This is a genomic window from Shewanella sp. NKUCC06_TVS (genome assembly GCF_019345515.1).
In the GTDB taxonomy this organism is placed as follows: domain Bacteria; phylum Pseudomonadota; class Gammaproteobacteria; order Enterobacterales; family Shewanellaceae; genus Shewanella; species Shewanella oncorhynchi.
In genome coordinates this window covers 57,672-115,342 of record NZ_JAHKQX010000006.1, presented here as the reverse complement: position 1 = coordinate 115,342, position 57,671 = coordinate 57,672, and the positions used below count along the sequence as shown (strand labels likewise).

Annotated in this window: 55 protein-coding genes and 2 pseudogenes (2 of these 57 cut by a window edge); 39 read left to right on the top strand and 18 right to left on the bottom strand. The window is 42.2% G+C overall.

What is annotated here, in order from left to right; genetic code table 11:
* The 11 genes from KO531_RS08675 to KO531_RS08625 all read left to right on the top strand — a co-directional run.
* Positions 1–872 carry the 3' portion of a MinD/ParA family protein gene (locus KO531_RS08675; RefSeq protein WP_006082389.1) on the top strand. It extends 10 nt beyond the left edge of the window, so 872 of the gene's 882 nt are visible here — the last part of the coding sequence; its start codon lies beyond the left edge, outside the window; its stop codon occupies positions 870–872.
* Entirely contained in the window at positions 865–1,578 is a 714-nt protein-coding gene (locus KO531_RS08670; protein ID WP_028761175.1) for an RNA polymerase sigma factor FliA, read from the top strand. The genes KO531_RS08675 and KO531_RS08670 overlap by 8 nt, the downstream gene beginning before the upstream one ends.
* 47 nt (positions 1,579–1,625) lie before the next feature.
* A complete protein-coding gene (gene cheY / locus KO531_RS08665; protein ID WP_007649667.1) occupies positions 1,626–2,009 on the top strand; it encodes a chemotaxis response regulator CheY in 384 nt (127 codons plus the stop codon).
* Between the two features lie 13 nt (positions 2,010–2,022).
* Positions 2,023–2,760, top strand: coding sequence for a protein phosphatase CheZ (locus tag KO531_RS08660; protein WP_028761174.1), 738 nt, complete (start codon positions 2,023–2,025; stop codon positions 2,758–2,760).
* Positions 2,761–2,775: 15 nt separating this feature from the next.
* The gene (locus tag KO531_RS08655; RefSeq protein WP_219250935.1) at positions 2,776–5,025 is read left to right on the top strand and encodes a chemotaxis protein CheA; all 2,250 of its coding nucleotides are present in this window, start codon (positions 2,776–2,778) and stop codon (positions 5,023–5,025) included.
* Positions 5,026–5,045: 20 nt separating this feature from the next.
* Complete coding sequence (locus KO531_RS08650) at positions 5,046–6,173, top strand: chemotaxis response regulator protein-glutamate methylesterase (RefSeq protein ID WP_219250934.1); 1,128 nt, start codon at positions 5,046–5,048, stop codon at positions 6,171–6,173.
* A 13-nt stretch (positions 6,174–6,186) separates the two neighbouring features.
* A complete protein-coding gene (locus KO531_RS08645; protein WP_219250978.1) occupies positions 6,187–6,708 on the top strand; it encodes a membrane anchored protein in chemotaxis locus in 522 nt (173 codons plus the stop codon).
* A 69-nt stretch (positions 6,709–6,777) separates the two neighbouring features.
* Positions 6,778–7,569 carry a ParA family protein gene (locus KO531_RS08640; RefSeq protein WP_028761170.1) on the top strand — a complete coding sequence of 264 codons (792 nt, stop codon included), beginning with the start codon at positions 6,778–6,780 and terminating at the stop codon, positions 7,567–7,569.
* Positions 7,553–8,548 carry a chemotaxis protein CheW gene (locus tag KO531_RS08635; protein ID WP_219250933.1) on the top strand — a complete coding sequence of 332 codons (996 nt, stop codon included), beginning with the start codon at positions 7,553–7,555 and terminating at the stop codon, positions 8,546–8,548. The genes KO531_RS08640 and KO531_RS08635 overlap by 17 nt, the downstream gene beginning before the upstream one ends.
* A 7-nt stretch (positions 8,549–8,555) precedes the next feature.
* Positions 8,556–9,050, top strand: coding sequence for a chemotaxis protein CheW (locus KO531_RS08630; protein ID WP_006082380.1), 495 nt, complete (start codon positions 8,556–8,558; stop codon positions 9,048–9,050).
* 230 nt (positions 9,051–9,280) lie between these two features.
* Positions 9,281–9,679, top strand: a complete 399-nt coding sequence (locus KO531_RS08625; protein ID WP_028761168.1) for a DUF2802 domain-containing protein — start codon at positions 9,281–9,283, stop codon at positions 9,677–9,679.
* 53 nt (positions 9,680–9,732) lie between these two features.
* On the opposite strand, the gene KO531_RS08620 is transcribed toward KO531_RS08625, so the two are convergent.
* Together KO531_RS08620 and KO531_RS08615 are read right to left on the bottom strand one after the other, a co-directional pair.
* Positions 9,733–10,041, bottom strand: coding sequence for an EscU/YscU/HrcU family type III secretion system export apparatus switch protein (locus tag KO531_RS08620; protein WP_219250932.1), 309 nt, complete (start codon positions 10,039–10,041; stop codon positions 9,733–9,735).
* A 61-nt stretch (positions 10,042–10,102) separates the two neighbouring features.
* Positions 10,103–12,010 (bottom strand): hypothetical protein, encoded by a 1,908-nt coding sequence (locus KO531_RS08615; RefSeq protein ID WP_219250931.1) that lies wholly within the window; start codon positions 12,008–12,010, stop codon positions 10,103–10,105.
* Between the two features lie 219 nt (positions 12,011–12,229).
* On the opposite strand from KO531_RS08615, the gene KO531_RS08610 reads away from it, so the two are divergent.
* Both KO531_RS08610 and KO531_RS08605 read left to right on the top strand, forming a co-directional pair.
* Positions 12,230–13,015 (top strand): VacJ family lipoprotein, encoded by a 786-nt coding sequence (locus tag KO531_RS08610; protein ID WP_028761165.1) that lies wholly within the window; start codon positions 12,230–12,232, stop codon positions 13,013–13,015.
* Positions 13,016–13,136: 121 nt separating this feature from the next.
* Positions 13,137–14,240, top strand: a complete 1,104-nt coding sequence (locus tag KO531_RS08605) for a response regulator (protein WP_219250930.1) — start codon at positions 13,137–13,139, stop codon at positions 14,238–14,240.
* A gap of 116 nt (positions 14,241–14,356) precedes the next feature.
* On the opposite strand, the gene KO531_RS08600 is transcribed toward KO531_RS08605, so the two are convergent.
* On the bottom strand, positions 14,357–15,862 hold the full coding sequence (locus KO531_RS08600; RefSeq protein WP_028761163.1) for a peptide MFS transporter: 1,506 nt from the start codon (positions 15,860–15,862) through the stop codon (positions 14,357–14,359).
* Positions 15,863–16,335: 473 nt separating this feature from the next.
* On the opposite strand from KO531_RS08600, the gene rfaH reads away from it, so the two are divergent.
* The 20 genes and pseudogenes from rfaH to KO531_RS08500 form a co-directional block, all read left to right on the top strand.
* Positions 16,336–16,842 (top strand): transcription/translation regulatory transformer protein RfaH, encoded by a 507-nt coding sequence (gene rfaH, locus KO531_RS08595; protein WP_219250929.1) that lies wholly within the window; start codon positions 16,336–16,338, stop codon positions 16,840–16,842.
* Positions 16,843–17,528: 686 nt separating this feature from the next.
* A complete protein-coding gene (locus KO531_RS08590) occupies positions 17,529–20,267 on the top strand; it encodes an SLBB domain-containing protein (RefSeq protein WP_219250928.1) in 2,739 nt (912 codons plus the stop codon).
* 225 nt (positions 20,268–20,492) lie between these two features.
* Entirely contained in the window at positions 20,493–20,852 is a 360-nt protein-coding gene (locus KO531_RS08585) for a four helix bundle protein (protein WP_131523100.1), read from the top strand.
* 167 nt (positions 20,853–21,019) lie between these two features.
* Positions 21,020–21,985, top strand: a complete 966-nt coding sequence (locus KO531_RS08580) for a Wzz/FepE/Etk N-terminal domain-containing protein (protein WP_219250927.1) — start codon at positions 21,020–21,022, stop codon at positions 21,983–21,985.
* 97 nt (positions 21,986–22,082) lie between these two features.
* On the top strand, positions 22,083–23,072 hold the full coding sequence (locus tag KO531_RS08575) for an exopolysaccharide biosynthesis polyprenyl glycosylphosphotransferase (RefSeq protein WP_219250926.1): 990 nt from the start codon (positions 22,083–22,085) through the stop codon (positions 23,070–23,072).
* Between the two features lie 37 nt (positions 23,073–23,109).
* Positions 23,110–24,198, top strand: a complete 1,089-nt coding sequence (gene rfbB, locus KO531_RS08570) for a dTDP-glucose 4,6-dehydratase (RefSeq protein WP_219250925.1) — start codon at positions 23,110–23,112, stop codon at positions 24,196–24,198.
* A gap of 76 nt (positions 24,199–24,274) precedes the next feature.
* Positions 24,275–25,150 (top strand): glucose-1-phosphate thymidylyltransferase RfbA, encoded by an 876-nt coding sequence (rfbA, locus tag KO531_RS08565; protein WP_219250924.1) that lies wholly within the window; start codon positions 24,275–24,277, stop codon positions 25,148–25,150.
* A 1-nt stretch (position 25,151) separates the two neighbouring features.
* Positions 25,152–25,556, top strand: a complete 405-nt coding sequence (locus tag KO531_RS08560; protein WP_219250923.1) for an FdtA/QdtA family cupin domain-containing protein — start codon at positions 25,152–25,154, stop codon at positions 25,554–25,556.
* Positions 25,550–26,068 (top strand): GNAT family N-acetyltransferase, encoded by a 519-nt coding sequence (locus tag KO531_RS08555; RefSeq protein WP_219250922.1) that lies wholly within the window; start codon positions 25,550–25,552, stop codon positions 26,066–26,068. The genes KO531_RS08560 and KO531_RS08555 overlap by 7 nt, the downstream gene beginning before the upstream one ends.
* Positions 26,065–26,772 (top strand): acetoacetyl-CoA reductase, encoded by a 708-nt coding sequence (gene phbB / locus KO531_RS08550; protein WP_219250921.1) that lies wholly within the window; start codon positions 26,065–26,067, stop codon positions 26,770–26,772. The genes KO531_RS08555 and phbB overlap by 4 nt, the downstream gene beginning before the upstream one ends.
* Positions 26,773–26,804: 32 nt before the next feature.
* Entirely contained in the window at positions 26,805–27,908 is a 1,104-nt protein-coding gene (locus KO531_RS08545) for a DegT/DnrJ/EryC1/StrS family aminotransferase (protein ID WP_219250920.1), read from the top strand.
* Positions 27,905–29,155: an O-antigen translocase gene (locus KO531_RS08540; RefSeq protein WP_219250919.1), complete on the top strand. Its 1,251-nt coding sequence runs from the start codon at positions 27,905–27,907 to the stop codon at positions 29,153–29,155. The genes KO531_RS08545 and KO531_RS08540 overlap by 4 nt, the downstream gene beginning before the upstream one ends.
* A gap of 86 nt (positions 29,156–29,241) precedes the next feature.
* Positions 29,242–29,715, top strand: a complete 474-nt coding sequence (locus KO531_RS08535) for a DapH/DapD/GlmU-related protein (RefSeq protein WP_346345243.1) — start codon at positions 29,242–29,244, stop codon at positions 29,713–29,715.
* A 7-nt stretch (positions 29,716–29,722) separates the two neighbouring features.
* Positions 29,723–30,661: a glycosyltransferase family 2 protein gene (locus KO531_RS08530; protein ID WP_219250917.1), complete on the top strand. Its 939-nt coding sequence runs from the start codon at positions 29,723–29,725 to the stop codon at positions 30,659–30,661.
* A 33-nt stretch (positions 30,662–30,694) separates the two neighbouring features.
* Positions 30,695–31,921: a hypothetical protein gene (locus KO531_RS08525; protein WP_219250916.1), complete on the top strand. Its 1,227-nt coding sequence runs from the start codon at positions 30,695–30,697 to the stop codon at positions 31,919–31,921.
* Between the two features lie 7 nt (positions 31,922–31,928).
* Positions 31,929–32,711 carry a glycosyltransferase gene (locus KO531_RS08520; RefSeq protein WP_219250915.1) on the top strand — a complete coding sequence of 261 codons (783 nt, stop codon included), beginning with the start codon at positions 31,929–31,931 and terminating at the stop codon, positions 32,709–32,711.
* Positions 32,711–33,457: a glycosyltransferase family 2 protein gene (locus KO531_RS08515; protein WP_219250914.1), complete on the top strand. Its 747-nt coding sequence runs from the start codon at positions 32,711–32,713 to the stop codon at positions 33,455–33,457. The genes KO531_RS08520 and KO531_RS08515 overlap by 1 nt, the downstream gene beginning before the upstream one ends.
* Position 33,458: 1 nt before the next feature.
* Positions 33,459–34,625 (top strand): nucleotide sugar dehydrogenase, encoded by a 1,167-nt coding sequence (locus tag KO531_RS08510; protein ID WP_219250913.1) that lies wholly within the window; start codon positions 33,459–33,461, stop codon positions 34,623–34,625.
* Positions 34,626–34,661: 36 nt separating this feature from the next.
* On the top strand, positions 34,662–35,672 hold the full coding sequence (locus tag KO531_RS08505) for an NAD-dependent epimerase (protein ID WP_219250912.1): 1,011 nt from the start codon (positions 34,662–34,664) through the stop codon (positions 35,670–35,672).
* Positions 35,673–35,852: 180 nt separating this feature from the next.
* Positions 35,853–35,996 (top strand): annotated as a pseudogene (locus KO531_RS08500) (GDP-mannose 4,6-dehydratase); the annotation flags it as partial.
* Positions 35,997–36,083: 87 nt separating this feature from the next.
* On the opposite strand, the gene KO531_RS08495 reads toward KO531_RS08500, so the two are convergent.
* Together KO531_RS08495 and KO531_RS08490 are read right to left on the bottom strand one after the other, a co-directional pair.
* A complete protein-coding gene (locus KO531_RS08495) occupies positions 36,084–36,734 on the bottom strand; it encodes a HutD family protein (protein WP_251068896.1) in 651 nt (216 codons plus the stop codon).
* A gap of 198 nt (positions 36,735–36,932) precedes the next feature.
* Positions 36,933–37,385, bottom strand: a complete 453-nt coding sequence (locus KO531_RS08490; protein WP_113940966.1) for a copper resistance protein NlpE — start codon at positions 37,383–37,385, stop codon at positions 36,933–36,935.
* A gap of 259 nt (positions 37,386–37,644) precedes the next feature.
* Between KO531_RS08490 and KO531_RS08485 the strand changes: the two genes are divergently transcribed.
* The 5 genes and pseudogenes from KO531_RS08485 (at position 37,645) to KO531_RS08465 (ending at position 42,649) form a co-directional block, all read left to right on the top strand.
* The gene (locus KO531_RS08485; RefSeq protein ID WP_219250911.1) at positions 37,645–39,186 is read left to right on the top strand and encodes a DUF3369 domain-containing protein; all 1,542 of its coding nucleotides are present in this window, start codon (positions 37,645–37,647) and stop codon (positions 39,184–39,186) included.
* The gene (locus KO531_RS08480) at positions 39,183–40,553 is read left to right on the top strand and encodes a GAF domain-containing sensor histidine kinase (protein ID WP_219250910.1); all 1,371 of its coding nucleotides are present in this window, start codon (positions 39,183–39,185) and stop codon (positions 40,551–40,553) included. The genes KO531_RS08485 and KO531_RS08480 overlap by 4 nt, the downstream gene beginning before the upstream one ends.
* A gap of 216 nt (positions 40,554–40,769) precedes the next feature.
* Positions 40,770–40,928 (top strand): annotated as a pseudogene (locus KO531_RS08475) (sugar phosphate nucleotidyltransferase); the annotation flags it as partial.
* 53 nt (positions 40,929–40,981) lie between these two features.
* Positions 40,982–41,521 (top strand): dTDP-4-dehydrorhamnose 3,5-epimerase, encoded by a 540-nt coding sequence (gene rfbC / locus KO531_RS08470; RefSeq protein WP_219250909.1) that lies wholly within the window; start codon positions 40,982–40,984, stop codon positions 41,519–41,521.
* A gap of 33 nt (positions 41,522–41,554) precedes the next feature.
* Positions 41,555–42,649 (top strand): NADH:flavin oxidoreductase/NADH oxidase, encoded by a 1,095-nt coding sequence (locus KO531_RS08465; RefSeq protein ID WP_219250907.1) that lies wholly within the window; start codon positions 41,555–41,557, stop codon positions 42,647–42,649.
* Between the two features lie 108 nt (positions 42,650–42,757).
* Here KO531_RS08465 and KO531_RS08460 read toward each other — a convergent pair whose 3' ends face one another.
* From KO531_RS08460 to panB, 6 genes are all read right to left on the bottom strand, one after another.
* Positions 42,758–45,103 carry a YjbH domain-containing protein gene (locus KO531_RS08460; protein WP_219250906.1) on the bottom strand — a complete coding sequence of 782 codons (2,346 nt, stop codon included), beginning with the start codon at positions 45,101–45,103 and terminating at the stop codon, positions 42,758–42,760.
* Entirely contained in the window at positions 45,103–45,888 is a 786-nt protein-coding gene (locus KO531_RS08455; protein ID WP_219250905.1) for a capsule biosynthesis GfcC family protein, read from the bottom strand. Before KO531_RS08455 ends, KO531_RS08460 begins: the two co-directional genes overlap by 1 nt.
* Before the next feature lie 10 nt (positions 45,889–45,898).
* A complete protein-coding gene (locus KO531_RS08450) occupies positions 45,899–46,609 on the bottom strand; it encodes a YjbF family lipoprotein (RefSeq protein ID WP_219250904.1) in 711 nt (236 codons plus the stop codon).
* Positions 46,610–46,754: 145 nt separating this feature from the next.
* Positions 46,755–46,994: a hypothetical protein gene (locus KO531_RS08445; RefSeq protein WP_131523124.1), complete on the bottom strand. Its 240-nt coding sequence runs from the start codon at positions 46,992–46,994 to the stop codon at positions 46,755–46,757.
* Positions 46,995–47,188: 194 nt separating this feature from the next.
* Positions 47,189–48,313 carry a patatin-like phospholipase family protein gene (locus KO531_RS08440; RefSeq protein WP_028761134.1) on the bottom strand — a complete coding sequence of 375 codons (1,125 nt, stop codon included), beginning with the start codon at positions 48,311–48,313 and terminating at the stop codon, positions 47,189–47,191.
* Positions 48,314–48,449: 136 nt separating this feature from the next.
* Positions 48,450–49,292 (bottom strand): 3-methyl-2-oxobutanoate hydroxymethyltransferase, encoded by an 843-nt coding sequence (gene panB, locus KO531_RS08435; RefSeq protein ID WP_219250903.1) that lies wholly within the window; start codon positions 49,290–49,292, stop codon positions 48,450–48,452.
* 187 nt (positions 49,293–49,479) lie between these two features.
* Between panB and KO531_RS08430 the strand changes: the two genes are divergently transcribed.
* Complete coding sequence (locus KO531_RS08430; protein WP_219250975.1) at positions 49,480–50,361, top strand: helix-turn-helix transcriptional regulator; 882 nt, start codon at positions 49,480–49,482, stop codon at positions 50,359–50,361.
* A 140-nt stretch (positions 50,362–50,501) separates the two neighbouring features.
* Here the strand turns inward: KO531_RS08430 and KO531_RS08425 are convergent, their stop codons facing one another.
* The 7 genes from KO531_RS08425 to KO531_RS08395 all read right to left on the bottom strand — a co-directional run.
* A complete protein-coding gene (locus tag KO531_RS08425; protein ID WP_219250902.1) occupies positions 50,502–52,217 on the bottom strand; it encodes a proline--tRNA ligase in 1,716 nt (571 codons plus the stop codon).
* A gap of 84 nt (positions 52,218–52,301) precedes the next feature.
* Positions 52,302–52,445 (bottom strand): hypothetical protein, encoded by a 144-nt coding sequence (locus KO531_RS08420; RefSeq protein WP_219250901.1) that lies wholly within the window; start codon positions 52,443–52,445, stop codon positions 52,302–52,304.
* A gap of 27 nt (positions 52,446–52,472) precedes the next feature.
* Positions 52,473–53,102 carry an acyltransferase gene (locus KO531_RS08415; protein ID WP_219250899.1) on the bottom strand — a complete coding sequence of 210 codons (630 nt, stop codon included), beginning with the start codon at positions 53,100–53,102 and terminating at the stop codon, positions 52,473–52,475.
* A complete protein-coding gene (tsaA, locus tag KO531_RS08410; RefSeq protein ID WP_219250898.1) occupies positions 53,103–53,837 on the bottom strand; it encodes a tRNA (N6-threonylcarbamoyladenosine(37)-N6)-methyltransferase TrmO in 735 nt (244 codons plus the stop codon).
* A 192-nt stretch (positions 53,838–54,029) separates the two neighbouring features.
* Positions 54,030–54,410, bottom strand: coding sequence for an Rcs stress response system protein RcsF (rcsF, locus tag KO531_RS08405; RefSeq protein ID WP_105252035.1), 381 nt, complete (start codon positions 54,408–54,410; stop codon positions 54,030–54,032).
* A 78-nt stretch (positions 54,411–54,488) separates the two neighbouring features.
* Positions 54,489–55,835 carry an amidohydrolase family protein gene (locus KO531_RS08400; protein ID WP_219250897.1) on the bottom strand — a complete coding sequence of 449 codons (1,347 nt, stop codon included), beginning with the start codon at positions 55,833–55,835 and terminating at the stop codon, positions 54,489–54,491.
* Positions 55,835–57,671, bottom strand: the 3' portion of a protein-coding gene (locus tag KO531_RS08395) for an amidohydrolase family protein (RefSeq protein ID WP_219250896.1). Its footprint extends 1,253 nt past the window's final position; only the last 1,837 of its 3,090 coding nucleotides appear in the window; its start codon lies off the right edge, out of view — the gene reads right to left on this strand; the stop codon is at positions 55,835–55,837. The genes KO531_RS08400 and KO531_RS08395 overlap by 1 nt, the downstream gene beginning before the upstream one ends.

The window sequence follows — 57,671 nt, the reverse complement described above, 5'->3', positions numbered from 1 at the left end:
ATCAAGCAAGTGGTTTACGTATGATGAATCAACCCTATAACGAAAAAGTGAAAGTAATCGCGGTCACTGGTGGCAAAGGAGGCGTGGGTAAAACCAGCGTTTCTATTAATACTGCTGTGGCATTAGCCGAAAAAGGCAAGCGTGTCTTGGTACTTGACGCTGACCTTGGCTTAGCAAACGTCGACGTCATGCTGGGTATTCGTGCCGAGCGTAACCTCTCTCATGTTCTCTCTGGTGATGCAGAGCTTGACGATATTATCGTTCGTGGTCCAAAGGGGATAGGCATAGTACCTGCCACCTCAGGAACACAGGGGATGGTGGAATTAAGCCCGGCGCAACATGCTGGATTAATCCGCGCATTTAGTGAGATGCGGACTCAGTTTGATATTCTAGTCGTAGATACTGCTGCTGGGATCTCAGATATGGTGCTCAGTTTCTCACGTGCTTCGCAGGATGTGCTAGTCGTTGTTTGTGATGAACCCACTTCGATTACCGATGCCTACGCCCTGATTAAAATTCTCAGCCGTGAGCATGGCGTGTTCCGTTTTAAAATAGTTGCCAATATGGTGCGTAGTTTACGCGAAGGTATGGAATTATTTGCTAAACTCAGTAAAGTGACCGACAGATTTTTAGATGTTGCACTTGAATTAGTCGCCACGATTCCATTTGACGAAAACTTACGTAAATCAGTTCGTAAACAAAAATTGGTGGTTGAAGCTTATCCTAAATCACCAGCGGCAATTGCGTATCAAGGATTGGCAAATAAAATTTTGAGCTGGCCTGTGCCGCAGCAACCTGGTGGGCATTTGGAGTTTTTCGTTGAGCGTTTAGTACAACGACCAGATTTTCAAGAGGAAAAAACGAGTGAATAAAGCCGCTGCGTATACTTGTTTAGACAATAAATCGTCGATCGTTGAACAGTATGCTCCGTTGGTTAAAAGAATTGCGCATCATTTACTCGCCAGACTACCTGCATCTGTGCAGTTAGATGATTTACTCCAAGCTGGGATGATGGGGTTACTAGAAGCATCATCCAAGTTTGATGGTGGCAAAGGTGCGAAATTTGAAACCTTCGCCGGCATACGCATACGTGGAGCCATGTTAGATGAAATTCGTCGTGGCGACTGGGTCCCTCGTTCCGTTCATCGTAACAATCGTAAGGTTGCACACGCTATTGATGAGTTAGAGCAAGAACTTGGCCGTGATGCACGCGACACAGAAATTGCAGAAAAACTTGATATGACGCTCGATGAGTACCATCATATTCTTAACGATGTTTCTGTCGGAAAAATCATAGGGATAGAAGATTTAGGCGTATCTCAGGATATACTTACAGTGAGTGATCGGTCCGATGATGATTCATTTGAAGCATTAGCTGAGAACCAATTTCATTCTGCTCTGGTTGAGGCAATTAAATTATTGCCTGAAAGAGATGCATTAGTGTTATCCCTGTACTACGATGAAGCATTGAATTTAAAAGAGATTGGCGCCATTCTTGAGGTCAGTGAATCGCGGGTTAGCCAGATATTAAGTCAGGCAATGTTGCGATTGAAAGCTAAACTCAAGCACTGGACATAAGTATAATTATTAATCGAGCACAGAATGTCAGCTCACCGGAGGAAACCTTGGACAAGAATATGAAGATTCTCATTGTTGACGATTTTTCGACAATGAGGCGTATCATCAAGAACTTGTTGCGAGACTTGGGGTTTAATAACACCCAAGAAGCAGACGATGGCTCAACAGCCCTGCCGATGTTGCAAAAGGGGGATTTTGATTTTGTTGTTACAGATTGGAATATGCCTGGTATGCAAGGAATCGATCTGTTAAAAGCAATTCGCGCTGATGATTCGCTAAAGCATTTACCCGTATTAATGGTGACTGCTGAAGCAAAACGTGAACAGATTATTGCTGCCGCTCAAGCGGGAGTGAATGGTTATGTGGTTAAGCCTTTTACCGCTGCAACGCTGAAAGAGAAGTTAGATAAAATATTCGAACGACTCGCTTGAGCAAGGATGAGCTATGAAGTCACAAACATCAGGGCTCATCACGCTCGAGCAAGCTCAGCACTTAGTTGAATTATTAAGTGCAGGTGAGCAAAGTCAGGCAGATGATTTATTTCGGGAGCTTGCTGCTCCACTGCAACGAGAATTATTCGAAGAAGTAGGTAAATTAACTCGGCAACTTCATAGTGCGCTGATGGATTTTCAAGTTGATAATCGTCTTGCTGAATTAGCCAATACAGAGATCCCCGATGCCAAGCAACGTTTAAATTACGTTATTGACATGACCGAACAAGCTGCAAATAAAACCATGGATGCGGTTGAAGAATGTTTACCTTTGGCTAATGCCGTGACCGTAAATATTCAAAATGTCATGCCATCTTGGGACAGATTAATGCGACGCGAGATAGCGCTGACTGAATTTAAGGGCCTTTGTCACGATGTACAAGACCTTATGTCTCGTAGTGCAAATGACTCGACTCGATTACGTGAATTGCTTAATCAAATTTTGATGGCGCAAGATTTTCAAGACTTAACAGGACAAATAATACGTCGTGTTATTGATCTAGTAATGGAAGTAGAAAGTAATCTGGTTTCTATGCTGACGGTATTTGGTGAGCAACCTATGATTGAAAGTCAGATTGCTCAGAAAAATAATATTGAAGCAGAAGGCCCGATAATGAATGCCGAGCTTCGTCAAGATGTGGTAACGGGTCAAGACGAAGTGGATGATCTTCTATCGAGTCTGGGTTTCTAACTGGGAGTCAATTTGATGGCCTTTGATGTAGATGAAGAGATACTCCAGGACTTTTTAATCGAAGCCGGTGAAATTTTAGAGCTTCTGCAAGAGCAACTCGTTGCGCTTGAAAATAATCCTGATGATACTAACTTGCTGAACGCCATTTTTCGAGGTTTTCATACCGTTAAAGGTGGTGCTGGCTTTCTTAGCTTAACTCCCATGGTGGATGTTTGTCATGAGGCTGAGAATACCTTCGATTTATTGCGGACAGGCAAGCGTAGCGTTAACGCAGAGTTGATGGATATTATTTTGCAGGCTGTTGATGCAATTAATACCATGTTTGCGCAAACCCAGCAGGGCGAGCAACAAGACCCCGCTGATTCAGGTTTGCTAGCGAGACTTAAAATGCTCAGTTCAGGTGCGCCTTTGCCATCTGAAGTCGCTTCCGCCAAGGTTGCAGAGCCAGAACCTGTTGTTGAAGTCATTATTGATACTCCTACCCTTCAAGAAATCCCTGCAGATATAAGTGATTACTCATCTTCCATTGAAAATACATCTTCAAGTATCGATGATATCAATGATGCTGAATTTGAAGCTTTATTGGATGCGCTTCATGGTTCAGGAAAGGGACCTGCGGTCGCTGCTACCACATTTGTATCTGAACCCGTTGCTGCAAAGCCTGCTGCACCAACTAAAACACCTTCAACATCAGGTGATGACATCACTGATGATGAGTTCGAGGCGTTACTGGATGAACTTCATGGCTCAGGTAAATTTAAAGCTGAGGCTGAAGTGCCTGTTAAGCCTAAGGTTGTGGCAACACCTGCGCCTCAACCGATTGTAGATGCTGATGAAATTACTGATGATGAGTTTGAGCGATTACTCGATGAACTCCATGGGAAAGGCGGAGCACCTGCGAAAGCCGAAGTTACAGCGCCTACACCCCCTGTTGCGACCGTAGCACCTACTGCTGCACCACATGCTCCTGCGCCAGTTAAAGCCGCAGTACCAGCTCCTGCTCCAGTCGTTGCTGCAAAACCTAAGGTGGAAATTGCGGTTGTCGATAAAGCACCTGCTAAGGCTAGCTCTGCGAATGTGCCTCAGGGTGAAACAACAGTACGTGTAGATACCGCACGACTCGACCAGATCATGAATATGGTGGGTGAGTTAGTGTTAGTGCGTAATCGATTGGTGAGCTTAGGCATCAGCCGTGATGATGAGGAGATGTCGAAAGCTCTCGCGAACTTAGATCTCGTTACTGCCGATTTGCAAGGCGCTGTGATGAAAACCCGTATGCAACCGATCAAGAAAGTGTTTGGTCGTTTTCCTCGGGTGGTACGTGATCTTGCTCGTACACTAAACAAAGAAATTGATTTGATCATGGTCGGTGAAGAAACTGACTTAGATAAAAACCTCGTTGAAGCGCTTGCCGATCCACTCGTCCACTTAGTGCGTAACTCTGTGGACCATGGTATCGAGATGCCAAACGAGCGTGAAGCTAGTGGTAAGCCAAGAACGGGAACGATTACCTTATCTGCAAGTCAGGAAGGCGACCATATACTGCTGAAAATCGAAGACGATGGCGCAGGCATGGATCCTGAAAAACTCAAAAAAATCGCCATAAACCGTGGTGTGCTCGATGAAGATTCTGCTTCGCGAATGACAGACAGCGAAGCCTACAATTTGATTTTTGCACCAGGTTTTTCAACTAAAGTTGAGATTTCAGATATTTCAGGCCGTGGTGTTGGGATGGACGTGGTAAAAACTCGTATCACCCAGCTGAATGGCACTGTACATATTGATTCCATGAAAGGTAAGGGAACGATACTTGAGATTAAAGTACCGCTAACACTGGCGATTATGCCAACCTTAATGGTCGATGTCGCTAAACAAGTGTTTGCATTACCTCTATCTAGCGTGAATGAGATTTTCCATCTCGATCTCACAAAAACTAATATTGTTGATGGGCAACTGACTGTCATAGTACGTAATAAGGCCGTACCTTTGTTCTATTTGGAACACTGGCTACATAGAAACAAAACGACCTTTAAACATGGCGATAAAAAGCATGGTCATGTGGTTATCGTGCAATTAGGCATGATGCAAATTGGTTTTGTAGTGGATGCCTTAATAGGACAAGAAGAGGTCGTTATTAAACCTCTTGGCGCTATGTTACATGGCACACCTGGGATGGCTGGTGCGACAATTACATCGGATGGTGGTATTGCACTGATCTTAGATGTTCCTGGATTGCTAAAGCATTATGCGAAAAGTAAGAATTAGTTTCCAAGCTAAGGAATGGAATGGCCATTAAAGTATTAGTCGTTGATGACTCAAGTTTTTTCAGACGACGTGTTAGTGAAATAGTCAATCAAGATCCTGAACTGGAAGTTATCGCGACGGCCTCAAATGGGGCCGAAGCGGTGAAGTTGGCTGCTGAGCTTAATCCCCAAGTTATCACTATGGATATTGAGATGCCTGTCATGGATGGTATTACTGCTGTTCGTGAGATCATGGCTAAGTGTCCGACTCCGATCTTGATGTTTTCTTCTTTAACCCATGATGGCGCTAAAGCAACGTTAGACGCTTTAGATGCTGGTGCATTAGATTTTCTGCCTAAACGTTTTGAAGATATTGCGACCAACAAAGATGATGCCATTTTATTGTTGCAACAAAGAGTTAAGGCATTGGGACGACGCAGAATGTTTCGTCCGATTGCACGTCCTGTGGTCGCGCCAACACCTAGCGTGCGTCCAACAGGTAGCGTTTTAGGTACAACGAGTATATCGGCTCATACGCCTGTCGCAGCTCCTGTTAGAACCTCAACGGCAACGACGATTCGTGCAAGTGGTAAACAGTATAAATTATTGCTGATCGGTACATCTACTGGTGGTCCGGTTGCGCTGCAAAAAATACTCACGCAGTTTCCGGCAAACTATCCGCATCCTATTTTATTAATCCAGCATATGCCTGCTGCCTTTACCCCTGCATTTGCGAGTCGTTTAAATGGCTTATGTAAGATTGAAGTGAAAGAGGCCGCTAATGGCGATTTTCTTAAACCGGGTTGCGCATATTTAGCGCCAGGTGGTATGCAAATGATGGTTGAACGTACTGGAGCAAGTGGCCGATTAAAAGTTATCACAGGCAGTGCTGATATGAATTATAAGCCCTGTGTGGATATCACCTTTGCTTCTGCTTCTAAAGCCTTTAGTGGTGATGTGCTTGCTGTTGTATTAACTGGCATGGGGGCGGATGGCAGAGAAGGCGCACGTATGTTGAAAGCTGTAGGCGCAACCATTTGGGCGCAAGATGAAGCCAGTTGTGTGGTTTATGGTATGCCACAAGCCGTTGCGAGTGCAGGGATTGCCACCCAGTCGATAGCCTTAGATAACATGGCCGAATGTATTTTAAAAGAGTCTGTTCGTGTCTAAAAATCAATATCCGATGAGCACAAATAGTGTGCTCATCATCTTGTTGATGGGCATAGCCATTTTGGTTCTTGGTGCCTTAAGCCTAGATTACAAGCGTAAGAATAGTTTACTGCAGGCGGATGTAAAACGTTTGGAATCGACTCAGGTGCTGTTAATGGTACCTGACGAACAGGCTGAAGCCATTGCAACTTGGTTAGCGTCTCATCCCGATCAGACTAAAGCAATGTTGCAATTAGCGGCTCCTGGTGAGCAGAAGGCTGTAGCGATTGGTCCTGAGCCGGTACAAAATAGCATTCCGCCTTTGCTGGGCAAACCAGATACTGAAATAGATACGGCGAAGGAAAAAACTAATCTGGAATCCTCTATTCCTAAACAGCTTCAAGCGCCAGAAAAAGAGGTTAAAGCTGTTTCTCAGACAATTGCCCCCCAAAATGCAGAGATGCTGCCCGTGGTGATATCTGAGAATGCCGATGGTGTCAAAGTGATTAGTTTGCCCAATGGCGGCATTCGAGTCACGACCAGAAAAGATCAGTAATTTTTAGAATTTGTGAACTCACAATTTTCTAGTTCATTAGCATATTAACCAGTATAGGTAGGTCACTTCTTGAAAGTCTGGACCATAGCGAATCAAAAAGGTGGCGTAGGTAAAACCACGACGGTAGCGAGTTTAGCGGGAACATTAGCTAAGCGTGGTAAGCGTGTTCTTATGATAGATACCGATCCACATGCTTCGTTAGGTTATTACTTAGGTATTGATTCTGAAGAGGTTCCAGGCTCGTTGTTTGATGTTTTTCTTGCCCATAAAAACCTTTCTAAGGAACTCGTTTTATCCCATGTTGTGCCAACCTTAGTCGATGGTTTGGATTTATTGCCTGCAACTATGGCATTGGCTACCTTAGACAGAGCCTTAGGTCATCAAGAAGGAATGGGATTAGTATTACGTAATTTATTAGCACTGGTTGCTGATGATTATGATGTTGCTATCGTTGATTGCCCACCCGTACTCGGGGTATTAATGGTCAATGCGCTTGCGGCAAGTCAGCATATCATTATTCCTGTGCAGACGGAGTTTCTTGCCATTAAAGGGCTAGAGCGGATGATTAAAACGATGGAGTTAATGGGCCGATCTAAGAAGACGCGCTACAGTTACACTGTTGTGCCTACCATGTACGATAAACGCACTAAAGCATCACCTGCGGCTTTGCAAGTTCTTGGTGCCGAATACAGTGATACTTTGTGGAAAGACGTTATTCCAGTAGACACTAAGTTTAGAGATGCCAGTTTGGCACATTTACCAGCATCGCATTATGCGAGTGGTTGCCGCGGCGTTAAAGCCTATGAAAGATTATTAGATTTCTTATTAGTTGGGGAGTTTGGCCATGTCAAAATCGGTTGATGAAACTGTTTTTGATTTTTTCGCATTATTGCTGCAGGAAGACGACAGTCCAAACCAGATTGTTTCCCCTCAAAGCATTGTAAAAGCAGACTCAAATCAAAATGTTGCCGTTAATCAAACGGAGGCAGCATTGCTCGATGCGGCAATTTTGGCTGAAAATGGTCGCACTGCAGCACCGCAGAATGTAGAGAAGGCCATAACGCCTATTGCGCAGTTGCAGCCAAAAGCGGCGCCAAGACAACATGAGTTTGTTGCTCCGGTAAGCCAGGTTGTAGCTCAAGTGAATAAGCAAGCGTTAGAGAAATTACTAGCGCCAGTACTAAAGACTGCAAGGTTAGAACCGATACCACCTTCAGTAGAGATAGCGCCACCTATTGATGTTCAACCTGTTGTGGTGGAAGTACCACAAGCTCAGCCTGTTGTTAATGAAACCTTTGTTAATGAAATCGTTGAGCCAGTGGTTGTGCCAGAAACACAAGTCGGCATTACGCCTCCGAGTGTGACAAAAGATTTGCAAGAAGTGCTCGATGATGAGTTTCAGGTACTATTCTTTAAAGTAGCAGGGCTGACATTGGCCGTGCCTTTGGTGAGTTTAGGCGGAATAGTAAAAGTTGAGCGGATAAACCACATCTTTGGTCGACCCGCATGGTTTCTTGGTGTACAGACGCATAGGGAGGAGCAATTGAACATTGTTGATACTTGTGCGTGGGTTATGCCAGAAAAATACACAGATAAACTGGCGCAATCAGTAAATTATCAATATCTTGTATTATTAGAAGGCAGTAACTGGGGATTGACTTGTGAGTCCTTGGTCAATGCGGTAAAAATTAATAAGTCGCAAGTCAACTGGCGTAGTCAAGCGGGTAAACGCCCTTGGTTAGCCGGTGTAGTAAAAGAACAGATGTGTGGCATTTTGCACGTACAAGCCTTAGTTGAAATGCTTAATGCGGGTTTAGGTTGTCAGGACTCAATTGGTTGAGGTAAACATGAAAGATACAAGAAATGTAGCAGCAGTCGCTGCAAGTAAAGATGATGCGGTATTACAATGGGTTACCTTTAAGTTGGACCATGAAACTTACGGTATCAACGTAATGCAAGTGCAGGAAGTGCTGCGTTATACTGAAATTGCCCCCGTACCAGGTGCCCCCTATTATGTTCTAGGCATCATTAACTTGCGTGGTAATGTTGTCACTGTAATTGATACTCGCTCACGTTTTGGATTGCAGTCTGCTGAAGTTGATGATTCAACCCGAATCGTTATCATCGAAGCTGAAAAGCAGGTCATTGGTATCTTAGTTGATAGTGTTGCAGAAGTGGTTTATTTGCGCCGCTCTGAAATTGACAATGCGCCTAATGTTGGAACGGAAGAGAGTGCTAAGTTTATTCAAGGCGTGAGCAACCGCGACAATGAATTACTTATCTTAGTTGATCTCGACAAATTATTGTCCGACGAAGAATGGGCCGAGTTGACTCAGATCTAATCAATGAGTGTGATAAGGCTGAATGATTAGAATTCATTCAGCCATTTTGTTTATTTGCGAATAAATCGATGATGTTGAGTATTTACGATTTATGGGTAGACGAAGTCTTTTTATCATAGCTTGAACAATGGCCAATTATATTGGTGACGTTAAGTGAGCACTTTGGAATAGATAATTCAATTGTAAGCCAGCTCCAAATCTATGGCTTTGAGTGAGTATAAGGATTTTTGATGGGCGATGAATTTTTGATCGCAGCGTTAGTCTATGTCATCGCATGCTTAGGGTTAGTACTCTTTTTACAAAAGCAATTGAGTAAATTAAGAAGCAAAGTTGAGGCATTGACTGTGTTAGTTAAAGAGGGCGATCGGCAGCGAGAGTCTTTTAAACGCGAATTGCAAGAATTACGCAGTGGCACAATCGGTGTAGGCCGTCGTGTTATTGAATTAGAGAAACGCATATTGCAACAGTCTGAACGGATTGAAGAGACGACTCAACAGGATCCACAGGCAAAACTTTATACTCGAGCCATGAAGATGGTCGCGCTTGGTGCTGGCGTTGACGAGTTGATTAAGGAATGCGAATTACCTAAAGCTGAAGCCGAGCTGTTGATCCGTCTGCATCGTAAGTAATCAGTAGCCAATTGAACACTAAAAGCTAATTTTTCTTAATTAGCTTTTTTATTTTATGCCTTCTCGACAATTTTTTTATGCATATTATTCCATTGTTCAGGAAATTTACCGTCGAGCATATACACAAATGCAATCAGTTCGGCGATAAGCAGGTAAAGCTCTTTGGGAATTTCCTCTCCTAACTCTAGCAATTGCAAAAAATGGCTCAGATGAGGATCTTGATGGATATAAACGCCGTTAGCCTTAGCTAAGGCAATAATTTCTTCTGCGATAAGCCCTTCACCAGTCGCGACTATTTTAGGAGCGTTACGGCCATCGTAGCTCAGTGCGACAGCTTGTTTAGGTCCACTCTCTTCGCTCATATCGTTATTTCCAATGTTTTGTATAATGAACTCAATATTAGTGTTGGAACATTGTCACTCATTAAGCTTTTGTCTTTACGAGGAAATGATCACCAGGTAATAAGGTTGCTGGTACTTGCGCTATTTGAGTTGATAGTTCACCAGGCGTAAAACCCAGTTGTGATAGTTTTTGGCTTAAGGGCGTTAAAAAGTTATTAACCTTATTAAGTAGTATCTGACTATTGCCTTTAAACTGGATATCTAATTGTTGATTGTGGTTTTGGGCTGAAATCAGCAGAGGTCCTTGTGCTAGATTAAACTTCAGTTGTAAACGCCATCCAATTTTTTTATCTGGGTCATCAGGATCGGCTTCTTGCTCAAATTTCCCTTCCAGTTGCTCCTGTCGTTGGTTAATGCCATAGGGCAGGGCGAAGAACCACACCAAATTGCCAGCGCTCTCATTACTTGCCTGTTGGTATAAATGCAGGTTAGAGGCTAATAGTCCCATGCTATCAAGGCCTCCTGCTTTGCTCAGTTGCCCAAGAAGTTTAGTGGAGAAGCCCACTTTAGCTTGTAACTGTTCAAGGTAGTCGGCAAGCTTTTTGCTCACGGAATTCGAATTGTTATTGGCTTTAAAGCCAAGTAGCAGCTGAAAAAGTGAGGTTATTGCACTCCCATTCATGAGCATTGAGGCTTGATTTGATTGAGGCGTAGCAAGATTTAGACTCGCTAGACCGAGAATATTGGCTTTGAGTTCATCGATATCATTTAATTGGCTCAGTGGTGGCAGCCCTAAATGCGGTAGGTGTTTCAATAACTCAGATGCTAAATTCGAGCTGCTATTAGAACGAGATAACTCAATAGGAAGTGCCCCCGCTTTATTGAACGCTTTTTGTAAGACATCAGCCACTTTTATCGAAGTGTCAGTCTTAGCATCATTGTCTTGTTGTTCACTCTTTTGGCTACTGGATCCTAAAATATTATTAAGTTTGTTTATGTCTGTAGGACTCACACTTAGGATTTCTTGTGATGTTTTTGAGCTTTGAGACAACCCGTTTTTGCTATTTACGTTTTCACCCATTTGTGATGCTGGTGATTGACCCACAAGCCGATTTTCAAGGGCTGAGTTTTGAGTGCTGATCTGACCTAAGTCTTTAGTTGTTGGCGTTATGACTTGCGCGTTAGAGATATTCTGTGAGCCAGTCGCAGTAGGCGCTGATGGAACATCACCTTTATTTTGAAGCTGCATAATATCGACTTTAGCCGTGATAATTTGTTTTGTGGGCTCAGGTAAAAAGTTGATATTTTCGAGTTTTTTTAGAAAGGACGCAATGATCTGGGCTGGTTCAATTTTCGCGATCACAAGATCAGAAGATGGTTTATTTGTGGGAACCTGAGTTTCATTTACTGGCGCCCCAATTATGATTTCGAGTTTGCTCTGTATTGGGGTGAGTAATAAAATAGGGCGCCCTTGTTGAAAGGCTATTTTCGCAATGAATTCACCTTGATTCAGCTGGGGTCCAGGATCTTGTGCTACAACGGTACCATTAGCAAATTGAAGCTCCTTGTTAACTATAGTGACGTTGGGTAATGGATAGCCCTGTGTGCGAGCCGCGAGTGCAGAAAGCTGCGTCTGAGAGATGCCATTTTGTTGTGCCAGATTGATCACTGCCTCAGGAATTTTCAGTACGAGAGGTATAGCTAACGCAAGTAGTTGGCTAGTGGAGTTTTGCACTATCTTAGTTGGAGTTGAACTGTTCTGCGCATTGGGCGTGACTAAAAAGCTATTAGCAGTCAACAATATTTGCCGCTGTTGAGCATTAACTAGCTTTAAATTATATTCTGTACCGTTTAGAATAATACTATCTCCCTCAGGTGATGTTTGCACCTGAACTGGAATGGGGCGTGGAGTAGCATTGAGGGCATCAGTGTTAGCCATCGCAGTGTGTAACTGCGAATTTTGACTGCTGACAAGTGGAATCGACTCCATTTAATGACCTTATATAGTTTATCCTGCGATACATTCGTTTAGTAAAATTAACAATTGACCAATTTTTTTTGCCAAGTATGCTTATGCGCCTTGTGACAAAGGAACTGTCATACTGGATAGTATGCCACTAAGACGAATTATCTTTATATCGTCATTTTTGTATTGTCACTTTAGCGAAAATTTGATGTCTAAACTGTACATTTATATTAAGAGAGCGATATGAAGTTAAAATGGATGGGATTATCTTTGGGGTTAATGCTGTTGCCTAAAGTGCAATCGGCTGAAGTATCCCTATCAGATACCATTCAGCAGGAAACACCTGCTAAGGTACAAATTACCTATGATGATCCCCGCGATCCGTTCGAAGGCTTTAACCGAGCTATGTGGGACTTCAACTATCTCTACCTAGATAGATATTTATATCGTCCTGTAGCCCATGGTTATAACGATTATATTCCTACACCTGCTAAAACAGGTATCAATAACTTTGTGCAGAATTTAGAGGAACCTAGCAGCTTAGTAAACAATGTGCTGCAGGGCAAGTGGGGCTGGGCGGCTAATGCTGGTGGACGCTTTACAATCAATTCTACTGTCGGCTTATTAGGTGTCATTGATGTTGCTGACATGATGGGTATGAGCCGCAAGCAAGATGAGTTTAATGAAGTGCTCGGTTATTATGGGGTGCCTAATGGACCTTACTTCATGGCGCCATTTGCGGGTCCTTATGTTGTGCGAGAACTCGCGTCTGATTGGGTTGATGGTCTATACTTCCCATTGTCTGAGTTAACAATGTGGCAATCCATTGTTAAATGGGGACTTAAAAACCTTCATTCTAGAGCATCAGCAATCGATCAAGAGCGACTTGTTGATAATGCACTCGATCCCTATGCCTTTGTCAAAGATGCATATTTACAGCACATGGACTATAAAGTCTATGATGGTAATGTCCCTCAAAAGCAAGATGATGATGAGTTGCTCGATCAGTATATGCAGGAGCTTGAGTAACCCTATTGGCCGTACTTGGCAGCATTTGTCTTTAGTCATCAAATGCTAGCCTTGTTAAATTTTGTTATTGGCATATTCACTTGAGTAATGGCTATGCGATGAACTTTATTCGGGAACCTTTATGGCGTTAAATGGTGTTGCGGTTCTTTTAGTTGAAGATGACCCCGTGTTTAGGCAGATTGTTGCAAGCTTTCTCGATAGCAGAGGTGCGCAAGTCACACAAGCCTGTGATGGTGAACAAGGATTGTCAGTTTTTAAATCGCAGCGCTTCGATATTGTTCTTGCAGACTTGAGTATGCCTAAGCTCGGTGGGCTTGATATGCTTAAGGAAATGACAAGATTAGCGCCTTTAGTGCCTTCTATCGTGATCTCGGGTAATAATGTCATGGCTGACGTCGTTGAAGCCTTACGCATTGGCGCAAGTGATTATCTCGTTAAGCCAGTATCTGATTTATTTATTATTGAACAAGCCATTAAACAAAGCCTTCATAGTTCCTACATTGATGATACTCAAGCCGCAGATTTTGACGCACTATCCCACCAAGAATTAAGTGATAATCTAGCATTGCTTGAGCAAAGTGTTGCTGCGGCAAAACAAGTTCAGCAACAACTCTTTCCCGCTTCAAATATTAGTTATCCGGCAGCCAAGGTTGACTATAGCCTTTATAAAAATAGCGATATAAGCAGTTATTTCATTGATTCAACTATGGTAGGTAGTGATTACCTGATTATGTACATGGCCCATTTGTACCCAGAGGATAATCGAGCTGCGTTTGCCTGCGTTCTGCTGAGAAGTTTTGTTAATCAGAAGCTTAAAGATTTTAGGAATGGTCAGAGTCAAAGCATTATTGAACCCTTTAACATGATGAGCTATTTGAACGAGCGTTTAGTGAAATCTGGTCTCGATATTAAAGCCGATATGATTTATGTTGCCATTGAGCTAACTAAGTACCGTGCTGCTATTGCACAGGCGGGTAAGGGGTTGCGTTGTTATCTGCGTAATGACGAGGGATTAAGCCCGTTAGCACTGTCTGAGAGTCTGCAGCTTGGCGTGTTAGACTGGGGTAAACCGAGCATTCAGTTCCGCAGTATTTTACCGCAAGAACAGTTATGTATTGCGACAAGTGAGCCTGAGCATAAACAAGCTTTACTTGATAACAAGTTTAAGGGCTTAGTCTATGATGCAACGCTACCTGCTGGTGGTTTTCTACAGTTAAGCTTTTAGTTTTTAGACGCTTTGACGAAATTGAGTATATAACCGAGTAGCTGACTTAACAAAACGCCTTACTCTTGCGAGTAAGGCGTTTTGTTTTAACAATCAAAAACAGTCGAACAGGATTATTAACGTTTTATCGCTTCATGTTCAGCCGTCACTGCAATTTCGCTTTCTAAGGCTTCGGCTTCAGTATGATGCTTGGTTTCTGCGCCATGCATCCAATCGACTAATTTGTCAGCCATAAAATACAGGATCACGCCAGACAGAGCCGCTGTAATCGCGATACCAGCAAAAATTGACATAGCATTAGCAAGTTGTTCCTCTTTGCCACCACCGTGACCAATCAAAGAGCCTACGACCCCAGCAACCTTGTTCGCCATCGCAATAAACAGGAACCAAGCGCCCATCATCAAAGAGGCAATACGCAGTGGAGCAAGTTTAGTCACCATAGATAAGCCAATAGGTGACAAACATAATTCACCCATAGTATGGAAGAAATAAGCACCCACTAACCACCACATGCTTGATTTAGCTGTAGGATCGCTACCCATCTCAACCACAGCGCCAATCATGAACAAGAAGCCAATCGCCAATAAGAACAAACCTAAGGCAAATTTCACTGGCGAATTAGGTTCATTTTTACCTAAACGGATCCAGATAGAAGCAATTACAGGGGCAAATAACACAATAAAAATAGCGTTTAGCGATTGGAAATAAGTCGTGGGCACTTCCCAAGTACCTATGTAACGGTCAGTAAACTCATTGGTAAATAAGTTCATTAACCCGCCCGCTTGTTCAAAGCCCGCCCAGAAAATAATAGTGAACAAACCCAGCACCATAATTACCTTGAGACGATCACGCTCAATTTTAGTAAGTGGTTCTTTACGGGTATTGCCTAGCTTAGCCTGGCGTTCACGTTCTAGCTTGGCCGCTGGCACGGTACCAATGTTACCTAACAGTTTTTGAGCAAATAAAAATTGAATCACCAGCGACAGCAGCATACCAATACCAGCACAGAAGAAACCTGCCTGCCAGTTATTAACAAAAACCTCTTGGCCATTAACCATTTCAGTGTGGCCAAAGCTAGTATAAGCCCAAGCAACAATAAAGCCGGATAATGCCGCACCTAAATTGATTCCCATATAGAAAATAGTAAATGCACCATCGCGACGGTGATCACCTTCCTCGTAGAGATCGCCCACCATAGTGGAAATGTTCGGCTTAAATAAACCATTACCCAGAATGAGGGTACCTAAACCGATATAAAAAATGGTCGTTTCAATACCTGGAAACCAAGCATGAGGCGCAGCTAGCATAAATTGGCCTGCCGCCATTAACGCACCACCAAAATAAATGGCTTTGCGCTGACCCAGAAAATTATCAGCTAACCAACCACCAATCAGCGGCGTTAAATACACTAACGCAGTAAAAGTACCATACAAGGATAAAGCGTCAGCTTGGCTAAATCCTAAGCCGCCACCGCCTTGTTTACCCACCTGATCAACTAAATACAGTACCAAAATGGCACGCATTGCATAATAACTAAATCGTTCCCAAAGTTCTGTTGTAAACAGCAAGAACAATCCCTTGGGATGCCCAAGCATCGTTCCTTGTGGTTTTGCTACGCTCATGAAGTCTTCCACCTTAAGCTCGTGATTGCCTGTGGGCCCCTGAAACAGGATGATGTCACCACAGAAAAATGGTTGTTGCTCGTCCCAATATCGCCTGCAAGTTTAATCAACCATTAATTCGCGCTTATAGCATTCATTAATTGTTGAATAACCGCTAGTTACGTATGGGTTATTGTTACGTTCTTATAATAAAAGTAATGTGTTTAGCAGTAAAATGGGTATTTTCGCTAAAATCCCACCTTATATACCCCTTAAAAGCAACCAAAGTCAATTTTGGTAAGCTAAGTGGTGACATTATCAGCAGTATAGTGTTGTGATTTTAATTATGAATTAGTTAATGTGAGTGTCATTGTATGCATACCGAGCGAGAGACTGGAATAGTCGAAAAATTACTTCCACCGACTTGAGCATCTTTGCTATGATTGCGACCCGTGAATGGACGTCACTTATTTATAGGGTAGTGAGATTAGCTTATGAAGGCATGGTACCTTTTGTATTGTAAACCTCGTAGTGAAGCGAGAGCACAACAGAACTTAGCACTTCAAAATTTAGAGACGTATTTGCCTATGGTCTCTGAAGAGAAATCTCAGCGCGGGCGCAAACAAGTCTGTCGTGTACCACTCTTTCCTAATTATTTATTCATCAATTTTGACCCAAGTCAGACAAGTGTCAGGCAGGTCCATTCTACTCGTGGCGTTAATCGAATCGTCAATTGTCAAGAGAAAATGACGCCCATTGACGACAGAATTATCCATGCCATTCGCATGAAAGAACTAACGCCTTCCCAAACAGTATTAGCCGAAGCATTAGAGCTAAAAACGGGGGAGAAAATTCGTTTTACTGATGGCCCTTTTGTTGATCTCGAAGGCATTTTTCAAGAAAAATGCCCAAATAAACGTTGCCATGTTCTTTTTAACATTATGGGGCAGATAAAGACGGTTACTGTACCACAGCAAAGTGTAGAACGAATTTGTGTTTAAGTGCGTAAGTACAAACCTATTTGTAAGAATAATGCTCAGTATTCTGTAAGATATTAGCTATCCTTGAAGTTGATAAAGTATTTACCAAAGTGGCAAGGTGCTTAATATTTAATTAAAAATCAATTGGTTGGTTTTGTTTAAGGTTTGTTGTTATATTTTTAAAATGTAACCTGTTAAGGTGTGATCTTAAAAACGGCTGTTTGAACATTAAGTGTTCTATCGTTAGTGAATCTTTGAAGTAAGATTCTATAATCATAAAGTTAGAATATAAGCTCTTATCTTATGTGTTTGCATCCTATGGTTAAGGTATTTTGCTAGCGTAACTAGATTTAGTTTCGCCCTGTAACTGGATGAGTGTAGAGCTTAACTATTCTTATAAAGTAGTTTATGTAAATGAAAAATATGAATTTTCGCATTGCGAAGGGCAATATAGAAGCCGCAATCTATGGGCGGTAGCGTGTCTGAAAGACATCGAATGAAATAGTTTCATTCGTTAAGCGGACGCCGAAGGCCTCTGACCGCTACGCGGATCGGTAGCGTGTCTGAAAGCAAAGAAGGACGGCCCGCTACTTCGTGGCTCTAGGTCGCTTCGCTCTAGACTCTAGCACCTAGCTATCGTGCAGTGACGCTCTGTTTTTTCTAGCAACTCTGCTTTTTATCATTTTCAATCCAATCGGAGATATCTGGTGTTACAACAAATCAAAAAATTCATCATAGTAGGCCTTGGCGCCACAATATTGATGGGCGCTCAGGTTCATGCCATTACGCCATCTCCACAAATGATTGAGCAGTTCAAGCAATTACCGAAATCTGAACAGGCAAGGCTTGCTAAGCAATACGGTATTGATCCTAATATGCTTTCAGGCTCTCAGGCCCAGACTCAGGTTACAAATCCTGAAGTCGTAGGGGCAAGAGACACCAATACTCGTGTGTCAGATGCCGATAAGAAAGCAGCTAAAGCTGAATTAGATTTTTCTGAAGATACCAGCAAAACAAAATTGCGTCGTTTCGGTTATGAGATGTTTGCTGGCGAACCTAGCACATTTGCACCAGTGTCAGATGTACCGGTTCCAGGAGAGTATCTCGTCGGTCCAGGCGATAACATTAAAGTTCAGCTTTATGGTAAAGAAAATAAAGAGTATGACCTAGTTATTAACCGTGAGGGGGTTATTCAGTTCCCTGAGCTGGGTCCAATACCTGTCATGGGGCTTAGTTTCTCTGAGCTCAGAGACTCTTTATCCCAGCGTATTAGTCAGCAAATGATAGGTATTGAGTCCAACATCACTATGGGTGAATTGCGCTCGATACGCATTTTTGTGGCCGGTGATGCCTATAAACCAGGTTCGTATACGGTTTCAAGTTTATCAACTATCACTCAGGCTTTGTTTGTTGCTGGTGGTGTTAACGAGATCGGTTCATTACGTAATGTACAGCTGAAACGTAATGGCAAACTAGTTGGTACTTTAGATCTTTATGACTTGCTAATGCGAGGTGATGCGTCGGGGGATTTAAGACTCCATTCTGGTGATGTGGTGTTTATTCCTTCTATCGGCGGTCTTGTCAGCGTAACAGGCGAAGTGAGACGTCCTGCCATTTATGAGTTAAAGCACAATGAGAGCATGGCTGACGTTATCGCAATGGCTGCTGGGTTAAATACCGGGGCATATCCTAAAAGCAGTTCAATAGAGCGTTATAATAGTAAATCTCTGAAAACCATAGTGAACGTAGACTTAACTTCTGAGCAAGGTCGAAATACACCAGCCAAAGCAGGTGATATTGTTCGCGTAAAAAGTGCGTCGGAGCAATACGAGAGTGCCATCACCATAGCCGGGGCTGTTGTTCGTCCGGGTAAATATCAATGGTTTGCTGGTCAAAAAGTGAGTGACGTATTACCTTCTCTGTGGGGGGACTTAGCGGCTTCTGCTGATCTTGATTATGCAATTGTGATCCGTGAAGTGAATCAATACGGTGATATTGAAGTGCATCAATTCTCACCAGGGAAAGCGATTAGTGCTAAAGAAAGTGACCAAGATCTTAGCTTAAATGCGCGTGATAAAATTATCCTGTTTAATTTTTCAGATGATATACAGAATCGCTATGAGCTAAATAAATTAGTAAAAGAGCGTGTTGGAAAAGTCACTTCTTTAAATACGAGTAATCTTTTAGGTTCAGATTTATTTAAAGCGGGGTTTGTTCAACTCGATAAAACTAGGTTATCGCAACGTTCTGACCTTGCTGGTGTAGTGCTCACAGATAAGAAAGAGTCTGAAGAAGCAGAGGTTGTTAAAGGGGTCGTCAATAAAATGTTGGCTAATTTATTTGACGATACAGAACTACTTAAACTCAGTAATCAGATGGGCCGTCAAGAATTACTGTACCCTGTAATGGTTAAATTAAATAGCCAAGGGCGAGCAGGCTCGGGTATTCAAATTGTTGCTATTGATGGACAGGTCAGAGAGCCAGGAGTATATCCGCTGACTGTGGGTGCTCGTGTTAATGATTTAGTGATCGCTGCGGGTGGCTTAAAAGAAGGTGCTTATACCGCAAGAGCTGAATTAACCACCACCTCAACCGATATCAATGGCTCAAAAGTTGAGCATAATAATCTTGACTTGACTCAAGCCTTACAAGGAGTTGAAAGCGCGAATATCCGTTTAACTGGGCGTGACATGCTAACAGTGATGACGACTCCTGATTGGCAAGAATCTAAAGTTGTTGAAATTCGGGGCGAAGTAAAATTCCCTGGGCGCTACAATATCCGCCGCGGTGAAACACTAAATGATTTAATCGCTCGTGTCGGTGGGTTTACTGAATATGCTTATTTACCTTCTGCAGTATTTGTTCGGGATTCTGTGCGTCAACAAGAGCAGATTGAGATTAAGAAGTTAGCCGATCAATTGCGTCGTGATATCGCGACGCGTGGAGTATCTAAAGACGGTGCGGTTGTTAATTATGCGGATGCGCAATTAATGTTAACCGATTTAGAAAATATAAAGGCTGTAGGGCGCCTCGTTGTCGACTTACCTGCAATTTCATTAGGGATTGAGCAAGCTAATATACAGCTTGAAGATGCCGATATCCTCTATGTTCCATCGACTAAACAAACTATTGCAGTGATGGGAGAGGTTCAGCACCCCGCAACTCACAGATTTAAAGATGGCTTAACTTTAGACCAGTATTTAGCTATGTCAGGTGGTGCGCGTAAACGTGCAGATGAAGATCGCACTTATGTTATTCAAGCAAATGGCTCAGTACTCATGCCTGGTCGTTCGAGTTGGTTTAGTAGTGAAGACCAGTTACAACCAGGTGATACCATTATTGTGCCATTAGATACGGAATATAAAGATAACCTAAGTCTCTGGACACAGATCACGGGTATTATCTATAACACCGCCGTCGCTGTATCAGTTATCGCAGGGCTGTAGAACTAAGGGGCTAGGAAAGCCGCGTTGCGACTACAGAACGTCACTACGTGACTTGCGGATGTTACTAGGATAACGGAACGTCACTACGTGACTCACGGATAACGGAACGGGCTTCGCCCTTACGGTAAAAGCATTGTCTGTTATCCGTAAGCACAGCGTTCCGTGAGTGAGACTGCGAACGTTCCGTCAACCGTGATTGGTTTTAAATTTTTCCAAGGAATGGATATGAAGTTTCAAAAGCTAGAAGTCTGGCAACTTAGTTACGAATTATCATCTTCTATTTATATAGCAACAAAAGACCTTCGAGATTGGGGCTTCAGAGATCAAATTACTCGGTCTGGCCTTTCTGTCCCGTCAAATATTGCTGAGGGAATGGAACGTTATGGCGCTAAAGAGCAAATACAGTTTTTATATATTTCTAAAGCTTCGCTTGCGGAATTGATTACGCAAGCCATGATTGGTAAAGATATTGGTTATTTAGAACCAAATTATGTTGATGATTTACTAATAAAAACTGAAAGAATATCCGCCATGCTAGCTGGGTTAATCAAATCGATTAAAGGTCGAAATTCAGAAAATAAATAAGCGCACGCCGCTTTGCGGCTACAGAACGTCACTACGTGACTAACGGAACTGGCTTCGCCCTTACGCTAAAAGCATTGTCTGTTATCGTAAGCGCAGCGTTCCGTGAGTGAGACTGCGAACGTTCCGTTAACCGTCTACGAGAACTTACATAACGAGATAAGTTTTAAATGTCTAATGAAATAAACAAATATATACAAGATGCAAAGTTTCCGCCGGCTGTGCAAGACGACGAAATCGATCTTCGCGAGCTTTTTTCTGTCATCTGGCAAGGCAAATGGTTAATCATTGTCATTACGGCAGTATTCGCTATTGGTTCTGTGGTGTTTGCGATAATGCAACCCAATATCTATAAATCTGAGGCATTGCTGGCCCCAGCAGCAGAAGAGCAAGGTGGTGGGTTAAGTGCATTAGCCTCTCAATTTGGCGGTTTAGCCAGCTTAGCTGGAGTGAATTTAGGCAGCAAAGGCGGTACAGATAAAACTCAGCTTTCAATTGAAGTATTAAAATCCCGTCAATTTACCAGTGATTTCATTCAAAAACATAATATTCTTGCTGATTTAATGGCTGCAAAAAAGTGGGATCGAGATTTAGATATAATCGTATACGATGCGGATCTTTATGATGTTAAATCAAATCATTGGGTACGCAAAGTTGACCCTCCACTTAAACCTGAACCTTCAATGCAAGAAGCCTATAAAGTTTTCAGCAAAATATTAGCTATTAATACGGATAAAGAAACTGGAATGGTGACGCTATCCATAGAACATATATCTCCAAGCGTTGCAAAACAATGGGTTACTTGGTTAGTCGAAGATATCAATAAGGTTATGAAAGAGCGTGATGTTGCCGAGGCTAATCTTAGTAGTGAGTTTTTAAATAGGCAAATTACCTTAACTAATGTCGCTGATATTAAAACGATTCTCTACAAATTGATTGAAGAACAAGCTAAAACTATTATGTTCGCTGAAGTACGGGATGAATACGTCTTTAAAACCATAGATCCAGCATTAGTGCCTGAAGAAAAGGCAAAACCTAAACGCGCATTAATTTGCGTATTAGGCTCTATGCTTGGCAGTATGTTAGGTGTGATGTTTGTTTTAATAAGGCACTTTGCTCGTAAACAGAGTGTATAGAATATCAACGTAGGGTTTCCGCATTTGATTTTAAAGTCATATAGCTGTGCTCTGCATGCCATAGGCCATCCTAATGGTTAACAAATTAGGTCTTTGTATGAATTTACGAGTAAATGAAATAGTAGATGCCGAAGAGTTTCAACCAATTAAAACAGTAATTAAACGTTTTAAGTCAAAACGACAGGTACTAACTCAGGAGGTAATTTATGTCTATTGCCCAAAAGATAGGGAGTTAGAGATAGGTGAGATTATTGATGATTACTCATTCGATATGGTCGTTAATGATTACAGCATTACTGATTTAAGTTGCAAAGTGATTTGCCATTTTGAAAGTGCGCGTTTAACCAAAGAGCAAAGGCAATTCTTGGTTAAGGCTACTGAATTAGGAGCTTGGGTTGAACCTTTGGTCAGTTATCTGGATGAGAGGTTGGGTTATACTGAAGTACGCTTACTTCATAGTGGTTATTTTTTGCACCAAAAAGCATTTTCCATTTTATCGACTAAACGCACCCAACTAGCTAAACGTGTAATAGACTTATTTGCAGCCTTTTTGCTCTGCTCCATCGCTATACCGATTGGCTTGATTACTGCTTTAGCAATTAAATTAGAAAGTCCAGGGCCTGTGTTTTATAAGCAACGGCGTACTGGGCAATATAATGATGAGTTTGAGGTGATAAAATTCCGCTCTATGCGCAGTGATGCTGAAAAAGCTGGAGCACAATGGGCAACGCAAAATGATGTTCGAGTAACTAAAGTGGGTAACTTTATTCGCAAAACCCGTATTGATGAATTACCTCAGATAATCAATATTCTTAGGGGGGAAATGTCAATAGTAGGGCCAAGACCAGAGCGGGAAGTATTTATTGATGAGCTTGAAAAGGAAATACCTTATTATCGTTTTCGCCATGCGGTTAAGCCAGGAGTTACAGGGTTAGCCCAAGTCAGTTATCCTTATGGTGCATCAGTTGAGGATGCTGTTTGGAAACATAAATATGATATTTATTATATTAAGCATCATAGCTCACTGTTGGATATTAAAATTTTACTAAAAACGGTGAAAGTTGTGTTATTTGGTATGGGTAGATAGCTCTAGCTCTTATTTATAATTATGTAGGTCAGATTTAATGAATATTTTAGTTACTGGTGGTGCAGGTTTTATTGGCTCTGCAGTAGTTCGCCATATTATTGGCAACACCCAAGATTATGTGATTAACGTAGATAAACTGACGTATGCAGGCAATCTTGAGTCACTTGTAAGCGTAGACAAAAATGAAAGATACGCGTTCGAGCAAGTTGATATTTGTGACAGAGCAGAACTAGATAGAGTATTTGCACAGTATCAACCTGATGCAGTTATGCATTTAGCGGCAGAGTCTCATGTCGACCGTTCAATTACTGGTCCATCAGATTTTATTCAAACCAACATCGTTGGTACTTATACTCTGCTTGAAGCTACACGTGCTTATTGGAGTAGTTTATCTGACCAAGCAAAAAATGCCTTTCGCTTCCATCATATTTCCACTGATGAGGTTTATGGCGATTTACCGCATCCTGATGATATTGAAGATGGTACGGAGCCTTCAGCGAATAAAGAGTTACCATTATTCATTGAAACAACACCTTATGCTCCTAGCAGTCCGTATTCAGCTTCTAAAGCATCAAGTGATCACTTAGTTCGTGCATGGTTACGTACCTATGGCTTACCTACCATAGTGACTAATTGCTCCAACAACTATGGTCCTTATCACTTCCCTGAAAAGCTGATCCCGCTAGTGATCCTTAATGCACTAGAAGGAAAGCCATTACCTATTTATGGCAAAGGTGATCAGATCCGTGATTGGCTATATGTAGAAGACCATGCTCGTGCACTCTATAAAGTTGTTACAAGTGGCAAAGTCGGTGAAACCTATAATATTGGCGGTCATAACGAAAAGCAGAATTTTGAAGTGGTACAGGCCATCTGCAGTATTTTAGATGTTTTAATGCCTAAAGATACTCCTTACGCTGAGCAAATAACTTATGTCACAGACAGACCCGGCCATGATCGACGCTATGCCATAGATGCTACGAAAATGAGTAATGAGCTTAACTGGCAACCAGAAGAGACCTTCGAAACCGGCCTTCGTAAAACCATTGAATGGTATTTAACGAATCAAGAGTGGTGTCAGCATGTCCAAGATGGTAGCTATCAGCGAGAGCGTTTAGGCATTTAATCTCTTTTATTATTTTGTTTTATGTCCTAGTTTTTCTTTAAACCTAGGATCTCTTTATCTAGGAACTGATTTTAATATGAAAGGAATTATTCTCGCTGGCGGTTCTGGTACTCGTTTGTACCCGATTACTAAAGGGGTTTCGAAACAGCTATTACCTGTCTACGATAAACCCATGATTTATTATCCCATTTCTGTACTAATGCTGGCAGGGATACGGGATATTTTAATTATCACTACGCCTGAGGACCAATCTTCATTTCAACGTCTACTTGGTGATGGCAGTGATTTTGGCATAAATCTGCAATATGCCGTGCAGCAAAGCCCTGATGGTTTAGCACAAGCATTTATTATTGGTGAAGAGTTTATTGGCAGCGATAGTGTGTGTTTAGCCCTTGGGGATAATATTTTTTGGGGGCAAGGTTTTTCACCCATACTTAAAAAAGCTGCTGCAAGATCAACTGGAGCAACAGTATTTGGTTATCAAGTGAAAGATCCTGAGCGTTTTGGCGTGGTTGAATTTGATCAAAATCAAAAGGCCATTAGTATTGAAGAAAAACCCATAAAACCCAAATCTAATTTTGCAGTGACAGGCTTATATTTTTACGATAATCGAGTTGTGAATATTGCAAGGAATGTTAAGCCTTCATCGCGTGGCGAATTAGAAATTACTAGTATTAATCAAGCTTATCTGGAAATCGGTCAGTTAAATGTTGAAGTCTTAGGCCGCGGCTTTGCTTGGCTTGATACAGGAACATATGAAAGTCTTTTAGAAGCGGCAATGTTTGTTGAAACGATTGAGAAAAGGCAGGGCTATAAAATCGCCTGCTTAGAAGAAATAGCATGGCGAAATACGTGGTTGAATGAGGAACACATATTAAAGATTGCAAGTGCAATGGCTAAAAATAGTTACGGTCAATATTTGCTTGATTTGCTAAAAGATAAAAGGATGTAAAATGAGCCTGGTTACTTTAATTGATTTTCCTGAACTTGGTGATACTCGTGGAGCATTGATTGCACTAGAAGCAAATAGACATATTCCATTTGATATTAAACGGGTTTACTACATTTATGGTACAGCTAAAGGAACTGCACGAGGTTTTCATGCTCATAAAGCACTTAAGCAAGTCGCTATATGCTTAGTTGGTTCTTGTCGTTTTTTGATGGATGATGGAGTTGCAAAGCAAGATATAATACTGGATTCATGTAAACAGGGTCTTCTAATTGATACATTACAATGGCATGAAATGTATGACTTCTCTGACGATTGTATATTGTTAGTGCTTGCAAGTGATATCTATGATGAATCAGATTATATTCGTGATTATTCAAATTTTCTAGAAGAGGCTTCAAAATGTTAGTATCAAAGTCAATTAGAATTAGATTAGTAGAAGAAAGTGATGCTGCGTTTATTTTAAGTCTTAGGCTTGATGATAATTATAATCAGTTTTTATCTAAAGTTAGTGCTGATCTGGATGCACAGAGGGACTGGATCACTGAATATAAAAAGGATGAAGTTGGGGGTAAACAATTTTATTTTATAATAGAGAAGTTGGATGGGACGGCATGTGGTACCGTTAGGGTCTATGATTTAAGAGAAGATTCGTTCTGCTGGGGGAGTTGGATCCTTAATGAGAAAAAAACAAGATATGCTGCTATAGAAAGTGCATTATTAGTTTATGAGTTTGGTTTTAGACACTTAAATTTAAATAATTCACATTTTGAAGTAATGAAAGAAAATTGTAAAGTTATTAGTTTTCATGAGAAATTTGGAGCTAAATGCATAGCTGAGGATAGTAATAATTTTTATTTCACTATAAATAAAAAAGATGTTGCTGACAGTTTTGAAAGATTTAAGGCACTGGTATTATGAGAGTTGCATTAGTTACGGGTGGTACAAAAGGTATTGGTGCTGCAATAGTTAATTCTCTCAGCAATAGCGGTTGCTTTGTTGTTGCGACCTATAATACTACAGAGCCAAACTGTAAAAAGGATAATGTTATTTTTAAAAAACTTGATGTTACCTGTGCCAAGAGTTGTCATCAATTATTGACTGAATTGGATGAAGAGAATGCTTATCCTGATATTCTAATAAATAATGCAGGTATAACAAAAGATGCAATGTTCCATAAAATGACCAGTGAAGCGTGGAAGGATGTTATCAATGTAAATCTGTTATCATTATTTAATTTAACTCAACCCATATTTATTAAAATGAAAGAGAAAGGGTTTGGGAGGATTGTTAATATTTCGTCCATTAATGCAAATAAGGGGCAGATAGGTCAAGTCAATTATTGTGCTGCAAAAGCGGGTATCCAAGGATTTACAAAAGCATTGGCACTTGAAGGTGCTAGATATGGTGTTACGGTCAATACTATATCACCAGGTTATACAGAAACCAGTATGGTTAGTGCAATAAAACCTGAAATTTTAGATAAAATAAAGCAAACTATTCCAACCGGACGTTTAGCTCATGTTGATGAAGTCGCTGCTGCCGTATGCTATTTGGTTTCAGATTTAGCTGCTTATACAACTGCAGCTAATATCGAAGTCAATGGTGGTATGTATAGCTCATAGTTTTAAATTTATATTCTTATTGGTAAGGTAAAATGATAAATTTCCTTGATTTAAAATCTATTAATACACAACATCAGCAAGAGCTAAAGGATGCGTGTGCTCGAGTAATTGATTCTGGTTGGTATATTATGGGCAATGAACTTGCTCAATTTGAAGCCGAATTCGCTGCTTATTGTGGTACTAAACATGCGATTGGTGTTGCTAATGGCTTAGATGCTTTAATTTTAGTACTCAGAGCTTGGAAGGAGTTAGGTAAATTAAAAGCCGGAGATGAAATCATAGTGCAAGCTAATACCTATATTGCCTCTGTATTAGCTATCACCGAAAATGGTTTTGTTCCGATTTTGGTAGAGCCTAATCCCGTAACATTCAACTTAGATCCTGAAATTGTCCGTGCAGCTATAACTCCTAAAACTAAAGCTATTTTGCCTGTGCATCTATATGGCCAAATTTCACCAATGCTAGAAATTATGGCGATTGCCGAAGAGTTTAATTTACTAGTATTAGAAGATTGTGCGCAATCTCATGGTGCAGAAATTAATGGTAAACGTGCGGGTAATTGGGGACATGCGGCAGGATTTAGCTTCTATCCTGGTAAAAACCTTGGTGCACTTGGGGATGCCGGTGCTATTACTACCAATGACGATGATCTAGCACAAACTCTTAAGGCACTTCGTAATTATGGCTCCCATAAAAAATATGAAAATTTATATCAAGGTGTTAATAGCCGTTTGGACGAAATACAAGCTGCTATGCTGCGAGTAAAACTGCCTTATCTAGAAGCTGAAACCACCCGCCGTCAACAAATTTCCCAAAAATATCGCGCAGGTATTACTAATCCGCAGATTATCTTGCCACAAGTAACCGATGAATTAGCCCATGTATGGCATCTGTTTGTGGTGCGTTGTGATCAACGCGAAGTATTGCAGCAATATTTAGCTAATGAGGGCGTTCAAACGCTAATTCATTACCCAATACCTCCACATAAACAGCAAGCGTATAGTGAATTTCAGTCGCAATACTTGCCCCTAACTGAAGTTATTCACCAACAGGTTTTATCTATTCCTTTAGATCCGACTATGAGCGATGAAGTAACTAATCAAGTAATAGCAGTGCTAAACGGTTTTAATGCATGAAGCGTTTGCTAAAAGTAACCGCGATGACAGGGTTATTAACCCTGCTTAAAATGGCGATGGGTTTTGTAATTGCTAAAGTGGTTGCCATATATACAGGCCCAACGGGACTGGCTATGCTGGGTCAAGTACAAAGTATGGTTGGCTGTTTAAACGGTTTAATCAATGCGCCTGTGGGCAGTGGTATTGTCCGCTTTACCGCCGAACATAAAGATCAAGGATATGCAGCTTGTGCCCCATGGTGGCGGGCATCGCTACAATGGGTGCTGATCATTTCGGCCATCGCCATTCCTAGCGGTTTATTATTGGCTGAACATATTGCTAACTGGTTATTTAACGATGCGGCATTGGCATGGGTGGTGATGGCTACTGTATTTGTATTGCCATTAGCAGCAATAGGTACTTTATGTAATTCAGTAATTAACGGCCAGCAACTTTACCGTCGCTATGTGGGCCTTGGTATGCTTTCAGCGCTGATCTCGGGCAGTGTTATGTTGTCCATGATCGCCTTGTACAATATTCAAGGTGCATTACTAGCCGCTGCGGTGCAGTCGGCTTTAATTGGTGTGGTTATGTTGGCCGCAAATTTACGCCAACCTTGGTTTAAATTGCGTTATTGGTGGGGAAAAACCGATAGCAAATCACGCAAAGCGATTGGCAGTTATATGCTGATGGCAGCCACTACCGCCTTAACAGTTCCTGTGTCGCTGATCTTAGTGCGTAATATCTTAATTGACCAAGTGGGCTGGGTGGCCACAGGCCAATGGCAAGCAGTCTGGAAAATATCTGAAGTCTATCTTAGCGTGATCACCATGGCGCTAGGTACTTATTATTTGCCACGCTTGTCATCGTTAAAAGGCGTGGAAACGATTGTTAGTGAAATTAATAAAACTGCACGTGTAATTATTCCTATAGTCTCTGTTATGGCACTTGGCGTATATTTATTGCGGGATGTTGCTATATCACTGTTGTTTACGGAAGAGTTTCGCAGCGCGCGCGAATTATTTGCAATTCAACTAACCGGAGATGTGATTAAAATTGCTAGCTGGTTATATGCTTATCCTATGTTATCCCGTGGTGCTACTAAATGGTTTATGTGCACTGAAATAGTTTTCTCTTTCTCATTTGTCGCCTTAACCTATTTATTTGTTGCTAATATGGGGTTAAAAGGCGCAACTATTGCTTATTTGGTCAATTACTCACTATGTTTTATAACTATCTACGTAAATGCAAAAAAATTCGCCCAATAATCACCATTAAACTACGGAATCTATTTTTTAATTTTTCATATAAATTCGGTCTGTTGCCGGGTGTTGTTTGTAGTGGTAAAGTGAGGGTGGCTCAATCATTAAATATTCAAGGGAAAGGTAGATTCCTTTTAAATAAAGGTTGTATATTAGGTTGTTATCCATCGCCTAATCTCTATCGTGGAGAGTTTTATCTTGAGGCAAGACATTCAACGGCAAAAATTGATATAGGCGAACGTGTTTTTATTAATAATAATGCGAACATCATCGCGGATAAAACAAGCATAACAATAGGTGATGATACATTAATTGGCCCCAACTTTATCTGCTTTGATAGTAATTTCCACTCACTGCACCCAGCGAAGCGCCTAAGCAGCGATTACCAATGTAAACCCGTCAACATTGGCCGTAATGTTTTTATCGGCGCTAACGTGATCATTTTGCAAGGTGTAAGCATTGGTGATAACAGCGTTATTGGTGCCGGTAGCATTATTTCGCAAGATATCCCCGCCAATGTGATTGTGAAAGCTGGGCAGGGCTTGGCTTTTTTTGATTTGAAATGAGATGTAAATGAACACTAATACGGTCAAAAAACATAATAAACAAATCGTCACGGTAGCAGTTATTACCTATCACTCCGCTGCTACAGTACTGGAAACGCTTGATAGTATTGTTAACCAAACTTATGGCCCAGAAAATATCGAATTGATTATCTCTGATGATGGCTCGAAAGATAATACTGTACAAGTAATTAACGACTGGCTAGCACAATACAAAATTAAATTTAACGATGTGAAGTTTTTTGCCAATGAAGTTAACGGTGGCATATCTAAGAACTGCAATATAGTTTGGAAAGCCGCTACATCCGAGTGGATAAAGACTATTGCTGGGGATGATCTATTAACAATTAATGCCTTAGATGATCTCGTTGCATTTATATGCAAGCAAGAGGGTATAGACTGTGTTTTTGGTTTGGTAAAAAAATTCCCCATAGATGATGCTAAATTATATCCTACGAAAGACTCTTATGGAGAAAAATTTTTTAATTTAGATGCAAAAAAACAATTTGAAGCTTTGTTAATTGGAAATGTGCCTCATGCACCAGCTAGCTTTATAAGTAAGAAGTCTCTAAAGAGTATCGGTTATGCAGATCTACAGTTTAAAAATTTAGATGATTATCCATTATGGCTTAAGCTAACTAGTTCTGGGTATAAGTTATATTTGATGAAATGTCTGGTTGTTAAATATAGAGTTTCTGAAAGTATTTCTTTATCATTTAAGAATGCAATTAATATAAATTTAAACAATGAAGTTAGACGTTGTGTCGTTAAGTATAGTTTATTGACCGGACCTATAAAAAAATATCTTATTTTCGTTGATGTAAAAATGTCTTACTTTAATAATTTGATAATTTTGCACATATTTAAAAATAGAAAATCATTTTTTACTAAAGCATTAAAGATAATGTCTCCATTAGGTTTGCTTAGAAGGCTTAGGTTGTTTATATAAACAGAAATGGTAGTTGTATTAATTGACTGAGGCATGTTTAAATTGGATTCTTTTTTTGATTTTTATAAAAGGCATGTTTCATTTGTCTTCATCTTGTTTTTATCTTTATATTCTATACGTTTTGGAATTCCATTATCTGATTATGCTGTCATTGCTTTTATATTAGTTTCATTTTTTAAATATAAGCGTTTATATTTTGATTATGTTCTGGCTCTGTATTGGGTTTGGTTTGCCTTGTCAATTATATCTGTTATTTTTATAAAGGAACAACAATTTTTTAATACTGAGAGTTTTATATTATCCTCATTTAGAAATTGTCTTTTAATTTTAGCAATATCGTTTTTGCCTTTGTGGTTAAAAAGATGGTCTGATAGAATTGATGTAGCATATGGAATTAAATGGTTTTTGTTATTTTGTCCGATTATTCAATTGGTTTTCTTTATTATGTTTAATATGGGATACCATGACTTGTTTAACATAGTTGCTCACGGAGAACAAAGCAATAGACATGAGTGGCTTAATATATATGATTATACTTTGTATATGCGCTTTGGTGGTCTTTTTGAAGAACCATCGTGGTATGGATGGTTCAATGTCTATTTATTTGGTATATTAGTAGCCTTTGAACGATATAGCAAGGTTAAATATTTAAATTTCTGGGAGCTGATTTTAGTTGGAATAGGTTTTATGTTAACCTTTTCTATTGCTGGTATACTATCATTTTTAATTTTATGTTTTCTATCCGTGAGTTCAAAAAAAATACGTTTACTTATTGGCATTGTTTTTTTTATTTTGATTATGGGCGTTTTTATAGCTTTTTATGACAACCCATTAATTGTTCGGATATTGACTATTATTGATGGGAGTGATGGTTCTGCTAATGCTAGAATATTTGGTTCATATTTTAAAGCGGTTAATGTTATTAGCAATTTGCCAATGGGCGCTGGTGTTGGCAATACAATTGAGGCTATAAAGGAATATTTTTACCATGGAAAGTCATCATTAGGTACAGTTTCAAATCAGAATGGATTTATTGAGATTTATTTATCAACAGGCTTATTGCTTGGAAGTCTTTATTTGTTACCTATAATCCTGATGGTTTTTATAGATAAATATAGACTTGTTTTTATTACTATATCTTTGGTTTATTTTACTACTAGTTCGATATATATATCACCAATGTGGATTTTTCTTGCTTTGAGTATATATATTTTGAAAGGTACAAGATTTAGCGATAATCATGATTATTGTATAAGGTGATTATAAAGTGTATTTGTTATCAATTGCAGTATCGACAATATCTAATCGTATTGAAAAAATGAGTTTATTACCTTATGAAGGTGTACAATATGTTATTGTTCATCAAGAACCGGATGAAGTTTCATCTACTTATTTGGAAAGTTTGATTAATAGATCAGATGTTATTTATGTTCCATTAATGGAAAAAGGACTTTCGGTTAGTCGGAATGTTGCTTTAGAGCATGCTGATGGTGACTATGTTATGATCATGGATGATGATGTTACATTTTCAATTGTTGATATATATACTCTCTTGAGTAGAGTTAAAGAAGATGATGTTGATGTTGCAACTTACTACCATAGATATACTAATGGTAATTCTACATTACGGCATAAGAGGACTTTTTGGCATAATAAATTTAATATTGCAAATCCATCATCAATTGATATTTGTGTAAAAAGGAGCTCAATTTTAAAAGCTCATTTAAAATTTGATGAGTTATTCGGTTTAGGTTCGCAATACCCTTCTGGGGAAGAAATGATTTTTCTGTCAGATTGTCTTGATAATCGACTTTTAGTAAAGCGTTATCCAATTGAGATTTGCACACACCCACCTATCACATCCGGGGTTGACTTTTTTTCCACTCAACAAAAAGTAAATGCAAAGAGAGCAATGTTCAGTAGAGTTTACCCCAAAGTAGGGGGGCTTATTTTTATGTTATTTGTGGTTAAAAAGTTTCCAATAGCTTGGCGTGCTGGTTATGGACTGATTTTTATATCTAATGCTATTGATAGTTTGGTAAATAAATAATGTGCGAAGCAAAAGTTTCAATAGTTATGCCTTCTTATAATTCTGCATCCACTATTGTTAGCAGTATTGAGAGCGTGCAAAAGCAAGATTATCCATATTGGGAATTACTAATCACTGACGATTGTTCCACTGATAACACTGTTGAATTAGTAAGACAATTAGCTTTTAGTGATTCTCGTATCAGCATTGAAATTAACCCTGTTAACTCTGGTGCTGGTTTTTCGCGCAACCAGTCTATTCAACGCTCCATAGGCAAGTACATTGCTTTTTTAGATGCAGATGACTTATGGCTCCCCAATAAACTCAACATCCAAGTAGCCTATATGGAGCAAACAGGCGCTCTATTTACTTATACTGCCTACCAAAAATTCTCAGAAGCGGGAATGGGTGGAGAAATCATCCCTCCTATGTGCACAACCCATAACCAACTGCTCTATGGCTGTGTGATCGGCTGCCTCACTGTGATGTTTAACGCCGAAAAGCTTGGCCGCCAAACTATGCCACTTATTCGTAAGCGGCAAGATATGGGATTGTGGCTTAAGTTGCTGAAGCTTTGTGGTGAAGCTCATGGTATTCCTGTGGTGCTAGCACACTACCGTACTGATAGTGGTATGTCTCAAAATAAGCTTAATGCCGCACGTTATCAATGGCGTTTATATCGCGATGTGGTTGGGTTAAATTTACTGCAAAGCGCTTGGTATTTTAGTTGGTATGCTGTAAATGGTTTTATAAAATATAGGAAATAAAATGAAAGTCGCTATTGCAGGTACGGGTTATGTAGGTTTATCAAATGCAGTGCTTTTGGCGCAACATAACGAAGTAGTTGCTGTTGATATTATTGCTGAAAAAGTTAAGCTAGTTAATCACAAACAATCACCTATTGTCGATCATGAAATTGAAAATTTTTTAGCTCATTACGAACTTAATTTAACTGCCACTTTAGATAAGCAGTTAGCTTATAAAAATGCAGAGTTTGTTATTATTGCGACGCCGACTGATTATGATCCTAAAACCAATTACTTTAATACATCCTCTGTTGAGGCAGTGATCCAAGATGTATTAGCGATCAACCCTAATGCGGTAATGGTGATTAAATCCACTGTGCCAGTGGGCTTTACTGCTAAAGTTAAAGATAAATATAATTGTGAAAATATTATCTTTTCGCCAGAATTTTTGCGAGAGGGTAAAGCGCTCTATGATAATTTATACCCATCACGGATCATCGTTGGTGAACGTAGTGAACGTGCTAAAGTCTTTGCCGATTTATTAGTGCAAGGTGCTATAAAGAAGGATATTCAAGTATTATTTACCGATTCGACTGAAGCTGAAGCGGTAAAATTATTTTCAAATACCTACCTTGCGATGCGAGTCGCTTATTTTAACGAACTTGATACTTATGCAGAGACTCATGGCTTAAATTCGAAGCAAATTATTGAGGGAGTGTGTTTGGATCCGCGTATCGGCGACCATTACAATAACCCCTCTTTTGGTTATGGTGGTTATTGTTTACCTAAAGATACAAAACAATTACGGGCTAATTATGCCGATGTACCTAACAGCATTATTGGCGCGATTGTGGATTCTAATACGACGCGTAAAGACTTTATTGCTGATTCAATTCTAAGCCGTAATCCTCGAACAGTAGGTATTTATCGTCTTATCATGAAGTCGGGTTCTGATAACTTCCGAGCTTCAAGTATTCAAGGGATCATGAAGCGCTTAAAGGCTAAGGGCATAGAAGTCATTGTTTATGAACCTGTATTAAAAGAGGCTGAATTTTACCACTCCCGTGTGGTGACAGATCTAGCTGAATTTAAAGTTATGGCTGATGTTATTGTGTCGAATCGCATGGCTAAAGAGCTTGCGGATGTTGTTGGCAAAGTTTACACCCGTGATTTATTCGGTAGCGATTAATTTTGTTGAGTTAAGTGCTGAATTTAGGATGTAAAAATGAAATATTTAGTGACAGGTGCTGCAGGTTTTATTGGAGCGAAGGTTTGTGAAAGGTTGCTGAGTTGCGGCCACTCTGTTACTGGTATTGATAACTTAAATGACTATTATGATGTTTCTCTGAAATTAGCTCGGTTAGCACTTATCGTCAGTGATACTTCATTTACATTTATTAAGTTGGATATAGCGGACCGTGACCTTGTTTCGCGTTTATTTATTAATGAACGTTTTGATCGGGTTATACATTTAGCGGCGCAGGCTGGTGTTCGTTATTCAATTGAAAATCCAATGGCCTATGCGGATAGTAACTTAGTGGGTCATCTTAATATTTTAGAAGGGTGCCGACATACAAAAGTACAGCATTTGATTTATGCTTCATCCAGTTCTGTTTACGGCCTAAATGAAAAAACGCCATTTTCAACCTCTGATTCTGTTGATCATCCTGTATCCTTATATGCGGCGACCAAAAAGTCTAATGAGCTGATGGCACATAGTTATTCGCACTTATACAATATGCCTACCACTGGCTTGCGATTTTTTACTGTGTATGGCCCTTGGGGGCGACCTGATATGGCGCCCTTTATTTTCACTAAGAAAATACTAGAAGGTCAACCAATTGATATAAATAATAACGGTGATATGTGGCGTGATTTTACCCATGTTGACGATATTGTTGAAGGGGTTGTGCGTATCGCAGATGTGATACCTAGGCGTAATGAACTTTGGAAGGTTGAAACCGGCACGCCCGCTGGCAGCTCTGCCCCTTATAAAGTGTATAATATCGGCCATGGAAGCCCGATTAATTTGATGGATTTTATCCAAGAGATTGAACGGGCATTAGGTAGGGAAGCTATTAAAAATTTTAGGGAAATGCAGGCCGGTGATGTTTATAAAACCTATGCTGATACGGCGGACCTGTTCACTGCAACTGGCTATAAAGCTAAAGTTAGTGTTCGAGAAGGCGTTCAGAGTGTCGTAGATTGGTATCGTACTTACTACAAAGTGAGTTAACTTTGCTAGAGCTAATATAGATGTACACGCTTTTATGATGGCCGAATTTATTAGATTCGGCTTTTTGTTTTTCTAACCTTTTACTTGTGGGATAGGTGATATGCGAATACTTATTACGGGGGGGAGCCGGCTTTATCGGTTCTGCCTTGGTCCGTATGCTGATTAAACAAACGACGTTACAGACCTGGGCATGATGTGCGTTATGCTATTGATGCGAGCAAGATCCAGCGAGAACTTGGTTGGCAACCATTAGAGTCCTTCGATTCTGGGCTCAGAAAAACTGTCGAGTGGATAGTGGCTCGGTATTTTAACGCGTCAAATTGAGTAATATTGGAGCTTAACCTGTAAATACTGTTATAGGGGACAGGCAGTAATAGACACTTTAAGCAGTCTACTTGGTCTTGTTGATTTTCACCTTATACCATCCCCTTGTTGGAAAACGAGAACATCATAGGGCATGATCTTGATAGCCTGGCCATTGTGCTCCCATGTCACGGTATCTAAGCAGCAAAGTATTTGGACGATAGGGACGTATGCTTCAGTTTTTTGCAGTTCATTTGGATAGTTGTTTGAGGTTGCAATCTGTTCTTCGATAAATATGTCATCAAAGCTAAGCCTTTGCGTATGCGCTTTAAATGCGCCGCGTTTGGTCATGACATTGAAATCAATAACATCACTGCCTAATAATTGACTTGTTATTGAGGTTTCACCAGCAAAGCAGAATGGGCTATCAGCTGGCGTGAGTCGCTTATATTCAGTTGTATTTGTATTTCCTGATATCTTTTCTCCAGCTCCAAGGCCATTTATCTGTTTTGTCCTTTCATGACTATTGATGCTGAGTTCAACACCATCACCTTTCAGAATGACCAGTTGCCTGTCTATGCCAATAAATGATGAAAAAGGTCCGTTGCTGCTAATACTTGCAATGCTGATCCGATAATCAAATTCAGTAAGTTCGGCATTGATGGGGGAAATGAGTAGCTGTTTTGTGCTTCCACCACCATTTTTCCATGGCGTTGATGGGCAATCTTGATAGCGGATCAGTTGTATGCTGTTATTCAAAATCACCTCTTTATTGGTTAAGAAGGTTTGATTCGCCTTTCTTAGCTTAACAACTTCTAAAGCATGGCTTTGCGATTGCAGAACATTTCTGTGTGACTTATGGATAACGGTACGGAGGCTTTGCTCTTACGTTAAGTACAAAGCCGCCGTTATTCATAATCTAATACCGCAGCTGAGTGCTAGCTGCCAGCTCTGCTTTTATAGACCTTTCTTTTTCAACACATAATTTGCAGCAAGTTCGCCGGTGATCCGTTTGCCTTCAGTGTCTAACATGATCAACTGATTTTCACCGACCAAATATTGTGTACCATCTTCTAGAGTGATTTTCTGGCCCAGTTCGTCCCATGTCACTTTACCCATCAGTTTTAAAATCTTTTCATCTTTACCTAAATAAACTGTTTCTTGAACAAAGCTATTATCAGCTTGCAAAGTGATTAGGGTTTGCATTCCTTCACAACTGGCGCAAGGCAATACACCTTCATAACTACCTGCCCAATCGAGCGAGTTCTGGCTGGTATCACCTACTGGGACGGATTTTGCCGCTTCTGTTTGAGCTTGGGCTGTATTGACTGCCGTTTCTTCTTTTGGGGCTTCTGAGCAAGCCGTGGTGAATAAAGCCAGCAGCGCGATGTAACATAGTGATTTTTTCATAGTAGCTCCAATAGAAATTTTGGGAATTATGCATTACGTGCACTCATCATACCCGCCAAGACTGGGTTAGGCTAACTTTTGCTATTTCTATTTTTATAACAATAGCTTAAGTTGTTTTTGTGTGGGTTTTAAGTGGCCAGTATGTTAGTTGTTAGTCCTAAGCTGTAATTAATGGGATGATAATTTATCCTTTGAAACTAGTCACTTTTAAGATTGAATCTATACTAAAACGTAACTATTCATCGTAAACGGTGGTTTTGTGGCGTTATTTAAGAAAAGTGCTGATGTTATCGAAGATACATCCCATAAGCCTAAACAAGGCATTTGGAAGGTGGCTATTATTGATGATGAACCTGGGATCCATGATGTCACTCGATTTGCGTTAAAAAATCTGACCTTAGATAATCGAGTCTTGCAGTTCTACTCCTGTTACAGCGCTGCTGAAGGTTTAACATTATTTCAAACTGAATCAGATATTGCCTTGGCCTTTATTGATGTCGTCATGGAAACCGATCATGCAGGCTTAGAGCTAGTCCAAAAAATTCGCACTGAATTAAATAACCACAGTACCCGCATCATTTTACGTACGGGTCAGCCGGGGCAAGCACCTGAAGAGCAAGTTATTCGGGATTTTGACATTAACGATTATAAAGCTAAAACAGAGCTCACCGCGGCTCGGCTTAAGTCTTGTGTGTACACGTCATTGCGCTCCTATCGCGATATAAAAATTATCGAGCAAAGCCAAAAGGGGATGGAAAAAGTGATTGCTGCTTCCACCTCTGTACTTAAGAGCCATACATTGCATAACTTTGGTAGTGCAGTGCTCGAACAGACCTTGCAGCTGCTCAATCTTGAAAGCTCGGCTCTTTATCTCACGAGTTATCATCAAGACCTTTACCTCGATACTCAAATGAATCTGCTGGCCGCCACGGGAGATATGATCAGTTACTTTGAAGGTGGCAGCGTTGAGACTCTGCCAGGGGATGTGCGGGAACATATTATTGAAGCGATAGCGCTAAAAACCTCGCTGATCCGTGACAATATTTATGTTGGATTTTATGAGCTTAGTGGCCATGTCACCAGTATTCTCTATTTACAACACAACACTAAGTTAACGGATTTTCAAGTCAGCATTCTTGAGCTATTTGCGGCAAATGTGAGCTTAACCTTTGAGAACTTATCGGGTCGCGAAAATGTGCAGCAGACACAAAGGGAGCTAATTTTAATCATTGGAGATGCCATTGAGCAGCGCAGTAAGGAGACGGGAGCCCATGTGCGCCGTGTAGCGCGCATGACAGAAATGCTCGCGATTGCCATTGGTATGAAGGCAGACTTTATCGAAACCATTCGTTATGCGGCGCCTCTTCATGATGTAGGCAAAATCGGTATCCCTGAGAGTATTTTGCATAAGCCCGGTAAACTCGATGCCGAGGAATGGGCGATTATGCAAACCCACGCAGAGAAGGGTTATAACTTGTTGGTTGGCTCAAATCGTATCATTGCCAAAATGGGCGCTAGAATTGCTTATACTCATCATGAACGTTGGGATGGGCAAGGTTATCCCCGTGGGCTATCGCAGGAAGAAATTCCTATTGAAGGCCGCCTGATGGCGATTGTTGATGTAATTGATGCTTTGCTTTCCAAGCGAAGTTACAAAGAGGCTTGGTCTGTTGGGGCGGTGCGCGAGTACATCTTAGCGCAATCGGGTAAACAGTTTGATCCCATGTTATGTGAAGCCAGCCTTGATTTGTTAGATGTGTTTGCCTCCCTACATATTCATATTCCGGACGAGCCGCTATGACCCGAATGCTTGATCGAATTTTATTTGATGTCAGTAAGTCTCAGGTTATTGATGAGGGTGATCTCATTCAAGCATCACAACTTATCGTGAGCTCAATTTGTAAGGGATTACAGATCTCTCGGGCGGGCATTTGGTTGTTGAGTCCGGATAATCAGAGCATCACTTGTTATTATTCACTCGACAATCAACAGCCACAAGAAGCGTTAGTGCTCACTCGCGCGCAGTTTCCCCATTACTTTAGCTTGCTCGACAATGAGCGCACAATTGTCGCCAATAAGGCGCAAACGGATCCCGCCACTAAAGAATTTGTCGAAACCTATCTGAAACCGAATCAGATCAGCTCTTTGTTGGATAGTCCTATTCGCCACCACGGAAAAATGGTGGGGATTATTTGTTCTGAACATCAGGGCGAGGCGAGGGAATGGACTCGGGATGAGAAGGCCTTTGCCTCGGCACTGGCCGACCTTTTTGGCCGAGCCATGAGTGCTAAAGAGATCATTGAATATCAGCAACAGCTCAAGCTCATTAATACCGATCTTGAGCATCAAGTTGAGCTGCGCACCGCAGAGCTTGAAACGGCATTATCGACTTTAAAATCAACCCAAAAGCACTTAATTGAAAATGAAAAAATGGCGGCCTTAGGCAGCTTAGTCGCCGGTGTTGCCCATGAAGTGAACACCCCCCTTGGCATAGCTGTCACATCCGTGACCCATTGTTTGGATGAGTTATCCCTATTGAAAGGACTCTTTGAGAAAAACGAGCTTGATGAGGATAAATTTGTCTGCTTTATCAATACAATGCAGGATGGTTTATGCTTAATTGAGCGTAACCTTTCCCGCGCTGCAGAACTGGTGCATAACTTCAAGCGTACTGCTGCAGACCAATCGATACTGGAACGCGAGCGCTTTAATCTGAAGAATTATATTTTTCAAATATTTAGTTCATTAAAACCCTTGATGCGTAAGAAAAATATTACTTTAAAAGTTGAACTTGACGATAATATTTTTATTGATTCTTACCCCGGTGCGATCGCACAAATTTTCACTAACTTAGTCGCGAACAGTTTTCGCCATGCTTTTCCCGATGATTTTGTCGGTGATAAGCAAATTGTGATAGTAGTTGAAAAAATGGCTTCGCAGATCAAGATGATTTATGAAGATAATGGCGTAGGTATGTCTGATGAAGTGAAAGCCAAAGCATTCGAGCCCTTTTTTACTACCGCAAGGCAGAGTGGTGGAACAGGTTTGGGGATGTCGATTATTTATAATCTGATCACACAAAAACTGAATGGTAATGTGTCACTCTTCTCTGCGCCTAATCAGGGGTTACGTATTGAGATGCTGATCCCTGAAAGTAGTAAGGGTTGAGATAGGTTAGCGTCTTCTTATATGTTTATTAAGTAAAAGACGAATTGAAATCTTACTGAGACAAAATGGTATTTAGCTTTTGCGGTTTATTATTCTGTTGCGTTGTTTTTCCTGCATTAACAGCCAACAGTCCTGTTATCCGTTCTTCCTGCTCGCGACATTTTGTATGCTACAATCTTGGCACTTCAACATGGCTTATCAATCCTAAATATTTCAATGAGAAAAGGCATTTTACTGGCGGGCGGTACTGGCTCGCGTCTTTATCCTATGACGCAGGTTGTCTGTAAGCAATTACTGCCCATTTATGATAAACCAATGATTTATTACCCTTTGGTCACTCTTATGCAAGCTGAGATTCGGGATATATTGATCCTTTTTATACCCTACTATTTCGCTGTTTCGCGAATGACTCTATAAGCAGGTATTGGATGAAATATAGCGAAACAGAATTAGCCGAAGTATTGGTGTTTGAACCCCAAGTATTTGGTGATGAGCGTGGTTTTTTTAAGGAAACGTTCAGGCAATCCTATTTTGATGCTTGTTTTACTGCAAGAGGACTTGAGCCTCCCGTATTTGTGCAGGAAAACCAGAGTCGTTCGCAATACAATGTACTACGTGGATTGCATTTTCAACAGCGTAAGCCACAAGGTAAATTGGTGCGGGTCTGTGCTGGGAGCATTTTTGATGTTGCTGTTGATATACGGGCCGACTCGGCCACCTATGGAAAATGGGTTGGGCGAGTGTTATCGGCAGAGAATCATCTGCAAATGTGGATCCCACCGGGCTTTGCGCACGGTTTTTATGTTCTTAGTGATTATGCTGATGTTATTTATCAATGTACCCAATATTATGATCCTGAAGATGAAAGCGTTTTAGCTTGGAACTGTGCTGAGTTTGCCATTGATTGGCCATTAATTGCCGCACCGATTTTATCCACCAGAGATAGCATCGCCAGTACACCCTCATAAAGCCAATCACTGCTTGTATTAAAAGGAATGACAATGAGTTTATTATTTTCGCCTTTAACCTTAGGTCAACTCGAGTTAGCTAACCGCATTATCATCGCGCCTATGTGTCAGTATTCGGCAGAAAACGGCCAAGCAACCGATTGGCATACGATTCATTTAGGGAGCATGGCGTTATCGGGTGCGGGAATGCTCATTTTAGAGGCTACCGCTGTTCTGCCCAATGGCCGAATTTCCTATGCAGATTTAGGCCTATGGGATGACAAAACGGAGGCTGCTTTAGATAAAACCCTCAAATCTATTCGCAAGTATTCAAGTATGCCAATGGCGATACAACTCGCCCATGCGGGGCGTAAAGCATCAACTCGAAAACCTTGGGAAGGTGGCGGCACTATTGCACCCGATGAACATAATGGTTGGCAGACGATAGCGCCTTCCGCGCAGGCTTTTAACGAAGGTACAGCATTACCGAGTGCGATGACATTGGATGAAATTGATGAGCTTATATTGGCATTTGTCAGTTCGGCGCAACGTGCCGAACGATTAGGGCTTGATGCGATTGAACTTCATGCTGCTCACGGTTATTTACTTCATCAATTTTTATCCCCACTATCGAATCAACGCATTGACCAATATGGTGGCAGTTTAGAAAATCGTTTGAGTTTATTGTTGGCCGTGTTCGATGCAATTAAAGCAGTGATATCGCCTAAGATGGCACTCGGTGTGCGGATTTCGGCAACCGATTGGGTTGATGGCGGTTGGGATTTAACCCAAAGCCTAGTATTGGCAAAAGCATTAGAGGCCCGAGGCTGTGATTTTATCCATGTGAGTACAGGTGGATTAAGTCCGCTACAACAAATCCCTGTTGCAGAACACTTTCAAGTGCCTTTTGCCGAAGCCATTAAAGCTGAGGTAAACACACCTGTGATTGCAGTGGGATTAATTACGGATGCCAATAAAGCGGAAACGATTCTGGCACACGGGCAGGCTGATGCTATTGCACTTGCTCGCACTATGCTCTATGACCCACATTGGCCTTGGCATGCGGCAGCAATATTAGGTGCAACTGTGAAAGCGCCGCCACAGTACTTACGTTCATCGCCACATGGGATTAAATCGCCAATAAAGTAGTGAGCTAATTTGGTAGTGCAGATTTTACTATTGTAAGTTAGTCCTAATGGCAGAAAACAAAACGGGCAAGAATTATCTTGCCCGTTTTGAGGTTTTACTGCGTACTAATTATTTAATGGGGTCAACACTGGGTCTGGTATACCAAGGCGCACGTGCATCAGTTACATCGAACAAGTTGTACTTACGGCCAAGCATTTGACCGCCGTCGCGGGTCAACGGCATCCATGATAGGAAAGCACGACTATGGGTAGACTTAACCGTCATTAGATCGAATGGGATTGAAATATAGAATCCCTTGGTAAAGCTTCCCTCACCGTATTCATCTGCCGATAGATTAGTTTTAGTCGCAAATGCGCCGACGATAACACCACTATCAAACTGTTTAGAGAAATCAACAGTCACGCCTTTATCTTCGGTGAGATATTGTCCTGCACTGACTCTGAGTAAGGTGTTAGGAAACCACTCAGGTTGATAATAAGCCGTTGCATGTCCAGTCACTACGCCAGTCTGAACTCGATAAGCACGATTGGTGAGAGGGTCAAATTGATTTTCATCCTTAAAGAACCCAAACATGCTATCGGGATCTCGCTGCTTAGCATAGTTAACATCGAACCCAAAGGCCCATTGACTATTAAGTGGGCGATATAGGAACTCAGTACCAACACCGCCATACATCATCTCTAAATAGCCACCATAGGCTTGATAGGAAATATTATCGCTAAGATTGTCCATCCAAGTGAGTTGCAGGTTATTAACTCTCACTGGGTTATCGTGAACATATTGGCGGATTAAGGTTCTTACGCGTTTTAAGTTGGTGCCGTCTGGTGGCACGTCATATAAAAATTTATCGTAGTTATCGTATAAATTAAGGTAGAGAGAACCGCCAAATTCGAAGTTATCGGTAAATCGATAGTTGGCACTACCTGTAACGCCGATATTAAACATGTAGAAGCCTTCCGAACCACCGAAGGATTGCACCATAGTTGGTGAAATATCAAAGCCAAGCTTGTCTAACCAATTTTTGTCTGAGTTTGTGACTAGTTGGCCTTGAGGTAATGAAGGGACACTGACTTGACTTGCGTCTGTTATCTTCGCATTCAGATAGCCAAAACTTACTACTTGCGCAAATTTTTCCGCATCAATACGAGTTTCGGTAATTGGTTGGCTATAGTGAGTTTCAATCAAGCGATACTCTTTGATTCGAGTTAGATCGCTATTGTTGGCGAGTATGGTTGCCGCCCTTTGATGGGCTTCATTTCTATCTCGAAACTTAGTTTGCTCACCAACGACAGTGATGCTGTCAGAGTCAAGGTAAATTTTAGGATTGTTATAGCCCGCAATGGATTGTAGATCCTGTGCTACTTTCGACCAGTTAATTGCTGTTTCTAACATGCCCTCTTGTGGCTGTATTAAATGAACGTCAGCGATTTCTGTTGTGTTATCTAAGGTGGCGCTGGCTATTGCAGGCGTTTGTTCTGAAGAATTAACACTATCTAATGGCGTATTGGTTGTTTGCACATGTGTTAACGGTGCCGCAGGAATTGGCTTATATTTCGCTGCAGCAGGATCGCGTTTAATCTGTGTTAACTCATTAAAATTCGTTTGTAGGCTAAAACCAAGCGTCCAAGTGTTTCCGCGCTCATAGCTTAAGTGCAGATCTCCCCAGTCTCCGAACCGATATAATAGGCCATAGTTAAATTTGCTGTCCTGTGGCATAGCAATACCACCGCGAACAACTGGAAAGTCGGATTGGTAGTCGTTACCATCGTATTCGACTTTGACGCGTAGTGGGTCCCAAGGCGTTTGATATTCGACACCGCCGAAGAGGGCCGCGCAACCTTTAAACCAACGTTGATAATCAACTGTGCCACCTTTACCACCATAGGACGTATCTCGATCGCAGTTATAGTTGAGATCTTTTTTATCCGATGTCAGGTTGCCGCTATTACCGATATATCCCCAGCCAATACCTAAGGTGAAATCTAACGGCCCAACTCGTTTAGTGGCTGCAATAAACTCACCATCGAATAATCCGGTGCCACCAAAATCACGGACACCAATCGAGGTTTCTGGTAGCCAGTTGCTTTCTTCAAGTAGACGGACTTTAAAGTCTATGCCCTTATCCGTGTATTTTGTGTTTCCACTAAAACTGGGGTCGCTACTATAGAGTAAGTCTTGTACTTGGGTATAACGAACTGTGGTTTCAAACCAAGGGAAAAGTTGTACAGAGGCCGTAAAGTGTTGGTATTCGTCGTTATAGCTAGTGGCAAAATTAAACTCGCCTTCAGGTGCCATACGCCCCGTTGGCATCTGCATTAAACCAACACCGCCAAAATCTGATTGCGAGGCTAAGAGTGTGGGATAGCTAAATTCATCGGCAGTCGCATGTAATAGTGGCAAAAGTGCCAAAGATAGTGCGGATAGACGACCTAAAGAATGGAGAGAGTTTTTCATTACAGAGCCCGATTCCTGAGTAATTCAATCATGTTTTCATTCAAACTCGTGTCGTCACCAAAGCCGCTTGAAAACTCAACGTAAAGTGTTGCCCCAGGTGCAATATCCTGAGTCTGATGGTTCCAATAGGCGATAGGTTGTTTTATTGCCTGTCCATCGGGTTGAATTATCCATATAAAACTAGTTTCAGCATTATTTAGTATGCCTGCTTGCTTGAGGTAATCTTTGCTACTTAGTTGATTCTGCCATGTAAAACTCCCCGTTTGAGCCACTGCACCAAGTACAGTGACGGTTGTTGGGCGAGGCGGTAAAACTAATAGAAAACGACCATTAATCAGCGCATTATACGAATCATTAATTCGAATAACATCAACATCCAGTGGTTGTATTACACGTTGTCCAAGTTTTAAGTTGCGAATGAATTGTGCAAGTTTAGCTAGCTTGGCGATGTAAGCACTGTCGTCTTTAGCTTCGCCCATTTTGGATAGCAGGGTTAAGACTTGCTGGCGTTTAGTCTCTAATACGGCGGTATTCTCAATATCGAGTAATGCTGCACCTAACCAATAAATAGGCACGACTTCATTTTGATTGGTCTTATTATATTTTGGAAGTTGGACTAATCCATCTTGCACTATTTGTTCAATACGCACTGCTGCAGGATAGTTCAGTTGAATCTGAGCATCTTGATTTATTGATGTGCTGATGAATAGCTGAGTTTCAGCCTGAACAGTTGTCGTTAATACCGAACTAAGTACAAGTGCCAATGGCGCTATGTAATATTTCATAATGGTTCCACTAGGATGCAAATGGCTTAAGTAAAGTGATATCAATAAAAGGTAGATTTGGTGCTATCTTCTGGTGACTTTTAATGACGTGTCCATTATCTGGCTTTAACCAAAATTCATTTTGATACTGGATATTCAGGCCTTCCACTGATACTCGCTCACTGTAATGCAGTGCTTGGGTTGGCGTATCGTTGATGAGTATCTCTTCCTCGGCAATAAAAGCAAACTGCGAGTTAATCTTATATCCATAATGGTATCCTGGCTGCCAATCAATAGTTCGAGTCCAAGTTTTAGGGGTACTGCTTAAATGCAAACCTAAGAGAATAGGATCGGGTTCAGAGCTTTCTATTGCGGCTAAATTGCCAGTAAGTAGACTTTGAGTTTTTACTAAACGTCCGTTCACTGTCACTAACATAGCGTTATCCGCGGAGAGCCATTTTAGCTCAATTACTTCCGGTGCGGGTCTGATTGGGGTGAGAGTTTGTTTCGGTTCCGCAAAGGCTAAAACAACAAATGCTTGGGGGGTGTCATCAATCTTGACATAAATGCTGGCATAGGGATTAGCTTTCACTTGCTCGGTTGTGAGCTTAACATCGCTATCTCCAACGAAAGCCAATTTCATCGTATCGTTGAGGGCGCTAATTCGTTGACTACAGCCAGAAATTCCCATTAATGCAATGGAGGCTGTGAGTAGTGATAGTAGTTTTTTATTTATACGCATCCGAGTTGCTTATTCTCAATAGTCATAAATATCAAATGTAGAGAGAGGTGAGTCTTATTTCAAGAAATGGAGCAATTCCTACTCTCTAGAGAAACAAAAAAAACAACCGCCAGTAGGCGGTTGTTTGATAGCTATATCAGACTGATTAGTTGCCAGTACCAGTGGTAGTGTTAGTACCTGTACTCGTGATTGGGTTGCCATCAGAGCTGTTAGAGATTGCAACAGCACCGGCAATCGCAGCACCAGCAGCAACAGAACCTGCAACGATTAAACCAGTGCTGTTAGCTGCAGCGTTAGTGCCTGCTGCTTTGCCTTCAACTGCATTTGCAGCCATAGAGCTGAATGCTGTGATTGCAACGATAAGTGCTAGTGAAGTTTTTTTCATCGTGATTCCCTTTTTGAAAAAATGTGCATGATTTTTTGATAATCTAGTACAGCATAGTAAGCGATGCAAACAAAATTATCAATGTTAAATCCATCTTCTTGCTCATGCGAAAGTTTGAATTTCGGTACTAATATTCAAGCTATATCTATCCATTTGGCATGATTTTTAGTGAAGAAACTGATTAAGTCGTTAGCTTATTTTAAACAAAAGAAATCTTTAAGTTCATCGATTTTTTCCATGGCATCTTTATAGCCTAAGTCGATTAAAGCGCTGGTATACGTTTTTTCGAAGAGTAGGTAGGACACAATACTTGAGTCTGATTGCCTGTCTATACCAATGAAGCCGAGTAAGGTTTTGACGGCCCATGGCATGTCGTCATAGAAGCGGGCAGCAATTTTGCTGAGATCTTCGCTAGGTTTGATGACTAGGGCTTTAATCGGATGCAAGGCGAGTTTGTTACGGCTTGACTCAGGGATCAGGCTTAAAGTGTTATTGATCCTTTCTAGTCTCTCAAGGTCGCTATTTAAGGTATCTGAAAAGATGGTATCGAGCAGATGACCCGCTATGGTCGCTGTTTTTGGGTGATATTCTAGTTCCATAGGAAAGTGCTTGTGCGGGCTCTCTAAGTTAATGACTAAGAGTTTTTCGGCGCCTAAATGAATAGGGCTTGAGAGCGGTGCTAGCTGATGGACTGAACCATCACCATAATAGGCTTGGTTGAGTTTAATGGATGGAAATACCATAGGGATTGCCGAACTGGCGAGTAGGTGCTCGGTATTGAGCATGATACGTTCGCCACTGCGACGGGCACGGGTCCAGTTTTCGATTTCTTTCGCAGCTTGGAAAAAGGTCACTGAGCGAGAGTTATTATAACAAGAGGCATCAACACTTAGCGCTGTCAGTGAGCCATTACGGATATTACGGTCGATACGTTTAAAGTCGATGAGCTCATTGAGTAAGCCTCTTAGCGGATCATTATCGAGCAGACTGCCTGCATCGGTATTGACCTTATCATCTTGCATGCCTTTGAGGGCCATTTTCGTTAGATGGCTGAGCACGCCTGTGATCGAAGCTCGGTAGACTTTTCGGGTTTCAAAATGACGCCAAACCCATTCGAGTTTTCTGACACCAAGGTGAAAGCAAGAGGCATGGGTAGCGATAGCTGTGCCATTGATGGCACCCGCAGAGGTTCCGCAAATAATTTTAAAGGGAATACCATGATTGCGTGGATAAAGCTGGACCAGTGCTTTTAGCACGCCGACTTGGTAGGCGGCCCTAGCGCCGCCACCGCCTAAGACTAATGCAGTTGATGTAGGCAATCTTCAGACTCAATTTATTGTTTTAATAGTTTTATTAAAGCAACGCCCCCCTATAAAAAGCAAGTCGGTAGACTCAATTAGTTGTAAATTTCGATTTATCATTTATTCGATTGCTGGAACATTTCGCTTTAGACAATTAATCCGCAGTAACCTTGGTCGTTTTACTGAGGCCAAAGCAATGCTCCGATGTTGGAAATTCACCCGTTCTCACTTCTTGGGCATATTGTGCGCAGGCCTTAGTGATCAATGGTCCTAAGTCGATATAGCGTTTAGCAAATTTAGGCGTGTAGTCAGAAAATAAGCCTAAGATATCCTCAGTCACGAGCACTTGACCATCACAGGCGGGTGAGGCACCAATGCCTATGACTGGGATTGAGACTCCTGCGGTCACTGTGCGCGCCGCGAGCTCGGATGTGCCTTCAATCAGTATGCTAAAAGCGCCTGCTTGCTCAAAGTCTTTCGCTAAACTAACGAGGGCTTCGATGGCGGCAGCATCCCTTGCTTGGGTTTTAAATCCACCCAATTGATTCACGTGTTGCGGCATTAATCCTATGTGTGGCATTACAGGGATCCCTCGCTGGGTTAAAAAACGAGTGGTGTCGAGCATCTCTGCGCCACCCTCGAGTTTTACCGCCTGCGCGCCTGTGCGTATTAATACTTGGCTGGCATGTTTGAAGGCTTGCTGAGGCGATTCTTGATAACTCCCAAAGGGCATATCGATAATAACGCAGGCATGTGCTGCGCCGCGAGTGACAGCAAGACCATGATTAATCATCATTTCTAAGGTGACCCCGAGTGTAGAGTCTTGCCCATAAACCACCATGCCGACGGAGTCGCCGACGATAATCATATCCACATGGGGATCGATAATTTCTGCCATCGGCTTTTCATAGGCGGTTAGAGCAACTATGGGGGTTTTACCTTTCATTTTTTGTAATGTAACGGGCGTTACGCGATTTTTATCCATGTGGATACTCATGTCATCTCCAATTTATTCAGTCTGATATGACATGTTAGCGTTTGCAGCTTTGGCTTTAGCTCGATAGATTGACTTAATGTCTAGATATAAAGACACTTCTTTGCATAAAGGTACTTCTAAACAAAGAGGCGCTTCTATACGGAAGAGGCTCGATAATACGAAAAGAAGCTTCGATATAAAAATCACCTTGGGCTATAACACCTTGAATCAAGTCACTGACACGTATTTATCCCAGCAGCATATTACTCAGCACACGCAGGTCGCACCTTCACGTTTAGCCGCCGCAGGGCTAAGTGCCTCCATCATGTTGCTTAAGCGAACACTCAAGCCGTTTGAACATGTGCAGCGCCATAGTCATTCCTGGGGACAGGTCATTTATGCCAGTCAAGGCGTGTTGAGTGTGATCACGCCTGCGGGGCGTTACATTGTGCCGCCTGAGCAAGCGGTGTGGGTGCCTCCCTTTGTCGATCATGAGGTTATCGCGCTAGGTCAGGTGCAATTGAGTAGTCTGTATTTGGATGAAACCCGGATAGGCGGGTTTCCACCCGACTGTACTTGTTTGAGTGTGAAGCCTGTTTTGCAGTTATTACTGCAAGAGGCTAATGCCTTAGTGAAGAGTGAGGCTGGGCTAATTGATCCCGATTTTAAGGATAGCGTCATGCGGCTCTTGATGGTGATCCGTGATTTTATGGTACTCGCCCCTAAGGTCGCCTTGGATTTACCTTATCCTAGGGATAAAAAATTACTGCGTATTACCGAGGCTTTGCTTGCCGATCCAAGTGAGCAACGTACTTTGGTTGATTGGCAGCGGGAGGTCGGTGCCTCGGCCCGCACGTTAGCGAGATTATTTAAACAGCAAACAGGGCTGAGTTATAGCCAATGGTTGCAAAGGCTTAGATTGCAGGTGGCGATTCAAATGCTCAGCCGAGGTGAATCTGTGCTCACTACAGCGTTATCCTTAGGTTATGCCTCGGGTTCAGCCTTTGGTTATATGTTTAGGCAGTTGATGGGCGTCGCTCCGAGTCAGTACCTGTTAGCGCAAAATACCTTGCCCAAAATACAGCGGTAAACAGCCGCATATAAAAAGTCATGTTGCGAGCCAATGTGAACGATGAAGGTCAATAAAAAGTCCAATAAAAAACGCACTTAAGCTGGGCTCAAGTGCGTTTCGTTTTTGATCTTCAGCTTGTCTACATTTCGCGTTGAGGTTTAGCCTTTAACTGCGTTTTTCAGGAAGTCGAGCAGTTGATCGAATGGAATATCTTGTTTTTCACCTGTGCGGCGGTTTTTGTATTCAAATACGCCAGCATCAATATTGCGATCGCCAATCACCACTGTATGTGGGATACCAATCAGTTCCATATCGGCGAACATCACGCCTGGACGCTCTTTACGATCATCCAATAACACTTCGATACCCGCTTCGTTTAAGTCTTTGTATAACTGCTCGGCGATATCGGTGACGCGGTGCGACTTGTGCATGTTCATTGGCAGAATACCCACGCTAAATGGCGCAATCGCTTCTGGCCAAATGATGCCACGTTCATCGAAGTTTTGTTCGATGGCTGCTGCCACGATACGGCTCACGCCGACACCGTAACAACCCATCAGTAGCACCTGTGACTTGCCATTTTCGTCAAGTACAGTCGCGTTCATCGATTTAGAGTAGTTAGTGCCCAGTTGGAAAATATGGCCCACTTCGATACCGCGTGCCATAGCATAAGTGCCGGAACCATCAGGTGTTGGTTCGCCTTCGACTACGTTACGGATATCGGCAACTTGCGCTGTCGGCAGATCGCGTTCCCAGTTGATACCAAAATAATGTTTATCATCAACGTTAGCACCGGCGGCAAAATCGCTCATGACGCTAACGCTGTGATCGATAACGATAGGAATTTTAAGACCGATAGGGCCAAGTGAACCAGGACCTGCGCCAATGGCGTCACGGATTAGGGCTTCTGGCGCCATTTCCAATGGTGATGCGACTAAGTCTAACTTGTCGGCTTTGACTTCGTTGAGTTCATGGTCGCCACGAACGATTAACGCCACTAGCGGAGCGGCTTCGGTTGCACCGACTACGATCAAGGTTTTGACCGTTTTAGTGATATCCAAACCAAACTGCTCAACTAATTCCGCAATGGTCTTCGCATTTGGGGTATCGACTAAACGCAATGCTTCAGTGGCTGCGCCGCGTGGCTCAGTTGGCATAGGTGATTCGGCTTTCTCAATGTTAGCGGCATAATCGCTGCCCGTTGAGTAAGCAATTAAATCTTCACCGCTTTGTGCTAGAACATGGAACTCGTGTGACATGCTGCCACCGATAGAACCTGTGTCAGCTAATACTGGACGGAAGGCTAAGCCCATGCGCGTTAGAATGTTGCTATAGGCTGTGTACATGGCCTCATAGGTTTCATTCATGGTATCGACGTCAAGGTGGAAAGAGTAGGCGTCTTTCATCAAGAATTCGCGTGAGCGCATCATGCCAAAACGTGGACGAACTTCGTCACGGAATTTGGTTTGGATTTGGTAAAGGTTCAGCGGTAACTGTTTGTATGAGCTGACTTCTTTACGGATCAGGTCTGTGATCACTTCTTCGTGGGTTGGGCCCAGTACGAAGTCGCGATTGTGGCGATCTTTAAAGCGCAGCAGCTCGGGACCAAACTTTTCCCAACGACCTGTTTCTACCCACAAGTCTGCCGGTTGCACCATAGGCATTAGAATTTCAATTGCACCGGCTTTGTTCATTTCTTCACGAACAATGGCTTCGACTTTACGCAGTACGCGTAAGCCCGTGGGGAGATAGCTATAAAGGCCCGACGCATTACGACGGATCATGCCCGCACGTAACATTAATTGATGACTAATGACTTCTGCGTTGGCAGGAGTTTCTTTCTGTGTTGATAGCAGGTACTTGCTGACGCGCATTACCGATGTCCAAATTTGAGTTGAATGGTCGCCATTTTATCACCTGCTTTGATGATGTCACCTACGTATTTAGGTTAAATTCAACTAGCTGGGAGATAAATGGCATTTTTTGATGCTGGATAACGGATAACGGATAACGGATAACGGATAACGGATAACGGATAACGGATAACGGATAACGGATAACGCAAGGAAGAGCGCTGCGCTGCTAGAGCGTGACTTCGTCACTGCTAGTATCAAGATTATCCTTACTGCTTACTTATCCCGTCTATCACCAATCACTTTGGCGGGGTTGCCAGCCACTATCGCCCAGTCGGGTACATCTTTCGTCACTATGCTGCCCATGCCGACCACGGCGTGATCGCCAATGGTCACACCATCGACTATGCCTGCTTGAGCACCAATCCACACATCTTGGCCAATAACAATGCCTTTGGAGTTGGCGGCTTGTTTATAGATGGGCGTATCGGGCTCCATGCCATGGTTAAAGGCGTAAAGGGTGACATTATTGGCGATGCGGGTTTGATTGCCTATCTGAATCCCGACCCTGCCGCCATCGAAGGAGCAGCCATGATTAATCGCCACTTCGTCCCCGAGTGTGATAGGCCCATGTAAGAAACAGTCGGCGGCGATCATGCAGCGATTACCCATGCGGATATCACGATTGGGTTCGGCGAATAACTGCGCCTCGGGGGCGATAAAACAGTGCTCACCGATGTTGATGGTTTCGAGGGCACAAAGTTTTGCTTGAATATCGTCTTGCCAAGGTTTGGCCCAGATTAAATGTTTCTCTTTTAAAGAAAAATACAGCCACGGCATCCAAGAGAGCCGCTTTTTATGCTGGCTTTGATAATCAGGTTTTGATGTAGGCGTTGGCGCAGACATTTAGCCACATTTCCCCGGTTTGAGTTCTAGTACCAAGATGTATTCTTGGTCATTATCATCGACCGCCATTTGCCAGAACACATCTAAATCATAGAGGGCGACTTGGTATAACTTAGGATCTTCCTTGGCTTTTTTGTAGGCGGGGCGAGGATCTTGCCCCAGCACACCGCTGATAAGCAGAGCTAAATCTGTGTAGGTTTCCTGCTCGGCGTAACGCTCAATCTGTGCCTTGGCATGGTCAGAATACACCACTGAAATCAGTTTAGGCGCGTCTTGGGCAATGCCGCCTACAGCATCGGTAATCGAATCTGAGAAAGGAATGTATGGCTTAATATCAATTATCGGTGTGCCATCGAGCAGATCCATACCGGAAATTTCGAGGCACACTTTGCCCTTGCGCTGCACTACACCGTGCAATTTCACTACAGACTGACCTATACCATTGGGGCGAAAAGTGGAGCGAGTTGCGAACACGCCAAGTTTTTCATTGCCGCCTAAACGCGGCGGCCGCACTGTGGTTTTCCAACCTTGGGCAAGATTCTCATGGAAACAAAACAGTAACCAGAGATGTGAATATTGCTCTATGCCACGCACCGCATCAATATGATTCACATGGGGCTCGAGCTCGACATAACCACGCGCTTCAACAAGTCCGGGTTGTCTTGGAATGCCAAATTTTTGTTTATAGGGTGTGCGGCATGTTGCCACTGCGATAATTTGGTTGGTAAATGTCATGCAAAAAATTACCTAAAGGGTAAGTATAACAACCGCCTAAGCTCATCATTCTAAGCTAATCATTAAGGCCCATCTTTGTGTGCTAATAATGCAGCGTTGGTCATGAAGCGTTAGCCATTAAGCGGTTGATAGGGGCAATCTTAGAAAACTATAGGATCACGCCGCGAGCAGTATGCTTAATATGCGTGAGGCTTACTCTGTTGTAGCCGTTTTTACTGCTTGACCAACGCATAATGCGCGGCTGATACAACCTTGGGCAGCTTCTTCAAATATGACACATTGCTTGATGATAATGCCGTTAGCTCCTTTATCTGCGGCATTGCGACGGGCTTCGGTTCTGGCATCGGCAAGTGATGCGGGCGCACCGTTGGTATCGGCCTGACAGGACTCACCTTCGACCAATCCTTTTAATTCATAATGACCTTTCGGCAAGGTATCACCTTCATAGAGGATGACATCGGATGCCTTGAAATAGTCATTAATCGCCTCACTGTCCAAATTACTGTTAAAACTGTAGTCGCTTGCACAGGCACTGAGCAGGAGCACTAATGCACTTGAGAGGATAATTTTCATGGTTTGACCTGAGGTTGAGGAGAAAACTGCGCAGCCTTGGTAGGCTGCGCCGATGCGATATTATTATCTGAGTAAATTCTACCGCTTAAGGTACTTTTGATAAAGCTGCTGATGGCGATTATTCAGATCTATCTGCCGCCCTTCAATCCAGATAGCCTCAATTTTATTGGTCATAGGGTCGAGAATGTCCCCCTCGGACAGCACGACACTGCCTTGGTATCCCACCGCTATCGCACCTAAATCTTCCACACCTAACAGTTTTGCGGCATCTAAGGTGATGGACTTAAGTGCTTGTTCAGGCGTTAAACCATAGGCGGCGCTGTAACCTGCGGCGTAGGGGAGGTTACGGCTATTCCAGTCCGATGAGAACCCAAGGGCGAAGGGAATACCTGCATTGGCGAGTAAAGATGGGATCTTAAAGGGTAAATCGACTGGCTCATCTTTACGTTTAGGCAGACTCAAGATATGAGGGTAAATGACCCCAGCTTTAACTTCCCTTAGGCTTGAGTCCAAACGCCATGCATCGTATCCGCCGACAATTACCAGTTTGAATTGGTATTTTTTCGTCAAGGCGATCACTTGCTCAATTTGGCCAACACTGTCGGCATGTGCAAACAGTGTCGCTTTGCCTTGGTATAGCGGCAACATGGCCTGCCAGCGCAGGTTGCTGGTCGCGGACTGTGGATCTTCATCCTGGTTTTTGTCTTTATCGTTGGCCTTATCACTTAAGAAATAGCGATAGCCATCTTCAAAGGCGATATTGAGCTTGTCGATTGCCTGCTGATTTTTCTCGATGGCCTTGGCTTTCTCTTTTTCATCTTCTGGCATGCGTTTGATTTGCGGCCAATAGACATGGAACTGTCCAGCACTTGGTGTCATCGCATCTTCAATCGTCCATGCATCGAGATCCACCAGTACCGATTGTCCAGCTAACCCATCACCGCTCGGAACGATTTGTGCGTGGGTAATGCCGTTGTAACGTATGGTCGGGATGAGCTCCGAATCCGCATTGTAAGCTGTGGCCGTGCTGATCTGCGGATTGATATAACCTACCTCGGCGTTATCAACCGTTGGGCGGCTCATTTCAATTTCGACTAAGCCTAAGCTGGTGTCTAGGGCGATTAAGCCCGGATACAAGTGTTTACCGCTGGCATCGACGATTTGAGTGTCACTGGTTTCTGCGGTTGCATTGTTGATTTGGCTGGTCAGTTGAGGCCCAACGGCCGTGATCTTGCCATTTTCAATTAAGACGTCTGTGTTGCTGAGCACGCCTTGAGTGACTGTGTGCACAGTGGCGTTTTTAATCAGTACGCTGCGGCTTTGTTTAGGCGTAGGTACGATATCATTGGCCATAACTGGGGCCTGCGTGGTGCAAATTGCGCCGAGTAGCGCCACAAACAAAACGGTTTTAGATAAATGTTGCATTATTTGGCTCCCTCATGAGCGTGGCCCCATGCCTGATAGTGGGTGTCGCAGTGCCACTGTGGCTCGTTGAGTGGCGTGATTTTTTCACCCGCTTTAGTTTGGTCATCACTGCTGAGAATTTTTTGGATAAGTGCGGCGCGCTCGTTCACCACAGCTTGTTGGGCAACTTGGTCTTGGTCGCGGTCAAAATAGCGTTTTCCTTCAACCCATGCCTGCGTCACTTTGGCGTAAATAGACAGTGGCTCTGCGTTCCAGAGTACGATATCGGCCATTTTGCCTAGGGTGAGTGAACCCACAAACTCATCGACTCTTAATTGTTTGGCTGGATTGATAGTGACCATATTCCAAGCGTCTTCCTTCGACATATTGCAATACATCATAGACTTAGCCGCTTCTTGGTTGAGTCTGCGCTGCATTTCATAATCGTCTGAGTTAATGCTGGTGATCACCCCCTTGTTTTGCATCAGGCACGCGTTTTGCGGAATCGCATCATACACCTCAAACTTATAGGCCCACCAATCGGCAAAGGTCGATGCGCCAGCACCATGGGCAGCCAGTTCACTCGCCACTTTGTAACCTTCGAGCACATGGGTAAAGGTTTGTACTTTAAAGTGATAGGCCTCGGCCAAGCGGATAAACATCAGGATTTCTGACTGTACATAGGAATGAATATGTACGTCGCGTTGCTGGTTTAATACTTCGGCGACCGCCTGCAGACGATAACTTGGACGCGGAGCGACGGTTTTCTTTTTATCGCTGGAGCGCAGATTATCATAGGTTTTTAACGCCTTTTCATAGGCGATAGCAGCGTCGAAGGTTTCTTCAAATAACGCTTTTACTCCCATGCGAGTCTGGGGGAAGCGCTGAACAAATTTCTCACCCCAGTTACTCTGTTTGACGTTTTCACCTAAAGCAAATTTGATACTGGCGGGCGCGTTAGTAAATTTGAGTTGTTCGGCCGACTCGCCCCATTTCATTTTGATCAGTTGTGATTGGCCACCGATAGGGTTGGCGCTACCGTGGAGTAATTGCGCGCTGGTGACGCCGCCCGCTAAGGCGCGATAGATTGAAATATCGTCGGGATTAATAATATCGCCAATGCGTACTTCAGAGGTTACTGCGTCTGTTCCTTCGTTAGTACCGCCATTAATGGCGATATGCGAGTGTTCATCGACTATGCCGGCGGTGAGGTGTTTACCTGTTGCATCGAGGACTTGATAACCTGATGGTGTACTTAATTGCTGGCCTATTTTCTCGATGCGGCCATTGGCCATCAAGAGATCAGCATGTTCGAGAATGCCTTGCTTATCCGATGTCCACAGGGTGGCATTTTTGATGTGCAGCTTCTCCACCTTAGGTGCTTCGCTCAGTCCGTAAGCAACGTTAGGGAAGGTGAGGTGACTCACTAGGCTCGTGTTGGCTTCATTCTTGGGAGCATGATTGCTTGCTTGGTCTGCTTTTTTGAGCTTTGCAGTTTGAGTCATAGCGACACCGGCAACATTTGTAGTGCGACTTTTTGCATCGACCATGCGACCTTGAATGCCGTCATCGGCCATCCACAGCGTAAAGCGGCTAAGGCCGTTAATGCCTGCGGCGTTCAAATCGGCAGTAAAGCTCAATCTCCCGTTATCATCTAACTTAAGTTGAGTGAGTGAGATACTTTGTTCGCCACTGCTTAAATTGCCTTGGATGTTGGGTTTATCACTTTTACTTTCATCATGTAGCGATAAATCTAGCGTGAGGTTATTGAGGCTTAATTGGTAATCTCCCAGTAATCGTGCTTGGGGAAGTGAGCGCAGACTTTGCTCCTGACCTTGCAACCAAACACTGTAGATC

Excerpts from the sequence above, each read along its gene's own strand:
- KO531_RS08645 (WP_219250978.1), top strand. The coding sequence starts at position 6,187 with ATGAGCACAAATAGTGTGCTCATCATCTTGTTGATGGGCATAGCCATT.
- KO531_RS08655 (WP_219250935.1), top strand. The coding sequence starts at position 2,776 with ATGGCCTTTGATGTAGATGAAGAGATACTCCAGGACTTTTTAATCGAA.
- KO531_RS08585 (WP_131523100.1), top strand. The coding sequence starts at position 20,493 with ATGAAGTTTCAAAAGCTAGAAGTCTGGCAACTTAGTTACGAATTATCA.
- KO531_RS08555 (WP_219250922.1), top strand. The coding sequence starts at position 25,550 with ATGTTAGTATCAAAGTCAATTAGAATTAGATTAGTAGAAGAAAGTGAT.
- KO531_RS08455 (WP_219250905.1), bottom strand. The coding sequence starts at position 45,888 with ATGAAATATTACATAGCGCCATTGGCACTTGTACTTAGTTCGGTATTA.
- KO531_RS08505 (WP_219250912.1), top strand. The coding sequence starts at position 34,662 with ATGAAATATTTAGTGACAGGTGCTGCAGGTTTTATTGGAGCGAAGGTT.
- KO531_RS08540 (WP_219250919.1), top strand. The coding sequence starts at position 27,905 with ATGAAGCGTTTGCTAAAAGTAACCGCGATGACAGGGTTATTAACCCTG.
- KO531_RS08480 (WP_219250910.1), top strand. The coding sequence starts at position 39,183 with ATGACCCGAATGCTTGATCGAATTTTATTTGATGTCAGTAAGTCTCAG.
- KO531_RS08635 (WP_219250933.1), top strand. The coding sequence starts at position 7,553 with ATGTCAAAATCGGTTGATGAAACTGTTTTTGATTTTTTCGCATTATTG.
- KO531_RS08615 (WP_219250931.1), bottom strand. The coding sequence starts at position 12,010 with ATGGAGTCGATTCCACTTGTCAGCAGTCAAAATTCGCAGTTACACACT.
- rfaH (WP_219250929.1), top strand. The coding sequence starts at position 16,336 with ATGAAGGCATGGTACCTTTTGTATTGTAAACCTCGTAGTGAAGCGAGA.
- rfbB (WP_219250925.1), top strand. The coding sequence starts at position 23,110 with ATGAATATTTTAGTTACTGGTGGTGCAGGTTTTATTGGCTCTGCAGTA.
- KO531_RS08650 (WP_219250934.1), top strand. The coding sequence starts at position 5,046 with ATGGCCATTAAAGTATTAGTCGTTGATGACTCAAGTTTTTTCAGACGA.
- KO531_RS08530 (WP_219250917.1), top strand. The coding sequence starts at position 29,723 with ATGAACACTAATACGGTCAAAAAACATAATAAACAAATCGTCACGGTA.
- KO531_RS08610 (WP_028761165.1), top strand. The coding sequence starts at position 12,230 with ATGAAGTTAAAATGGATGGGATTATCTTTGGGGTTAATGCTGTTGCCT.
- phbB (WP_219250921.1), top strand. The coding sequence starts at position 26,065 with ATGAGAGTTGCATTAGTTACGGGTGGTACAAAAGGTATTGGTGCTGCA.
- rfbA (WP_219250924.1), top strand. The coding sequence starts at position 24,275 with ATGAAAGGAATTATTCTCGCTGGCGGTTCTGGTACTCGTTTGTACCCG.
- KO531_RS08560 (WP_219250923.1), top strand. The coding sequence starts at position 25,152 with ATGAGCCTGGTTACTTTAATTGATTTTCCTGAACTTGGTGATACTCGT.
- KO531_RS08415 (WP_219250899.1), bottom strand. The coding sequence starts at position 53,102 with ATGTCTGCGCCAACGCCTACATCAAAACCTGATTATCAAAGCCAGCAT.
- rfbC (WP_219250909.1), top strand. The coding sequence starts at position 40,982 with ATGAAATATAGCGAAACAGAATTAGCCGAAGTATTGGTGTTTGAACCC.
- panB (WP_219250903.1), bottom strand. The coding sequence starts at position 49,292 with ATGAGTATCCACATGGATAAAAATCGCGTAACGCCCGTTACATTACAA.
- rcsF (WP_105252035.1), bottom strand. The coding sequence starts at position 54,410 with ATGAAAATTATCCTCTCAAGTGCATTAGTGCTCCTGCTCAGTGCCTGT.
- KO531_RS08575 (WP_219250926.1), top strand. The coding sequence starts at position 22,083 with ATGAATTTACGAGTAAATGAAATAGTAGATGCCGAAGAGTTTCAACCA.
- KO531_RS08515 (WP_219250914.1), top strand. The coding sequence starts at position 32,711 with ATGTGCGAAGCAAAAGTTTCAATAGTTATGCCTTCTTATAATTCTGCA.
- KO531_RS08625 (WP_028761168.1), top strand. The coding sequence starts at position 9,281 with ATGGGCGATGAATTTTTGATCGCAGCGTTAGTCTATGTCATCGCATGC.
- KO531_RS08400 (WP_219250897.1), bottom strand. The coding sequence starts at position 55,835 with ATGCAACATTTATCTAAAACCGTTTTGTTTGTGGCGCTACTCGGCGCA.
- KO531_RS08490 (WP_113940966.1), bottom strand. The coding sequence starts at position 37,385 with ATGAAAAAATCACTATGTTACATCGCGCTGCTGGCTTTATTCACCACG.
- KO531_RS08600 (WP_028761163.1), bottom strand. The coding sequence starts at position 15,862 with ATGAGCGTAGCAAAACCACAAGGAACGATGCTTGGGCATCCCAAGGGA.
- KO531_RS08450 (WP_219250904.1), bottom strand. The coding sequence starts at position 46,609 with ATGCGTATAAATAAAAAACTACTATCACTACTCACAGCCTCCATTGCA.
- KO531_RS08465 (WP_219250907.1), top strand. The coding sequence starts at position 41,555 with ATGAGTTTATTATTTTCGCCTTTAACCTTAGGTCAACTCGAGTTAGCT.
- KO531_RS08445 (WP_131523124.1), bottom strand. The coding sequence starts at position 46,994 with ATGAAAAAAACTTCACTAGCACTTATCGTTGCAATCACAGCATTCAGC.
- KO531_RS08620 (WP_219250932.1), bottom strand. The coding sequence starts at position 10,041 with ATGAGCGAAGAGAGTGGACCTAAACAAGCTGTCGCACTGAGCTACGAT.
- KO531_RS08605 (WP_219250930.1), top strand. The coding sequence starts at position 13,137 with ATGGCGTTAAATGGTGTTGCGGTTCTTTTAGTTGAAGATGACCCCGTG.
- KO531_RS08580 (WP_219250927.1), top strand. The coding sequence starts at position 21,020 with ATGTCTAATGAAATAAACAAATATATACAAGATGCAAAGTTTCCGCCG.
- tsaA (WP_219250898.1), bottom strand. The coding sequence starts at position 53,837 with ATGACATTTACCAACCAAATTATCGCAGTGGCAACATGCCGCACACCC.
- KO531_RS08630 (WP_006082380.1), top strand. The coding sequence starts at position 8,556 with ATGAAAGATACAAGAAATGTAGCAGCAGTCGCTGCAAGTAAAGATGAT.
- KO531_RS08660 (WP_028761174.1), top strand. The coding sequence starts at position 2,023 with ATGAAGTCACAAACATCAGGGCTCATCACGCTCGAGCAAGCTCAGCAC.
- KO531_RS08525 (WP_219250916.1), top strand. The coding sequence starts at position 30,695 with ATGTTTAAATTGGATTCTTTTTTTGATTTTTATAAAAGGCATGTTTCA.
- KO531_RS08460 (WP_219250906.1), bottom strand. The coding sequence starts at position 45,103 with ATGAAAAACTCTCTCCATTCTTTAGGTCGTCTATCCGCACTATCTTTG.
- KO531_RS08425 (WP_219250902.1), bottom strand. The coding sequence starts at position 52,217 with ATGCGCGTCAGCAAGTACCTGCTATCAACACAGAAAGAAACTCCTGCC.
- KO531_RS08545 (WP_219250920.1), top strand. The coding sequence starts at position 26,805 with ATGATAAATTTCCTTGATTTAAAATCTATTAATACACAACATCAGCAA.
- KO531_RS08510 (WP_219250913.1), top strand. The coding sequence starts at position 33,459 with ATGAAAGTCGCTATTGCAGGTACGGGTTATGTAGGTTTATCAAATGCA.